Here is a 42,258-nt window from a genome sequence, read left to right on the forward strand (position 1 = left end):
ACATTCCGAACCCGGAAGCTAAGCCTCACAGCGCCGATGGTACTGCAGGGGGGACCCTGTGGGAGAGTAGGACGCCGCCGAACAATCATTCCAAAAAGACCCCCTCCCGTTCGGGAGGGGGTCTTTTTGCGTTAACGTCTCCCCAGCACAACCCGCTCGGTGGAGAGGCGCGAACCGTTGCAGAACCTGACTCTTACCTGGCAGTCCGCCGGGGGCGCCGCGGTCGCTCTCTACGGAGGCGCGTACGCGGCCGCCCGGGTGCGGCGCGCACCGCTGTCGGCGCTGCTGCGGGAGGCCGGCACCTTGCTGGCGCTGTTCGCGCTCTGGCAGCTGGTGGGGCACCTCTCGCTGATGAGCGCCGAGCACGCGCTGGACCGGGCGAGCTGGATCCACCGGACGGAGCTGGCGATCGGCCTGCCGGACGAGGCCTCCTGGCAGGCTGCCGTGACCTCGTGTCCGGCCGTGGTGAAGGCGGCGAACTACTACTACGCGTCGATGCACTTCACCGTGATGATCGCGGTGCTGCTCTGGGTCTTCGTGCGGCACCGGGCCCGCTACCCGTGGGTGCGGAACACGGTCGTGATCACGACGGCGATCTGCCTGGCGGTGCAGTTCATCCCGGTGGCGCCGCCCCGGATGCTGCCGCAGGAGGGGTTCGTCGACGTCGCGGCGGAGTACGGGCAGTCGGTGTACGGCGGCGCGGTCGGCGGGATGGTCAAGGTCGCCCAGCTGTCGGCGATGCCGTCGGTGCACGTGGCCTGGTGCGTGCTGGCGGCGGTCGCGGTGATCAGGGTGTCGTCGAGCCCGCTGCGCTGGCTGGTGGTCCTGCACCCGGTGCTGACTGTCGCGGTGGTGGTGGTCACGGCCAACCACTTCTGGGCGGACGGCCTGGTGGCCGTGGTGATCCTGCTCTTCGCGTACGCGGTCCAGGCGGCCTGCGGCCGCCGGCGGGCCCGCCGGGCGTCGTCCGCTCCGGACGCCGCGGTGGCCGGAGCCCAGGCCGGGGAGCACGTCACCACCGGGAGCTGACCGGGGCGCGAGCACCACGGGCCGGTGGGCCGGATCTCCCTTTCCGGGGAGGTCCGGCCCACCGGCGTTCGCGCGTCGGGTGTTACTTGACCGGCAGCGCCACCCGGCCCCACGCGCTGTTGGTCATGGCCGCGGTGGCCCAGTACCAGGCGACCAGCCCCGAGGCCGCGGCGACCCAGCCGGCGAACTTGGCGAGCCCGCCGGAGGTGGCGAAGGTCGCGATGGCGGAGAGCACCAGGGAGACGGTCAGCAGGCCGTACACCGCTCGGCTGAACCAGCCCGCCTTCCAGCTCGCGGCGGTGAGGGTGAGCGCGAGCAGGGCCCAGAGCAGCAGGAACAGGCCTGCCGCGTTCTTGCCGGCCCCGCCGGCGGCCGACCAGGTGGCCCAGAAGGCGCCCAGGCTGGTGAAGGCCGTGCCGGTGAAGCCCTCGCCGGCCCGGAGCTGCCAGAGGCCGGCGATGAACAGGGTGAGGCCGCCGAGGAGGTGGGCGAGACGGGCGGAGTCCCCGACCCCGGTGCCACTGAAGATGCCAGTGGAGAGGAGGCCGTAGGCGAGGAGGGTCAGGCCGAGGGCGAGGTAACCGAGGTTCCCCGCGTCGGCTCCGGAGGAGCGGGCGTTCAGTGCCCCGGTAGCTTCGTTGCTCACCGGAGGCTCCTTTCACTCTGGGCGCGCGCAGGGCGCTGTGAACCGCAGGAGGATGTTCGATGAGGTGGATGCGCGCGACCGCGCCGAGGGCGCACCACAGGAGGGTGCGACGGCTGCGGTCAGAATGATGGGCCAGCGTGAAGAACTGCTGGTCGTGTCCCCGCCGGGGGATTCCCCGGTGAGATCGGTGTACCCGGCCGGACCAGCTTGTACCCTTGTGAATCACACAATTTGTGGCGTCGTCAGCTGTGGAACGCTCATGGTTGGACCCTGGGTGAGCAGACTCGGTCAGCCCGGGCGCTGGGTGGGGACGCGCAGGGTGAGGATCGCCATGTCGTCGGACGGCGGCTCCGGCGCGAAGCGTTCGACCGCCCGCTGCACGCGCAGGGCGACCGCACCGGCCGTCAGCCCGGTACAGCCGGTGAGCACCTCGGCCAGGCCGTCGTCGCCCAGCATCCGCGACCCCTCGCGGCGTTCGGTCACGCCGTCGGTGACGCAGAGCAGGACCTCGCCGGGGGAGAGTACCAAGTGCTCCGCGGTCAGGTCGAGTTCCTCCATCACGCCGAGCAGCGGCTGCGGGGTGGCGGCCCGGTCGACCTGGCCGTCGGTGCGCAGCCGCAGCGGCAGCGGGTGGCCGGCGCAGACCATGGACAGTTCGGTGCTGCCGTCCGGTCGGGGGGTGAGCTCGCCGTAGAGCAGGGTGAGGAAGCGGCTGCGCGAACCCTCGTCCAGGATGGCCGCGTTGAGCCTGCTGAGAACCTGCGGGGCGTCCAGTCCCTCGCGGGCGAGCAGCCGCAGCGAGTGCCGGGCCAGGCCGGTGACGGAGGCGGCCTCGGGACCGGTGCCGCAGACGTCGCCGATGGCGAAGCCGTAGGTGCCCTCGCGGATGGTGAAGAGGTCGTAGAAGTCGCCGCCGACCTCGTTGCCCTCGCCGGCGGCCTGGTAGTACACGTCCACCTCGACGCCCGGGATCTCGGGCAGGTCCGGGGGGAGCAGGCTGCGCTGCAGCGCCTGGCTGGTGGCGGTGCGCTCGGAGTAGAGGCGGGAGTTGTCGAGCGCGAGGGCGGCCCGCCGGGAGAGGTCCTCGGCGAGTTCCAGGATCTCCTGGCGGAACCGGACGCCGGCCGGGACGCCGAGCGCGAGCAGGCCGATGACCCGGTTGCGGGCGGCCAGCGGCAGGACCACCGTCTCACCGAGCAGGCCGGAGAGCTCGGGGTTCGCGGAAAGCCCGCCGGTCCGCGCGGTCTCGGCCGGCGCCGCCCAGAAGCGGGCGCCGTGAGTGGGTCCGGAGTCCGGGGCGGGTGTCTTGTCGAGCAGGGCGCGCAGCGGGTCGATGCGGTCCTCGTCCTCGTGCAGCACGAAGGCGAGGGAGGCCGGGGCGCCGTGGTCGCCGTTGGTGTACACGGCGCACCAGGAGGCGAGAGTGGGGACGGCCATCTGCGCCATCAGGGCGAGCGTCTGCTCGTGTTCCAGCGTGCCGGCCAGCAGGTCGGAGGCCTCGACCAGGAAGGAGAGCGAGCCGCGGCGCAGCCGTTCGAGCTCGGTCAGCCGGGTGCTCTCGATGGCCAGGGCGACCCGGTCGGCGGCGAACTGCAGGCGCAGCGCGTCCTCGTTGTCGTAGCGGCCGGGCGCGGCGGCGGCGATGCCCAGCGAGCCGATCAGTCGGCCCTCGACCTTGAGCGGGACGGTGAGCAGCGAGCGCATGCCGCTGTCGCTGAGCACCGGCAGACCGGTCGGCCGGGTGGCGAGGTCCTCGTGGACGGACGGCAGGCGGGCGGAGTCGTAGCGGTTGCCGGTGCCGACCGGGAAGCGGGTGTGGCGGCGGTGGCCGGAGGTGAGGCCGGTGGCGGCCCGGACCTCGAACTCGGTCTCGTCGTCGGTGGTGAGCAGCAGGTAGGCGGCGTCGCCGTCGAGCAGGTCGCGGGCGCGTTCGACGGTGCGCTGGAGCAGGGTGTCCAGGTCGTCGGTGGCGGTGGGACCGGCGAGCAGGTCCAGCCGGGAGCCGGTCGGGTCGGGCTTGTCGCCGGGCAGCGCCCGGGCGGGCGAGCGGAGCACCGCGCGGTCGGGTTCGAGGACGAGCAGGCAGAGCGTGGACGGGACGCCCACGGCGTCGCGGATGCGGACCTGCAGGCCGTAGACCTCGACGGTCCGGCCGTCGGCGTGGCGCAGGCCGTAGCTGCCCTCCCAGCGGGCCAGCCGCAGCGTCGCGGCCAGCCCGAGCCCGGTGCCGGGGCCCTGCGGCCAGACGGCGAGGTCGGCCCAGGGGCGGCCGAGCACGGTGTCGGCGGGGTGCTGGAAGAGCGCCTCGGCGTCCGGGTTCCAGGCGAGCACGCGGCCGTCGTCGTCGAGCTGGACGACGGCGACGTGGACCGGTCCGGCGCTGCTGGGCAGTTCGCTGCCCGGGGTGGCGGGGACGGCGTAGCGGGTGCCGGTGACGTGGGCGGGCAGGGCGAGCCGGAACCAGACGGTCTTGCGGCCGGCGGAGTACTCGACGCCCCAGCGTTCGGCGAGGGCGGAGCACATCAACAGGCCGCGGCCGCCTTCGCCGTCGGGGTCGGCGTAGCGCTCGGAGGCGGTGACGGGGACGTCGGCGAAGGACGGCAGGCCGCGCTCGGGGTGGTGGTCGGTGACCTCGATCCGGACGGTCTCCTCCTCGCGCAGGCAGCAGACCTCGGCGGCGGTGCCGGCGTGCACCACGGCGTTGGTGACGAGTTCGCTGACCAGGACCACGGCGTCGTCGACGATCTCGGGCAGGCCCCAGCCCAGCAGCGCGTCCCGGACGAACGAGCGGGCGGCCGAGGCCGACCGGCCGACCGGTTCGAAGGTGGCGGCTGCGCGCGCGGTGACCACGTTGCCACTTCTCCTCTGCTCTGGCCTGGCTGCCCGGGTGCGGCGGCGACCTCCCCGTGGGCGCCGGCGGGGTGAGCGGCGGCGCTGGGGCGGGTCGTGGCCCGGTGCAGCGCCCCACCCTACTTTCCGGTTGGTTCCCCGTGGGGGCGGGGCGCCGAAACAGGCACCTGAGGGTGATTCTGCCCACCTGTTTCGGTCGGGGCGGTACCAACCGAGCGCAACCGGCCGTATACCCGGCGCCGGTGCTGCCAGACTGGGGGGTCCGTGACGCCCGTGGGAGCAGTACGGTCGATGCGGGTTCCGGTGGTCCGCGAGGTCACCGGGACGCTGTAGCGCCGACCGGTGTGACTTCGCGCCCCGAAAACGGGGCACGGGGGATCACCGGACAGTTCACGATCTGGGAGGGGCCCGTTGAGTTCGGCCACCAAGGACGCAACCGGTACGACGCCGCCTGCCCAGCGCGGTGTGCGGCCCGGGGCCGCGCCGCGGAGCGCGGCCGGCCGGCGAGCGAACCACAGCCGCGGAGCCGAGCCGGCGGAGCTGCGCAAGCTGCTGGCCGCGCTGACCGCGATGCGCGACGGCAACTTCCGGCGGCGGCTGACCGTGCCCGGCGACGGTCCGCTGGCCGAGATCGCCGCCGTGTTCAACGAGGTCGCCGAGCGGAACCAGCACCTGACCGGTGAGCTGGCCAGGGTCCGGCGCGCGGTGGGCCGTGAGGGCCGGCTGAACGAGCGGCTGGAGACGGGGGCGGGCGAGGGCGCCTGGATGGCGGCCGTCGACAACTGCAACGCGCTGATCGACGACCTGGCCCGGCCGATGGCCGAGGTGGGCCGGGTGCTGGCCTCGATCGCCGAGGGCGACCTGGACCAGAAGATGGAGCTGCGCTCGCTGCACAGCAACGGGGTGAGCCACCCGCTGCGCGGCGAGTACCTGAAGATCGGCCGGACGGTCAACGGGCTGGTGGACCAGCTGTCGGAGTTCACCGACGAGGTGACCCGGGTGGCCATCGAGGTCGGTACCGAGGGCAAGCTGGGCGGCCAGGCCAAGGTGCGCAGCGTCTCGGGCAGTTGGAAGGACCTCGCGGACTCGGTCAACACGATGGCCGGCCGGCTGACCGCGCAGGTGCGCAACATCGCCCAGGTGACCACGGCGGTGGCCAAGGGCGACCTCTCGCGCAAGGTCACGGTCGAGGTGGCCGGCGAGATGCTCGAGCTGAAGAACACCGTGAACACCATGGTGGACCAGCTGAACGGCTTCGCGGCACAGGTCACCAGGGTGGCCCGGGACGTGGGCACGGAGGGCCGCCTGGGCGGCCAGGCGCAGGTCCCGGGCGTCGCGGGGGTGTGGCGGGACCTCACCGACTCGGTGAACTTCATGGCCGACAACCTGACCGGCCAGGTGCGCAACATCGCGCAGGTGACGACGGCGGTCGCGCGCGGGGACCTCTCGCAGAAGATCGAGGTGGACGCGCGGGGCGAGATCCTGGAGCTGAAGAACACCATCAACACGATGGTGGACCAGCTCTCCGGCTTCGCCGAGCAGGTGACCCGGGTGGCCCGCCAGGTCGGTACCGAGGGCCGCCTGGGCGGTCAGGCGCAGGTGCCGGGCGCCGCCGGGGTCTGGCGGGACCTCACCGACAACGTCAACTTCATGGCGAACAACCTCACCGATCAGGTGCGCAACATCGCGCAGGTGACGACGGCGGTGGCCAAGGGCGACCTGTCGCAGAAGATCCAGGTGGACGCGCGGGGCGAGATCCTGGAGCTGAAGAACACCATCAACACGATGGTGGACCAGCTGGGTGCCTTCGCCGACGAGGTGACCAGAGTCGCCCGGGACGTCGGTACCGAGGGCATCCTCGGCGGTCAGGCGAGCGTGCCGGGGGTCTCCGGCACCTGGAAGGACCTGACCAACAGCGTCAACCTGATGGCCAACAACCTGACCAGCCAGGTGCGCAACATCGCGGAGGTCACCACGGCGGTCGCGCGCGGCGACGTCTCCAAGAAGATCACCGTCGACGCCCGCGGCGAGATCCTGGAGCTGGTCACCACCGTCAACACCATGGTGGACCAGCTCTCGGCGTTCGCCGACGAGGTGACCCGGGTGGCCCGCGAGGTGGGTACCGAGGGGATCCTGGGCGGCCAGGCCCGGGTCCGCGGGGTGTCGGGCATCTGGAAGGACCTGACCGACAACGTCAACTTCATGGCGTCCAATCTGACCAGCCAGGTGCGCAACATCGCCGAGGTCGCCACCGCGGTGGCCCGCGGTGACCTCTCCAAGAAGATCGACATCGAGGCGCAGGGCGAGGTCGCCGCGCTGGCCGGCACCCTGAACACGATGGTCGACCAGCTCTCCGCCTTCGCGGTGGAGGTGACCCGGGTGGCCCGCGAGGTCGGCACCGACGGCATCCTGGGCGGCCAGGCCGGGGTGCCGGGCGTGGCCGGGATCTGGAAGGACCTGACCGACAACGTCAACCTGATGGCCAACAACCTCACCGGGCAGGTCCGCAACATCGCCCTGGTGATCACGGCGGTGGCCCGCGGCGACCTCTCGCAGAAGATCGACGTCGATGCGCGCGGCGAGATCCTGCAGCTCAAGACCAGCATCAACACCATGGTCGACCAGCTCTCGGCGTTCGCCGACGAGGTGACCCGGGTGGCCCGCGAGGTGGGCACCGACGGGCGGCTCGGCGGGCAGGCCCGCGTCCCCGGCGTGGACGGCACCTGGCAGGACCTCACCGAGTCGGTGAACGAGCTGGCCAACAACCTGACCCGGCAGGTGCGCGCGATCGCCCAGGTCGCCACCGCGGTGACCAGGGGCGACCTCTCGCTGCGGATCGACGTGGACGCGTCCGGTGAGCTCGACGAGCTCAAGGACAACATCAACCAGATGATCGCCAACCTGCGCGAGACCACGCGCACCAACCAGGAACAGGACTGGCTGAAGACCAACCTGGCCCGGATCTCCGGCCTGCTGCAGGGCCGTCGGGACCTGGAGGCGGTCGCCTCGCTGATCATGACCGAGCTGACCCCGGTGGTCTCGGCCCAGCACGGCGCGTTCTTCCTGGCCCAGCCGGCCGGCCGGACCGCCGAGCTGATCACCGAGGACGACGACGAGAACGACACCGTGCTGCGGCTGATCGGCAGCTACGGCTACCAGCGGCGGGCGATGCCGACGACCTTCCGGCCCGGCGAGTCGCTGATCGGCCAGGCGGCGGTGGAGAAGCGCTCGATCATCCTCAAGGAGGCCCCGCCCGGGTACCTGAAGATCGCCTCGGGCCTCGGGGAGGCCTCGCCGGCCCACATCGTGGTGCTGCCGGTGCTGTTCGAGGGCCGCCTGCTGGGCGTGATCGAGCTGGCCACCTTCAGTTCCTTCACCACCGTCGCGCTGGACTTCCTCAACCAGATCGCCGATCTGATCGGCGTCACGGTCAACACCATCAGCGTCAACACCAAGACCGAGGGCCTGCTGCTGGAGTCCCAGCGGCTCACCGCCGAACTCTCGATGCGATCGGCCGAGTTGGAGGCGCGCCAGGAGGAACTGGAGCGGACCAACGAGGAGTTGCAGGAGAAGGCCGAGCAACTCGCCCAGCAGAACCGCGACATCGAGATCAAGAACAGCGAGATCGAAGAGGCCCGGCAGGTCCTGGAGGAGCGCGCCGAGCAACTCGCCCTGGCCTCCCGCTACAAGAGCGAGTTCCTCGCCAACATGTCGCACGAGCTGCGGACCCCGCTCAACTCGCTGCTGATCCTGGCCAAGCTGCTCTCCGACAACAACGAGGGCAACCTCTCGCCCAAGCAGGTCGAGTTCGCCGACACCATCCACGGCGCCGGGTCGGACCTGCTCCAGCTGATCAACGACATCCTGGACCTCTCCAAGGTCGAGGCGGGCAAGATGGACGTCCGCCCGTCCCGGATCGCCCTGGTGCAGCTGGTCGACTACGTGGAGGCCACCTTCCAGCCGGTCGCGCTGGACAAGAACCTGGACTTCGCCGTCCGGGTCTCCTCGGCGCTGCCGGTCACCCTGCACACCGACGAGCAGCGGCTCCAGCAGGTGCTGCGGAACCTGATCTCCAACGCGGTCAAGTTCACCGACTCCGGCGCGGTGGACTTCTCGATCAGCCCGGCCGGTCCCGACGTCCCGCAGCACGTCCGCGAGCGGCTGCTGGAGGCCGGCGCGATCAAGGGCCCGGACGACCCGCTGATCGCCTTCTCGGTCTCCGACACGGGCATCGGCATCCCGGAGAACAAGCTGCGGGAGATCTTCGAGGCGTTCAAGCAGGCCGACGGCACCACCAGCCGCAAGTACGGCGGCACCGGTCTCGGGCTCTCGATCAGCCGGGAGATCGCCCGGCTGCTCGGCGGCGAGATCCACGCCGAGAGCGAGCTGGGCGCGGGCTCGACGTTCACCCTCTACCTGCCGCTGCGCACCGACGGCGGGGAGGTCGCGCCGCCGTCCGCGCCGAACGCCCCGACGATCCGCGCCGCGGTCGGCGTCACCCCGGCGGGCACGCCCGTCCCGGTCGGCGAGAACCCGGCGGACCACTGGGCCCAGGAGGTCCGCGAACTCGCGGAGGAGCGCCGCCGCGGCGCCGTGGAGCGCCGTCGTGCGGCCCTGGAGGCACCGATCGAGGGCCGGCTGCCGTCCGGCGGTCCGGCGGCCCACCAGCCGTCCCGGGTGGACACCCGCTTCGACGGTCAGCAGGTGCTGATCGTGGACGACGACGTCCGCAACGTCTTCGCGCTCACCAGCGTCCTGGAGCAGCACGGGCTGACCGTGCTGTACGCCGAGAACGGCCGTGAGGGCATCGAGATGCTGGAGCAGCACGAGAACGTCGCGCTGGTCCTGATGGACATCATGATGCCGGAGATGGACGGCTACGCGACGACCGAGGCGATCCGCCGGATGCCGCAGTTCGCCGGGCTGCCGATCATCGCGCTGACCGCCAAGGCGATGAAGGGCGACCGGGAGAAGTCCCTGGAGGCCGGTGCCACCGACCACATCACCAAGCCGGTGGAGACCGACCACCTGCTCACCGTGATGCACGAGTGGCTGTCGGCGCGGAAGTCCTGACGCGGCCCTCCGCGGCCGGGCCCGCCCCCCGCCGCCCGGTACCCCACCGGGTCGTGGGGGCGCGAACCCCGGAGCCCGCTCCGGGGTTCGCGCCTTTCGGGGCGTGCTTTGCTGGCGGGGAGGGCCGGGAACCCGGTAGGGTCACCGATCGTTGCGAACAGTGACCGGATGGCGACTCGCTGGTGAGCGTGCGCCGGGGCACTGGGTGCGCGTTGCCCCGGACCAGGTTTGCGACGGGGCGGTGTGCCGGGCGAGGGGGTGCGGCTAGCATGACCGGGGTAGTGGTGGGCAGTGTGCGAGTGCCTTCCCCAGGCAGGCAGGCGACAGGAGGGCGGGCCGTAATGCAGAAGGCGAAGATCCTCCTGGTCGACGACCGGCCGGAGAACCTGCTGGCGCTGGAGGCGATCCTCTCGGCGCTGGACCAGACGCTGGTACGGGCGGCCTCCGGCGAGGAGGCGCTCAAGGCGCTGCTCACCGACGATTTCGCGGTGATCCTGCTGGACGTCCAGATGCCCGGGATGGACGGCTTCGAGACGGCCGCCCACATCAAGCGGCGCGAGCGCACCCGGGACATCCCGATCATCTTCCTGACCGCGCTCAACCACGGGCCGCACCACACCTTCCGCGGCTACGCGGCGGGCGCGGTGGACTACATCTCCAAGCCCTTCGACCCGTGGGTGCTGCGCGCCAAGGTCTCGGTCTTCGTCGACCTCTACATGAAGAACTGCCAGCTCAAGGAGCAGGCGGCGCTGCTGCGCCTGCAACTGGAGGCGGGCGGCGAGCAGCCCGCCCTCGGCGGTGCGCTGCTCGGCGAGCTGTCGGCGCGGCTGGCGTCGGTGGAGGAGCAGGCCGAGGCGCTCGTCAAGCAGCTGGACGGCACCGAGGACGGCGGGGTCGCCGCCACCGCGGCGCATCTGGAGCGCAAGCTGGCGGGTCTGCGGCGGGCCCTGGACGCGTTGCGTCCTGGGGTGGAGTAGCGGCCGCCCGCGCGCACCCGTCCGGGTGAAACCGGGGCGGTGTGACGGTGTGTCTGCGACACGGCGGGGCGCCCAGGCTCGGCACGTGGGCACAGCTGGTCGGCCCCGGTAGGCTGCTGAGCCATGGCCACACGTACGCCCGGAAGCGCGGCACGCAACCCGAGTCCGGGACCGTCCAAGAAGGCCGCGGCGAAGGCTCCGGCCAAGCCGGTCGCGAAGAAGGCGGCCGCCAGGAAGGCCGCCCCGGCGAAGAAGGCGGCGGCCAAGCCCGCGCCGCCCGCCCCGCCGGCACCGAGGCCGATACTCTTCCGAGCCGTCCGGGCCGTCTGGCTCGGCCTGGCGCACAGCGTCGGCGCGGTCTTCCGCGGCTTCGGCGACGGCGCCAAGAACCTCGACCCGGCGCACCGCAAGGACGGCGTGGGCCTGCTGCTGTTCGCGCTCGCGCTGGTCACCGCCGCCGGCACCTGGTTCAGCCCGCAGGGCTGGCTCGGCGAGGCGGCCACCAACGTGGTCTCCGGGCTCTTCGGCCGGCTGGACGTGCTGGTGCCGTTCCTGCTGGCCCTGGTCGCGGTCCGGCTGATGCGCCACCCGGAGCTGCCGGAGGCCAACGGGCGGATCATGATCGGTCTGAGCGCCCTGGTGGTCGGCGTCCTCGGACTGGTCCACATCGGCTGCGGCGCGCCCATGATGGGCAGCGGCGCGACCCGGATAAGGGCGGCCGGCGGGATCGTCGGCTGGGCCGTCTCCACCCCGATGATGGCCGCCGCCGGGCCGCCGCTCGCGGTGCCGCTGCTCCTGCTGCTGGCCTTCTTCGGCCTGCTGGTGACCACCGCCACCCCGGTCAACCGGATCCCCGAACGGCTGCGCGCCGCCGGGGTGCGGCTCGGCGTGGTCGAGCCCGGCCCGCAGGACGCCTTCGCCGAGGGGCGTGCGCCGGAGCGCGAGTTCTCCACCGAGCCGCCGGAGGACGCGGACCCCTCGGCGCTGCCGTACCGCGTCGAGATCGACGGTCTCGCTCCGCCGGACGAGGTCGGTGCCCGCCGGCGCCGGCGCCGCCGCAAGCAGCTGGACGACCCGGAGCTCACCTCCGGCGTCCCCGACCTGCTCGCGAAGGACCCGTTCGGCGGGGACCCGGTGGACCCGTACGCCACCCGCGACCTGGCCGCCGGGGCCGCCGCGGACCTGGACGGCGCGCTGGTCTACGGGGTGCCCGCCTCCTCGGCGGTGGCGGACATGATGCACCAGGTGCAGGACCGCACCGCCCCGCCGGAGGAGGCCGCCGTGCCGCCCGCCCGCAGCGGCGGCCAGGCGGCTCCCGAGGAGCACGGCCCGGCCCCGGTGCGGATGGAGCAGCTCCAGCTCTCCGGCGACGTCACCTACGCGCTCCCCCCGCTCGACCTGTTGGAGCGCGGCGGCCCGGCGAAGGCCCGCAGCGCCCTCAACGACGAGGTGGTGGCCCAGCTCACCGGGACCTTCGGCGAGTTCAAGGTGGACGCCAAGGTCACCGGCTTCACCCGGGGGCCGACGGTCACCCGCTACGAGGTCGAGCTGGGCCCGGCCGTCAAGGTGGAGCGGATCACCGCGCTCGCCAAGAACATCGCGTACGCGGTGGCCAGCCCGGACGTGCGGATCATCAGCCCGATCCCGGGGAAGTCCGCGGTCGGCATCGAGATCCCCAACCGGGACCGCGAGATGGTCAACCTCGGGGACCTGCTGCGCTCGCGCACGGCCGCCGAGGACACCCACCCGATGGTGGTCGGGATGGGCAAGGACGTCGAGGGCCACACCGTGATGGCCAACCTCGCCAAGATGCCGCACATCCTGGTGGCCGGCGCGACCGGCGCCGGCAAGTCGTCCTGCATCAACTGCCTGATCACCTCGATCCTGGCGCGGGCCACCCCGGACGAGGTCCGGATGGTGCTGGTCGACCCCAAGCGGGTCGAGCTGACCGCGTACGAGGGCATCCCGCACCTGATCACGCCGATCATCACCAACCCCAAGAAGGCCGCCGAGGCCCTCCAGTGGGTGGTGCGCGAGATGGACCTGCGCTACGACGACCTGGCCGCGTTCGGCTTCCGGCACGTCGACGACTTCAACGCGGCGGTGAAGGCCGGCAAGGTGACCGCCCCGCTGGGCAGCGAGCGCGAGCTGACCCCGTACCCGTACCTGCTGGTGATCGTCGACGAGCTGGCCGACCTGATGATGGTCGCCCCGCGCGACGTCGAGGACTCGGTGGTCCGGATCACCCAGCTGGCCCGCGCCGCCGGCATCCACCTGGTGCTGGCCACCCAGCGGCCCTCGGTGGACGTGGTCACCGGTCTGATCAAGGCCAACGTGCCGTCCCGGCTGGCCTTCGCCACCTCGGCGATGGCCGACTCCCGGGTCATCCTCGACCAGCCCGGCGCAGAGAAGCTGATCGGCAAGGGCGACGCGCTCTTCCTCCCGATGGGCGCGAGCAAGCCCGTCCGGATGCAGGGCGCGTTCGTCACCGAGGCCGAGATCGCCGCCGTCGTCCAGCACTGCAAGGATCAGCTGACGGCGGTCTACCGGGACGACGTGACGGTCGGCGGCGGGCCGAAGAAGGAGATCGACGAGGAGATCGGCGACGATCTGGACCTGCTGATCCAGGCCGCCGAGCTGGTCGTCTCCACCCAGTTCGGCTCCACCTCGATGCTCCAGCGCAAGCTGCGGGTCGGTTTCGCCAAGGCGGGCCGGCTGATGGACCTGATGGAGTCGCGCGGGATCGTCGGCCCGAGCGAGGGCTCCAAGGCCCGCGACGTCCTGGTGAAACCGGACGAGCTGGACGGCGTGCTCATCGCCATCCGGGGCTGACCGGCCGCCCCGGACGGTGCGTGCCCTTGCGGGTGTTCACTCGTTCGGAGGAGGGTAGGCGCGGTGCGCGGAACCGATCGAACGTGCACCGCGTCACAGGGCGCAAGAGCGGCCTCCGGGTTCGTCGGCCCCCGTCCTGACTGTCGGTCAGTGGACGATCGGAACCGTGCCCGGATGGGCGTGCGCATTCGGTCCTGCTCCGCTTGAGAAACGATCCTCCTCCGCCCCTAGACTGTTCTCCAGCAGGTGGCCATCCGCTCGAAAGGCGTGCACCGTGACCATCGGCAAGTCCCCCGATCGCGAGAACGCTCCGTCCTCCGCCGAGCTGTCCGGCGAGCCGGACCACGCGGCCGATGCCCCGAGCATCGGCCGGGTGCTGTCCGTCGCCCGGATCGACGCCGGACTCACGGTCGATCAGGTGAGTACCGCCACCCGGGTCCGGGTGCCGATCGTGCATGCCATCGAGGAGGACGACTTCGCCCGATGCGGTGGCGATTTCTACGCCCGGGGCCACATCCGGGCGATCGCCCGGGCGGTCGGCGTGGACGGCGAGGCACTGGTCGCCCGGTACGACGCCGCGCACGGCGGGGCCCCCGCCGGCAAGCGGCCCACCCAGCTGATCGACAGCGGGCCGATCAAGGTGCCCGGCCGCGGCCGCCCGAACTGGACGGCCGCGATGGTGGCCGCGATCTTCGCGGTGGTCGCCCTGATCGGCTTCAACCTGGTGAGCGGCAAGACCGGCGGCTCGACCACCGGCTCGGCCAGCGCGCCGCTGCCCAGCGGTTCCGGCACCGGCTCGGTCGCGCCCGTCGCCTCACCGAGCGTCCAGCCGCCGGCCCCGGCGCCCAGCGCCGCGGCGATCGCGGCCGCCCCGGCCGACAAGGTCACGGTGAAGCTGGTCGCCGAGAAGGACACCAGCTGGGTCTCGGCGCTGGACGGCAGCGGCAAGTCCCTGTTCCAGAACAACATCGAGGAAGGCCAGGACCAGACCTTCACCGACCCGAAGCAGATCAAGCTGGTGATCGGCAACGCGGGTGCCGTGCATGTGTACGTCAACGGCAAGGATCTCGGTCCGGCCGGGAAGAACGGCCAGGTGGTGCACGTCACGTACACCCCCGGCGACCCGCAGGCGGGCTGATGGCAGGGGCCGTGCGCCCCGGTGAAGATCTGGTAATCCGAGGCGCGCGGCCTCCGGGGCGAACGGCACCGGAGGCCGCGCGTTAATCTTGGCCCTATGCCTGAACGCCGTACTGTCGCCCTTGTCACGCTCGGATGCGCCCGCAACGAGGTGGACTCCGAGGAACTCGCCGGGCGACTGGAGGCCGACGGCTGGCTGCTGGTCGACGACGCCTCCGACGCCGACGTGGCCGTCGTCAACACCTGCGGGTTCGTCGAGGCCGCCAAGAAGGACTCCGTCGACGCCCTGCTGGAGGCCAACGACCTCAAGGGGCACGGCCGCACCCAGGCCGTCGTCGCGGTCGGCTGTATGGCCGAGCGGTACGGCAAGGAGCTGGCCGACGCGCTGCCCGAGGCGGACGGCGTGCTCGGCTTCGACGACTACTCCGACATCTCCGACCGCCTGCAGACCATCCTGTCCGGCGGCCACCACGCCCCGCACCTGCCGCGCGACCGCCGCAAGCTGCTGCCGCTGAGCCCGGTCGAGCGCCAGGCCGCCGCCGCCGAGGTCGCCCTGCCGGGCCACGGGGCCCCCGAGGACCTGCCCGAGGGCCTCGCCCCGGCCTCCGGCCCGCGCACCCTGCGCAAGCGGCTGGACGACAACCCGGTCGCCTCGGTGAAGCTCGCCTCGGGCTGCGACCGCCGGTGCTCCTTCTGCGCCATCCCGGCCTTCCGCGGCTCGTTCATCTCGCGCCGCCCCTCCGACGTGCTGCAGGAGGCCCAGTGGCTGGCCGCGCAGGGCGTCCGCGAGGTGGTGCTGGTCAGCGAGAACAACACCTCCTACGGCAAGGACCTCGGCGACATCCGGCTGCTGGAGACGCTGCTCGGCGAGATCTCCGCGATCGAGGGCGTCGAACGCGTCCGGGTCTCCTACCTGCAGCCCGCCGAGATGCGGCCGGGGCTGATCGACGCGATGACCGGCACCGCCGACGTGGTGCCCTACTTCGACCTCTCGTTCCAGCACTCGGCGCCCGCGGTGCTGCGCCGGATGCGGCGGTTCGGCTCCACCGACCAGTTCCTGGAGCTGCTCGGGACCATCCGCGGCAAGGCCCCGCAGGCCGGCGCCCGCTCCAACTTCATCGTCGGCTTCCCCGGTGAGACCGAGGAGGACTTCGCCGAGCTGGAGCGGTTCGTCACGCACGCCGGCCTCGACGCGATCGGCGTCTTCGGCTACTCGGACGAGGACGGCACCGAGGCGGCGACCTTCGACGGCAAGCTGCCCGAGGACGTGGTGGCGGACCGGCTGAACCGGCTCTCCAGGCTCGCCGAGGAGATGACCGCCCAGCGGGCCGAGCAGCGGATCGGGACCGAGGTCGAGGTGCTGATCGAGTCGGTCGACGGCGACCTGGTCGAGGGCCGCGCCGCCCACCAGGCCCCCGAGACGGACGGCCTCACCACGCTCACCGGAGTGGCCGACCCGCAGGTCGGCCGGTTCTACCGGGCCCGTGTGGTCGCCAGCGAGGGCGTCGACCTGATCGCCGAGGCGCTGGAGCAGGTCCGGGTCGGCCAGGCCCCGGGAGCCGGGGAATGACCAAGGGGCCCGGCGCTCCGGCCGCGGCTCACCCGGGCAGACCGGCGGCCGCGGCCCCGCCGGCGCCGGGAATCTGGAACATCGCGAACATGCTCACGATGCTCCGGCTGTTGCTGGTGCCGGTCTTCGTGGCGCTGCTCTTCGCCAACGGCGGCCACGACCCCAAGTGGCGCGCGGTGGCCTGGGCCTCGTTCGCGGTCGCGATGATCACCGACCTGTTCGACGGCGAGCTGGCCCGCCGCAAGGGCCTGGTCACCGACTTCGGGAAGATCGCCGACCCGATCGCCGACAAGGCGATCATGGGCTCGGCGCTGATCGGCCTCTCGGTGCTGGGCGACCTGCCGTGGTGGGTCACCGTCGTCATCCTGGCCCGCGAGCTGGGCATCACCGTCATGCGGTTCTGGGTGATCCGGTACGGGGTCATCCCGGCCAGCCGGGGCGGCAAGCTGAAGACGCTCACCCAGGGCATCGCGGTGGGCATGTACGTCCTGGAGCTGACCGGCTGGCTGGCCACCGCGCGGGCCGTGCTGATGGCGCTCGCGGTGCTGCTCACCGTCGGGACGGCGCTGGACTACGTCGGGCAGGCGCTGCGCCTGCGCCGTGAGGGGCTGGCCGCGGAGCGCGCCGGCCGGTGAGGGAGGCGGACGGGGTGGGGTTCGGAGCGGACAACGTCGGAGCGGGCGACGTCGGAGCTGACAACGTCGGAGCTGACAACGTCGGAGCGGACAACTCCGGAGCGGGCGACTTCGCAGCCGACTACGGGGCCGCGGCGCTGAAGGCGCACGCCGCGCTGCGCGGGGAGGGTGCCACGCTGGCGGTCGCCGAGTCGCTCACCGGCGGGCTGCTGGCCGCCGCGCTGGTCGACGTCCCCGGGGCGTCCGCGACCTTCCGCGGCTCGGTCACCGCGTACGCGACCGAGCTGAAGGCCTCGGTGCTCGGCGTCGACGAGGGGCTGCTGGCCGTGCACGGGCCGGTCCACCCGCTGGTGGCCCGGCAGATGGCCGAGGGCGTGCGCCGGCTGCTGGGGGCCACGTACGGGCTCGCGACCACCGGAGTGGCCGGCCCGGATCCGCAGGACGGACAGCCGGTGGGCACGGTACACCTCGCACTGGCCGGTCCGGGGGGAAGTCGGGTCAGTTCGCCGCGACTGTCGGGGGACCGTGCCACAATCCGTCACGGAGCGGTGACCGCCGCTCTGGAGCTGCTCGTCGGGCGGCTCCCGTCCGGTGCGTCCACGCACTGACCAGCTGCTCACCCTCGGTGCCCGCCGCCCGGCCCGCACCGTCGAAGGCTCCGCCCCCGGTGTCCGGACCGGTCCGTCGGCGCAGATCTCCACCGAACCGAGATCTGCCGAACCGGCGTACGGGGATGAGGTCGACGGAGGATCGTGTTACATCGGAGGTCCTGGGGCAGAAACCAGGTGGCGAACGAGTGGCGCGGCGGTGACCCGGTGCCGCACGGAGGGTACGACGAGGTGCCCGCAGGCCGGGGTGCGACACCGAAACAGGGGAGGGGACAGCCTTGCAGCCCAGAGTGAACACGACCATGGTCCCCGCACGCGAAGCGGGCAAGGCGGTACGGTGGGGGCGTGACATCTCGATCCGCAGTCCGAGGAGGGAGGCACCGATGATCCTGCTCCGTCGCCTACTGGGCGATGTACTGCGTCGGCAGCGCCAGCGCCAGGGCCGCACACTTCGCGAGGTGTCGGCAGCAGCCAGGGTTTCGCTCGGTTACCTCTCCGAGGTCGAGCGGGGACAGAAGGAGGCCTCCTCGGAGCTGCTCTCCGCGATCTGCGACGCACTCGACGTTCGAATGTCCGAGGTCATGCGCGAGGTCAGTGACGAACTCTCGCTCGCCGAACTTGCGGCGATGTCCAGCCTCTCCGAAGGTGAACTGCTGAGGCCGGTGCTCGAGCCGGTACCGCTGCCCGCCCCCGGCAACGACCGGGCGAACCTCTCGCCCAAGGCCGCCGCGATGGACGTGGTCGCCGCCTGACCTGGCCTCGACGCCCGGGCGCCTGGTGCCCGGGGCGAGCGAAGGAGGCCGGTCGTGCGGAAGGCAGCTACGACGTTCGCCGAGGCCCGAATACGGCTGGGGCAGCTGGTTCCCCGGCGTCTGCGCAGGCTCCTGCCGATGTCGGCGGGCGCTCTCGCCGGCTGGCTGGTGCTCCGGGGCCAATCCGCCGACGGGGCCGCGCTGGGGTTGCTCGCGGCCGGCGGGTGGGGGCTCGGCCTGATCCCGGTGCACGCGGACCGCTGGTCCACCGGACCGGAGCCGCGCCGAACGGGTGAGCCGAGGGCCCGGATGGAGGCAGAGCCTCCGATCGGGTGAGCGCAGTGACGCGGTGCGAAGGCCGCGAGGTGGTTCTCCGCCTCGCGGCCTTCGCCGTGCCCGGCGGCGGGCGCTCGCCGTTCCCGGGGCCCGGGACGGGTCAGGGCCGCAGCCGCAGGCCCCGTGGAGTGGGGTGGAAGCCGGCCTCCTCCAGGGCGGCGCCGAGCGGGGAGCCGAGCGCGGGCACGCCGTTGGCCCGCTCGACGGTGACGCTGCCGAGCGCCCCCGCGCGGACCGCCGAGGCCAGCGCGGCCGTCGCGGCGGCGAGGGTGGCCTCGTCCTCGGGCCAGGCCAGCAGGGACTTGCCGCCCCGCTCGATGTAGAGACTCAGCTCGCCGTCGACCAGCACCACCAGGGCGCCGGCCTTGCGGCCGGGGCGGTGGGCCCTGGCCTCCCGAGCCTCCTTGGTCTCCTTCGTCGCCTCCCCGGCCGCGGTGGCCCGCTCGGCACCGGGTGCCGCAGTGCCCGGCGGGTCGGGCCAGGGCAGCGCGGCGCCGTAGGCGTTCGCCGGGTCGGCGGCGGCCAGGACCAGCACCTGCGGGGGCTCGGCCGCCGGACCGGCCGGCCACTCGGCGGCCCGGGTCCGCTCCAGCCGCCCGCTGACGGACCGCAGCCGGTCGGCGGCGCCGTCCATGGCGAACTGGGCGCCGCCCAACCCCTCCACGAAGTACCCCCGGCGGGCCCGGCCGCGCTCCTCCATCGCGGCGAGCACCCGGTACACCCCGGCGAAGCCGCCCGGGATCCGCTCGGCCGCCACCGCGCCCCGGGTCAGCAGGCCGTGCCGGTCCAGCAGGCTCTGGGCCTGGGTGGTGGCCCGCACCGTCGGGTCGGCGTCGAAGGCGGGCAGCAGCGACCAGCGCCCGCCCACCGTCGGCGGTCCGCCGCGCAGCGTGCCGCCGGCCCGGCCGAAGGCCCGGCCCGCGCCGCCGTAGCGCCCGCGCGGGGTGGCCCGGGGCGCCCGGTGGGCGGTCGCGCCGGCCGTCCGGCCGGAGCCGAGCAGGGCGCGCAGCGGGGCGAGGGTGTCGTTGCTGACGTACCCGGCCCAGACCAGGTCCCAGAGGGCCTCGACGACCTCGGTCTCGGGGGTGTCGGGGAGCTGGGCGACCAGCTGGCGGAAGAAGAGTCCGTAGCCGCCGGCCAGGGCCTCCAGCAGCGCGGTGTGCACGGGTGTGACGGCGGGCGGGATGGGCTCCGGACGCAGCAGGTGGGCGTGCTCGGCGAGGTGCAGGCCGATCCAGCCGTCCTTGCCGGGCAGGGCGCCGGCGCCGGACCAGCCGATCTCACCGGCGGCCGTCAACTCGTCCAGCAGGCCGGGGGAGTAGTCCGCGAGCCGGGCCGGGAGGATCAGCCGCTCCAGGGCGGAGGCGGGCAGGGCGGTGCCCTGGAGCTGCTCGACCACCCGGAGCAGGCCGTCCGGGCCGCGCAGCCGGTGGCCGGCCAGGTGCTGCCACTGCGGGAGGAAGGCGGCCAGGGCGCGCGGCGGGACGGCCTCGACCTCCTGGCGCAGGGCGGCCAGCGAACGGCGGCGCAGCCGGCGCAGCACCTCGGCGTCGCACCACTCGACGGCGGCGGGGTGGCCGTCGGTGGAGGCGGGGCGTGCGGCGTCCGGCACGAGGGGGTGGGCGTCCGGCGGGCGGAACTCGCCCTGGACCAGCCGCCCGGCGGCGGTGAGGCGCTGGAGGGTGCCGGCGACCACCGCGCTGCCGAGGCCGAAGCGGGCGGCGGCCTCGGCGGCGGTGAACGGGCCGTGGGTGCGGGCGTACCGGGCGAGGAGGTCGCCCAGCGGGTCCTTGACCGGCTCGGTGAAGGCCTCCGGGACGCCGACCGGCAGGGGGGTGCCCAGGGCGTCGCGCAGCCGCCCGGCGTCCTCGACGGCGGCCCAGCGCTGCTCGCCGGCGATCCGGACCGCGATCACCCGGCGGGTGGCTTCGAGCTCCAGGGCCCAGAGCGGTTCGGCGCCGCGGGCGGTCAGCTCGGCCTCGGTGAGCGGACCGAGCAGCCGCAGGGCGTCGGCGACGCCCTCCCCGTCCTTGACCCGGCGCTCGGGGGTGAGCCGCTGGAGCTCCGCCTCCAGCTCGGCCAGGACCTGCGGGTCGAGCAGCTCGCGCAGCTCGGCCTGGCCGAGCAGCTCGGACAGCAGCCGGGAGTCCAGCGCGAGGGCGGCGGCCCGGCGCTCGGCGAGCGGGGAGTCCCCCTCGTAGAGGAACTGGGCGACGTAGCCGAAGAGCAGCGAGCGGGCGAACGGGGAGGGCTCGGGCGTGGTGACCTCGACCAGGCGCACGGCGCGCGATTCGAGGTCCCGCATCAGCTCGACCAGGCCGGGGACGTCGAAGACGTCCTGGAGGCACTCCCGGACGGCCTCCAGGACGATCGGGAACGAGCCGTACTCCGAGGCGACCTCCAGGAGCTGCGCGGATCGCTGGCGCTGCTGCCAGAGCGGGGTGCGCTTGCCCGGGCTGCGCCGGGGGAGCAGCAGGGCGCGGCCGGCGCACTCGCGGAAGCGGGAGGCGAACAGGGCGGAGCCGCCGACCTGGTCGGTGACGAGCTGTTCGATCTCGCCGGAGTCGAACAGGGCGGCGTCGGCGCCGACCGGGGCGTCGTCCGGCGCCGGCTGCTCCACCGGGAAGTCGAGCAGGTCGGCGTCGGGGAGGCGGAGCACGATGCCGTCGTCGGCGTGCATGACCTGGGGGTCCAGACCGTGCTTCTCCCGCAGCCGGGCGCCGATCGCGAGCGCCCAGGGCGCGTGCACCTGGGCGCCGAAGGGGGAGTGGATGACGATCCGCCAGTCGCCGAGCTCGTCGCGGAAGCGCTCGACCACGATGGTGCGGTCGTCCGGGAGGTGGCCGCAGGCGGCGCGCTGCTCGGTGAGGTAGCCGAGCAGGTTCCCGGCGGCCCAGTCGTCCAGGCCGGCCTGCCGGAGCCGGGCGGTGGCGGCGGCGGGCTCCAGTGCGCCCAGCTCGCGGGTGAACGCGCCGAGCGCGCGGCCGAGTTCGAGCGGGCGGCCGAGGGTGTCGCCCTTCCAGAACGGGAGCCGGCCGGGGACCCCGGGCGCGGGGGTGACCAGCACCTTGTCGTGGGTGATCTCCTCGATCCGCCAGGAGGTGGTGCCGAGGGTGAAGACGTCCCCGACGCGGGACTCGTAGACCATCTCCTCGTCCAGCTCGCCCACCCGGCGGCCGCCGGTGCCCTTGCGGCCGGCCTTGGAGTCGGCCGCCTCGGAGCCGGCGATGAAGACGCCGAACAGGCCGCGGTCGGGGATCGTGCCGCCGGAGGTGACGGCGAGCCGCTGGGCACCGGGACGGCCGGTGACGGTACCGGCCACCCGGTCCCAGACCAGGCGGGGGCGGAGCTCGGCGAAGGCGTCCGAGGGGTAGCGGCCGGCCAGCATGTCCAGCACGGCGTCGAAGGCGGACTGCGGCAGGGTGGCGAACGGCGCGGCCCGGCGGACCAGTGCGAGCAGGTCGTCCACCGGCCAGGTGTCCAGCGCCGTCATGGCGACGAGCTGCTGGGCGAGCACGTCCAGCGGGTTGCGCGGGATGCGCAGCGCCTCGATCCGGCCGGCCCGCATCCGCTCGGTGACCACGGCGGACTGCACCAGGTCCCCCCGGTACTTGGGGAAGAAGACGCCGGTGGAGACGGCGCCGACCTGGTGGCCGGCCCGGCCGACCCGCTGGAGGCCGGAAGCGACCGAGGGCGGTGACTCGACCTGGACGACCAGCTCGACGGCGCCCATGTCGATGCCGAGCTCCAGGCTGGAGGTGGCGACCACGGCGGGCAGCCGGCCGGCCTTCAGCTCCTCCTCGACCAGGGCGCGCTGCTCCTTGGAGACCGAGCCGTGGTGGGCGCGGGCGATCACCGGCGGGGCGCCCCTGGCGACGCCGGACTCGGCCATCACCTGGGCGGGCGCGTGCGCCTCGGGCAGCGGCTCGCCGGCGGCTCGCTCGTAGGCGATCTCGTTGAGCCGGTTGCAGAGCCGCTCGGCGAGCCGGCGGGAGTTGGCGAAGACGATGGTCGAGCGGTGGGCCTGGACGAGGTCGACGATCCGCTCCTCGACGTGTGGCCAGATCGAGGCTCCGCCGCTCTGCCGGTCGGCGTCGCCGCCGGTGGCGGGGGCGGGCGGCAGGTCGTCGAGGTCCGGGACGGGGACGACCACCGAGAGGTCGAACTCCTTGGCACCGGCGGGCTGGACGACGGTGGCACCGCGCTGCGGGCTGAGGTAGCGGGCCACCTCCTCGACCGGCCGGACGGTGGCGGAGAGGCCGATCCGGCGGGCCGGGTGCTCCAGCAGTTCGTCCAGCCGCTCCAGGGAGAGCGCCAGATGGGCGCCGCGCTTGGTGCCGGCCACGGCGTGCACCTCGTCCAGGATCACCGTGTCGATGCCGCGCAGGGCGTCCCGGGCGGCGGAGGTGAGCAGCAGGAAGAGCGACTCGGGGGTGGTGATCAGGATGTCCGGCGGGTGGGTGGTGAAGCGGCGCCGGTCGGCGGCGGGGGTGTCGCCGGAGCGGATGCCGACCTGGACGTCCGGCTCGGGCAGGCCGAGCCGGACGGCGGCCTGGCGCAGGCCCGCCAGGGGGGAGCGCAGGTTCCGCTCGACGTCGACGGCGAGGGCCTTGAGCGGCGAGATGTAGAGGACCCGGCAGCGGCGCTTCGGCTCGGCGGGGGGCGGGGTGCTGCTCAGGCGGTCCAGCGCGGAGAGGAAGGCGGCGAGCGTCTTGCCGGAGCCGGTGGGGGCCACCACCAGGACGTCCGTCCCGCCGGCGATGGCCTGCCAGGCCTCGGCCTGGGCGGTGGTGGGCGCGTGGAAGGCGCCCGAGAACCACGCCCGGGTGGCCGGGGCGAATCCGGCCAGCGGGTCGGCGGGCGGCTGGGGGTGGGTCTTCGGCGCCATGCCCCCATGGTGCCGGGTGGCACTGACAAGGGGCGGGTGGAGGCGGCGGCGCCGGGCGGCCGGGTCGGCCGGGGTGTCGCGAGGGCGGGGCGTCGCGGGGCCGGGTAGGGGTGCCGGGCCGTCGGGGTGCCAGGCCGTCGCGAGGGCGGGGCAGGAGGGGTCGGGAGGGTCACCGGAAAGGCAGAAAGAATAATCCGCTCATATGGTGATAATTCAGACACCTGATCTTCTCGTGGCATCGGACCTCCGGTGATCGCCGGACCCCCGCGGCCACCGGGACCGACGAGCGGAGACCGTGCGATGGCGCAGGCGCACCCGGCCGGCAGCGGTCCCGTGCAGGTCCCCCGGCGCCGAACCCGGGGCCCGGTCCGCGCACTGCTCGCGATGCTGCTCACCGCGCTGGTGGTCGGCGGCGCCGTCCCGTACGTGGCCGGGCCCGGGCGGGAGTACTTCAGCTACCTGGTGCTGGCCGAGCGGCAGGACGCGTCCGGCGCCGCCCGGGCCGGTGCCGAGGCGCGTGCCGCCGGCGGGCAGGTCGTCCAGGAGTACCCCCAGATCGGGGCGGTCCTCGCGTACGCCGCCGGCGGCTTCGCCGACAAGGTCCGGGACCGGCCCGGAGTGGCCGCGGTGGGCGCCACCCGGACCTCACCGGTGCCGAGCCCGCCCCGCCCGCTGGACGGCGCCGGCGACTTCGGCGCCGGGGCCGGGGCCGGCGGCGACCGGGCGGGGTCGGACGGCGCGGACGACGCCACCCCCACCGTGGCCGACCCGGGCGAGCGCGACGCCTGGAACCTCGCGATGCTCGGCAGCGGCGGCGGCCCGTCCGCCGACACCACCGCCACCCTGCTGCGCGGTCCCGGCACCGGACCGGGCGCCCCCTCCGCCGACGCGCTGCGCCGGGTGCTGGTCGCGGTGCTCGACTCGGGCGTCGACGACACCCATCCGGACCTGCGCGCGGCCGTGGACCCGAAGAGCTCCGCCTCCTGCGCGGACGGCCGCCCGGACGCCCGGACCGGCGCCTGGCGGCCCGACCCCGGGGTCGGCGAGAGCGGCCACGGCACGCACGTCGCCGGGATCGTCGGCGCCGCCCGGGACGGCCACGGCGTCAGCGGCGTCGCGCCAGGGGCCCGGATCGCCGCCGTCCGGCTGCTCGGGCCGCTGGGGCAGTACTACGCGGAGAACATCGTCTGCGGCATGCTCTGGGCCGCCGACCACGGTGCCAAGGCGATCAACAACAGCTACTTCGCCGACCCCTGGAAGTACAACTGCCCGGAGGACGGCGACCAGGCCGCGCTGACCGCCGCCGTCGCCCGGGCCGTCGACTACGCCCGGCGCAAGGGGGCGGTGGTGGTGGCCTCGGCCGGCAACGACGGGCAGGACCTCGGGGCCGCCCGCACCGACGACCGCAGCCCCAACGACCGCAGCTCCGGCCCGGCCCGGACCCGCTACGTCGGGACGGAGTGCGTCCGGCTCCCCGGCGAACTCCCCGGGGTGGTCACGGTGACCGCCGTCAACCGGGACGGCCACCCGTCCGCCTACTCCAACTTCGGGCGCGGCAAGGTCTCGCTGGCCGCCCCCGGCGGCGACCCGGACGGCGGCCCGCAGGGGGCGGTGGTCTCCGACTGGCCCGGCGGCCAGTACGCCGCGCTGGCCGGCACCTCGATGGCCGCGGCCCATGTGACCGGCGCGGTCGCGGTGGCCGCCGCGCTGCACCCGGACTGGGACTCGGACCGGCTCGCGACCCTGCTGGCCACCACCGCGGCCGCCGCCTGCCCGCCCGGCCCGTACGCCTGCGGCGACCGCCAGTACTACGGCGCGGGGACGCTCGCGCTGCCGCACTGAGCGGGCGGGGCCTGCGCCGAGCGGCGGGCGCGCTGGGCTGGGGGGCCGCCGGAAACCGGGTGACGGGCGCCGCGCCGTGGGCGAGGATCGGGGGATGACCGTCCACCTCACCACCGAGCGGCTGGTGCTGCGCCGCTTCACCCCCGCCGACGTCGACCACCTGGTGGAGCTGGACGGCGACCCCGAGGTGATGCGCCACCTCACCGGCGGCCGGGCCACCCCGCGCGAGGTGGTCGAGCGGGAACTGCTGCCGCTCTACTTCGACCACTACCGGCGGTACGGCGACCTCGGCTGGTGGGCCGCCGAGGAGCGGGTCGGCGGGGCCTTCCTGGGCTGGTTCGAGTTCCGCCCGACGGACCGGCGGGACCGCGGCGAGGTCGAGCTCGGCTACCGGCTGCGCCGGCCGGCCTGGGGCCGCGGCTACGCCACCGAGGGGGCCCGGGCGCTGATCCGCCGGGGCTTCGGCGAGCTGGGCGTGCGCCGGGTGGTGGCGTACACGATGACGGTCAACCGCGGCTCGCGGCGGGTGATGGAGAAGGCCGGGCTCCACTTCGTCCGGACCTTCCACGAGGAGTACCCGGAGGCGATCCCGGGGTCGGAGCACGGGGAGGTCGAGTACGCGCTGGAGGCGGCCGACTGGACGCCCTGAAGCCTCCGGTCCGGTCCGGGATACTGGTGGGCATGAGGCTGACCGAATTCTGGCGACGGATGTACGCACACTTCGGGGAGGCGTACGCGGAGTCCTTCGCCACCGACCACGTGATGAGCGAGCTGGGCGGCCGGACGGTGCGGCAGGCCCTGGACGCGGGCTGGGAGGCCAAGGACGTCTGGCGGATGGTCTGCGAGAACCAGGGCGTGTCCGCAGTGCTCCGCTGAACCGGTGCCCGGTGCCCGGAGGGGTGTGGGGCACGGGGCATGGGACAGACTGTCCGAGTGACAAGCAGCGCAGAACCGCAGAAGTCGGACAGGTCGGCGCAGGCCGCCGACGAGGCCGCGGGCCGGCGGCCCGAGCACCGCGACGGCGCCGACCGGGAGCCCGCCCGTGACTCCGTGCCCGCCCCGGCCGACGGGCTCCTGGGGATCGGCATGCCGCGCTGGCTGCCCCGCGCCATGGTGCTGGCGCTGGTCATGGTCGGGCTGTTCCAGCTCGCCGACTGGGCCTTCCACCAGCTGATCGACCTGTTCGTGATGCTCCTGGTCGCCTTCTTCCTCTCGCTGGCCCTGGAGCCGGCCGTCGACCGGATGGCGGCCCGGGGGGTGCGCCGAGGGGTCGGCACCTTCCTGGTCTTCGTCGCGGTGGCGGTCGCGGTGGGCGGGTTCCTGACCGCGCTCGGCACCCTGCTGGTCGACCAGGTGGCGAAGATCGCCGGGGACCTGCCGCACCTGCTCGACAACCTGATCCACTGGATCAACCAGACCTTCCACCAGGACCTCTCGCTGGACGAGCTGCAGAAGAAGCTGCTCAAGGACTCCGGGGCGATCGAGACCTACGCGCAGCAGGCCGCCGACAACGTGTGGGGCGTCTCCTCGACGCTGATCGGCGGGCTGTTCCAGGCCTTCACGGTCGGGCTCTTCACCTTCTACTTCACCGCGGACGGCCCCCGGGTGCGCCGCACGGTCTGCTCGCTGCTGCCGCCCGCCAAGCAGGGCGAGGTGCTGCGGGCCTGGGAGATCGCGCTGGCGAAGACCGGCGGCTACCTCTACTCGCGGGCGCTGCTCGCGGTCGCCTCGGCACTCGCGCACTGGGTGATGTTCGCGCTGCTGGACCTGCCGTACTCGGCGGCGCTGGCGGTCTGGGTGGGCGTCATGTCGCAGTTCGTGCCCACCATCGGGACGTATCTGGCCGGTGCGCTGCCGGTGCTGGTCGCGCTCACCGTGGAGCCGGTGGACGCGCTCTGGGTGCTGGCGTTCGTGGTCGTCTACCAGCAGATCGAGAACTACCTGCTGCACCCCCGGATCACCGCCAGGACGGTGGACGTGCACCCGGCGGTGGCCTTCGGCTCGGTGATCGCGGGCGCGGCGCTGCTCGGCGCGGTGGGCGCGCTGATCGCCATCCCGGCGGCCGCCACCCTGCAGGGCTTCGTCGGCACCTACGTGCGCCGGTACGAGGTGGCCACCGATCCGCGGATCGACCGGGGGGCCCAGCGGCGGGCCCGGCGGGAGCTGCGCCGGAAGGCGGCGCGGCGGCTGCGGCGGATGGTCGGCGCGGGGGTGGGGCCGGACGGCGCCGCGGGCGGGGAGGACGCGGGCGGCCGTGACGCCGGGCGGGACTCCGGACACGACTCCGGGCGGGGCGGGGGCCCGGGCCGGGGCGGCGAGGAGTAGCGCCGGGGGCGGCGGCCGGGGTCGGTCGGGCCCGGCCCACCTGCGCCGCTTGAATCGAACAGGTGTTCTTTGTACTCTCCGGCGAAGAGTTTTCCACAGGGTCGAGCCCGGTCGGGGCCGATTGTCAGTGGGACGCGCTAGCGTCGAGAACGATGAAGCGCACAGCACAGAACCCGAGGGTGGAAGCCATGGCAGGTACGGACCGCGAGAAGGCTCTTGAGACCGCACTCGCCCAGATCGAGCGGCAGTTCGGCAAGGGCTCGGTGATGCGCCTCGGCGAGAAGGCCAACGAGCCGATCGACGTGATCCCCACCGGGTCCACCGCCCTGGACGTCGCCCTCGGGGTCGGCGGCATCCCGCGCGGCCGGGTGGTCGAGATCTACGGCCCCGAGTCGTCCGGAAAGACCACGCTGACCCTGCACCTGGCGGCCAACGCCCAGCGGGCCGGCGGCACGGTCGCGTTCGTCGACGCGGAGCACGCGCTCGACCCGGACTACGCGAAGAAGCTCGGCGTGGACACCGACGCCCTGCTGGTCAGCCAGCCGGACACGGGTGAGCAGGCCCTGGAGATCACCGACATGCTGATCCGCTCCGGCGCGATCGACCTGGTGATCATCGACTCCGTCGCGGCGCTCGTCCCGCGCGCGGAGATCGAGGGTGAGATGGGTGACTCGCACGTCGGTCTGCAGGCCCGTCTGATGAGCCAGGCGCTGCGCAAGATCGCCGGTGCGCTGAACCAGTCGAACACCACCGCGGTGTTCATCAACCAGCTCCGCGAGAAGATCGGCGTCATGTTCGGCTCGCCGGAGACGACGACCGGTGGCCGCGCGCTGAAGTTCTACGCCTCCGTCCGGCTCGACATCCGCCGGATCGAGACCCTGAAGGACGGCACCGAGGCGGTCGGTAACCGCACCCGGGTGAAGGTCGTCAAGAACAAGGTGGCCGCGCCGTTCAAGCAGGCCGAGTTCGACATCCTGTACGGCGTGGGCATCAGCCGCGAGGGCGGCCTGATCGACATGGGCGTCGAGCACGGGTTCATCCGCAAGTCGGGCGCCTGGTACACCTACGAGGGCGACCAGCTCGGCCAGGGCAAGGAGAACGCCCGCAACTTCCTGCGGGACAACCCGCAGCTCGCCGACGAGATCGAGCGGAAGATCAAGACCAAGCTCGGCATCGGCCCGAAGACGGCGGAGCCGGCCGAGGGCGAGACGCCGGCCGCCGGTGTCGACGCCGCTGCCGAGGGCGGGGCCAAGCCGATCACCGCGACCGCCGCCAAGACGGCCGCGGCGAAGAAGACGACGGCGGCGGCCAAGGCCTGAGTCATTGATGCAGCACAGCGGGGCGGTGGACGGCGGCCCGGCGGGCCCGGAGGACGACGACTACGGGCCGCCGGACTGGTTCGCGGCGGTGGCCGAGCCGGAGCCGGATTCGGAGTTCGAACCGGACCCGGGACGGCGGCCCGGGCGGGGCGCGCCGCCCGGCCGGGCCGGGCGGCGGGGTGCTCCCGACGGCGCGAGCGGTCCGGAGGGCCTGGACGACGCGCTCGGGCTGGTGTCCGCGTCCGAGCTGCCGACGGGCCGGCGCCGGCGCCGTTCCGCGCTGGTGGAGGAGACGGCTCCCGGCCATCCGGCCGGGGGAGGGGCGGCCGGTCACGGGGGTGCGGCCGCCCCTGTCTCCCGCACCGGGCCGGCCGATCTCGCCGACCCGGTCGACGCAGCCGACGTGGCCGAGGGCGGCGGGCGCGCCGGGCGGGGCGCGGGTGCCCGTCGCGCGCGGGGACGCGCGCGGGAGCGCGCCGAGGGCGAAGGGCGCAAGGGCGCCCGGGGTGCCCGGGCGGCGAAGCCCGAGGAGTCGGTGGACCCCGAGGCCCGGGCGCGGGACATCTGCCTGCGCCTGCTCACCGGCGCCGCCAAGTCCCGCAAGCAGCTGGCCGACGCCCTGCGCCGGCGGGAGATCCCGGACGAGGTCGCCGACGGGGTGCTCACCCGGCTGGAGGAGGTCGGGCTGATCGACGACGCGGCCTTCGCCCAGGCCTGGGTGGAGTCCCGGCACGCCGTTCGCGGTCTCTCCAGGCGGGCGCTGGCCCAGGAGTTGCGGACCAAGGGGGTCGCCGGCGACCTGGTCGAGCAGGCCGTCGCGCAGCTGGACTACGACGACGAGACCGAGGCGGCCCGGGCCTTGGTCGAACGCAAGCTGCGGGTGACCAGGGGCCTGGAGCGGCAGGCCCGGACGCGGCGTCTGGTCGGCGTGCTGGCCCGGCGCGGCTACTCCGAGGGGCTGGCCTTCCGGGTGGTCCGGGAGGTCCTGGACGCGGAGGCGGCCGACGGCGGTCCGGATGGAGAGGACGTGGACGGAGGACCCGGTTCCGGGTGGGAATGACGGCCCCGCTGTGGAGGAGTTCGCCAACTACCTGGCCAGTCTTGACCGTTTCGTAACCTGCGCTTAGCCTCGCACTCAGTGCGGGTAACGCGTCGATCACTCCCCGGCCGTGCCGCGGGCAGGCATGCCCGGGCCCGGTCTCGGTTGGTCCCGGGCGGCGTGGCGCGCAGGACGGGGAGTGGGCAGGATGAGGATCGCGCTGAGCGCCGGACCGGTCGTCCCCCTGCTGTCGGCCGCGGTGCTGGTCGCCGTCGTGGCGGCGGCCTGGCTGACGGTCGGGCGCCTGCGGGTCGCGCAGCGGCGGGCCACGGCCGAGACCGAGCGGGCCCGGCGCCGGGCCGAGGAGCAGTCCGCGCGGGTGCGGGCCGAACTCGACCGGCGCGAGGAGCGGTTGACCGAGGAGCTGAGCCGCCTCCGGGCCCGCGAGGGTGAACTCGACGACCGGTCGACCGCGTTGGAGCGGTCCCGGATCCAGGCCGACGAGCTGCTGCGGCGCCGGGCGGCGGAGCTGGAGCGCGCCGCCGGACTCTCGGCCGCCGAGGCCCGGGCCCAACTCGTCCGGGAGGCCGAGGCCGAGGCGCGGCGGGAGGCGGCCGTCGCCGTCCGCGAGATCGAGCGGGCGGCCAAGGAGGAGGGCGAGCAGCGGGCCCGGGAGATCGTGGCGGGGGCGATCCAGCGGCTGGCGAGCGAGCAGACGGCCGAGACGGCGGTGTCGCTCTTCCGGCTGCCCAACGAGGAGATGAAGGGGCGGATCATCGGCCGGGAGGGCCGCAACATCCGCGCCTTCGAGGCGGTCACCGGCGTCAATCTGATCATCGATGACACCCCGGTCTCGGTGCAGCTGTCCTGCTTCGACCCGGTCCGCCGGGAGACCGCCCGGCTCACCCTGGAGCAGCTGGTCGAGGACGGCCGGATCCACCCGATGCGGATCGAGGACGTCCACGAGCGCAGCCGCGAGGAGGTCGAGCGGCGCTGCGTCCGGGCCGGTGAGGACGCGCTGCTGTCGGCCGGGGTCGGTGGGCTGCACCCGGAGCTGGTGCGCACCCTGGGGACGCTGCGCTACCGGGCCTCGTACGGGCAGAACGTGCTGGGACACCTGGTGGAGTCGGCGCACCTGGCCGGGATGATGGCCGCCGAGCTCGGGGTGGACCCGGCGCCGGTGCGCCGTGCGGCGCTGCTGCACGACATCGGCAAGGCGCTGACGCACGAGGTCGAGGGCAGTCACGCGGCGATCGGGGCGGACTTCGCCCGCCGGTACGGCGAGTCGGCGGATGTGGTGCACGCGATCGCGGCGCATCACGGCGAGGTGGAGCCGAGGACGGTCGAGGCGGTGCTGACCCAGGCCGCCGACGCCTGCTCGGGCGGCCGTCCGGGGGCGCGCAAGGAGTCGCTGGAGGTCTACGTGCGCCGGCTGGAGCGGCTGGAGGAGATCGCCCGGGCGCACGAAGGGGTGGCCAAGGTCTACGCGATGCAGGCCGGCCGCGAGGTGCGGGTGATGGTGCGGCCGGAGGTGGTGGACGACCTCGGGGCACAGGTGATCGCCCGCGAGGTCGCCAAGCAGGTGGCGGAGGAGCTGACCTACCCGGGCCAGATCCGGGTCACGGTGGTGCGGGAGAGCAGGGTCACCGAGGTGGCCCGCTAGGCGAGTCCGCCGGGCGCGGCGTCGCGCCGGAGACCTGTCGGGGCGCGGCGGCCCCAGTGCCCGCCCCGGGACCGGAGCCGGTACCGCGGGCGGATTCGGTGCCGGTGTCGCGGCCGGGACGATCGGGTTCCTGGTCCGGCTCGGCACCGCCGGCCAGGGTCGGCGGCCCGCCCCGGGCGCGCTCGGCCAGCGCGAGGAGGTCGTCCGCCGCGGCGCCCTGGGTGACCCCGACCAGATGGCCGTCCGGCCGGATCAGTAGCACGGTGTGCGGTCCGGCTCCGGGGTACTCCTCGGTGACCAGCACCTCGGCCGGCACCGGCAGGGCCGCGGCGACCTCGGCCAGCCGGGGCATCAGCCCGGCGCCGAGCCAGTGTTCGGCGGACCAGACGGCGGTGCCGGGGGCGACCAGCAGCAGCAGGAAGGAGGCACCGAGCCGGGCGTGCAGCTGGTCCGGCGTGCCGTCGGTGGTGAGCACCGGCAGGTCCGGGACGAGCACGCCGGGCGAGGTGGCGGGCAGCAGTTCGCTGAGCGAGGTCGCGTCGCGCCGGCCGCGCTGCACCGGGACCCGCCCGGGCACGCCGCTGGGCGCCGCCGGGTAGGCGGGAGCGCCGCCGAAGCGGCCGGTGCCGAGCTGGCCGTCGGCGAGCAGCGGCGCGTGCTTGCGGAACGAGCCGGAGAGCAGCGAGCGCCGGGTGGCCTGCCAGCCGCGCAGCGGGCGCAGCAGCGGCATGGCCTGGTCGACGGCGCGCAGCCGGGCGCCGACCGCGCCGCGCCGCTCGGCCTCGTACCCGTCGAGCAGCGAGCCGCCGGGCTGGGGGCCGCCGGTGTGCAGATGCCAGGCGAGGGCGAGGCGCCAGGCGAGGTTGTCGGCGTCGCGCAGGCCGTCGGCGAGGTTCTGCATGCCGAGGGCGCCGTGCAGGTGGGCGGCGTCGCCGGCGAGGAAGCAGCGGCCGCTGCGGAACCGGGCGGCGAGGCGCTGCTGGGCGGTGTGGTCGGCGGCGGCGAGCAGCTCGTACCGGGGCAGCTCGCCGCACCAGCCGGTCAGGGTCGCGGTGACCCGGGTGAGCAGGGTGTCGCCGGTGACGACGCCGGGCCAGGTGGCGTGCGGGTCGACGGGTTCGCTGGGGACCGGCCGGCCGGGGGGCAGCCGCCAGTCGAGGCGCCAGACGCCGTCCGGCAGCGGTCGGGCGGAGGCCTCGCGGTCGCCGCGCCACGGGGGCTCGCGGTGCAGCCGGGCCTCGGTGAAGGGCAGGTCGACCCGGACGGTGGCGACGGCGTTGCGGTCGACGGCCGGCCGGCCGGGGAAGCGGATCCGCAGCAGCTTCCGGACGGCGGAGCGGGCTCCGTCGCAGCCGACCAGGTGGCTGCCGCGCCACCAGGTCTCGGTGCCGTCCTGCGGGTTGCGGGTGCGGACGCTGACGCCGTCGCGGTCCTGGGCGAGTTCGGTGACGCGGCTCAACGGCACCAGCCGCACCAGCGGGGTGCCGGTCAGGGCGTCGCGCAGGCCGCGCTGGAGGCGGTGCTGGGGCAGGTGGAGGACGGGGGTGTCGGCCAGGTCGATCCGCAGCACCTCCTGGCGGCGGCGCCAGATGGTGAAGGCGTCCCACCGGGCGGCGTCCGAGACGGCCCGCGGGTAGCCGATCCTGGTCAGGAAGGCGGCGGTGTCGGCCCCGAGCACGACGCTGCGAGGGCCCTCGGGGCAGAGCCCGGAGCCCTCGTCCAGGACGACGGTCGGCACCTCGTGCCGGGCGAGGGCGAGGGCCAGGGCCAGACCGACCGGTCCGGCCCCGACCACGATCACCGGGTCCATGCCGGGCCCTCCGCGCAGCGGCCGGCCGGGCGGGCGGAGCCGCGCACCCCCGGGGCCGGGCAGGCCGACGAGGGGGCGTCATATGCCGCGAGGATGGTCCCGGATGGTGTCACGAAGAGCAATGCAACAGTTCGCCTGCGTGTCCGTCAAGCAGCAGCTGATGTGCGCCGGTTCGCGCCGCGGCGGCCGCGTGCCTCGATCCACCGGGCGAGCGCGGTGAGCAGCAGGCACATCACGATGTAGATGGGCCCGATCACCAGGACCACGGGGATGTAGGGGAAGCCCGCGGCGTTGAGCGGCTGACTGGCGATCGCCTTACCGACGAACAGCAGCTCGTGGTAGGTGATGATGAAGCCGAGCGAGGTGTCCTTGAGGGTGACGACCAGCTGGCCGATCATCGTGGGCAGCATCGAGCGGACCGCCTGCGGCACCAGGATGGTCGTCATCACCTGGGTCTTGCGCAGGCCGAGCGCGAACGCGGCCTCGCCCTGACCGCGCGGCACGGCGTTGACGCCGCTGCGGATGATCTCCGCCTGCACGGAGCCGTTGTAGAGGGTGAGCCCGATCACCAGGGCCCACATCGGCTCCTTGGCGAAGAAGGCGTAGTAGAGCGCGACGATCAGGATGAGCAGCGGCATCGCCCGGAAGAACTGGACGAAGGAGACCGCCGCCCAGCGGACCGGCTTGTGGTCGGAGAGCTGTCCGGCCGCCAGTAGCGCGCCCAGGGCCAGCGAGCCGACCGCGGCCAGCCCGAAGGCCTCCAGGGTGGCCAGCAGACCGTCGACGATCCGCTGCTGGACGGTGTTGTACTGGAAGGCGTCCCAGAGCTGGGCGTCGAACTGGCCGTTGGAGGCCAGGCTGGCGATCGCGTACCAGAGCAGGCCGGCGATCGCGAGCAGCGACAGCACCCCGAACAGCCGGTACCGCGTGCGGGCCCGCGGGCCCGGGGCGTCGTAGAGGACGCTGGCCGTGGAGGAGCGGGTGAAGAGGGCGTTCATCGGGCCACCGCCAGTCGGTCTTCCAGGAAGCGGAACAGCAGGGCGACGACGGCGCTGATCACCAGGTAGGCGCAGGCCACCCAGAAGAAGATCGCGAAGATCGAGTAGCCGTCCTCGGAGAACGACTGCTGCGCGCTGTACAGCTCGCTGACGCTGAAGGCGCCGGCGATCGCCGAGTTCCTCGGCAGGGCGATGAAGACGCTGCTCAGCGGTGCCAGCACCGTCCTGGCGGCCTGCGGCAGGACGATGCTGGTCAGGGTCTGACCGAAGGTCATGCCAAGGCTGCGGGCGGCCTCGGCCTGGCCGAGCGGCACGGTGTTGATGCCCGAGCGGAGCACCTCGCAGACGAACGAGGCCGTGTAGCTGCCCAGCGCCAGCACCGCGAAGGTGAGGTGGCTGAAGTGCACGCCGAGCGGCGGGAGCCCGAACGTGACGGCGAAGAACAGCACCGTCAGCGGGGTGTTGCGGAAGAGCGTCACCCAGGCCGTGCCGAAGCCGCGCAGCGCGGGTATGGGGGAGACCCGGAAGGCCGCCAGCAGGGTGCCCAGCAGCAGGGCGAGCAGTGCGCTGAGCGCGCTCAGCTCGATCGTCTGCAGGAAGCCGTCGCGGAACAGCGCGAAGTTGCCGTCCTCGAACAGGAAACCCATCCGGCGGCCCTCCTCTCAGGAGTGGTCAGGAACGGTGGTCGGCGGGCGGTCAGTACCGCTCAAGGGCCGGCGGGGTGGGCGCGGCCGAGCCGGAGAGGCCGAGGGTGGCGTCGTACGCCTTCTTCCAGTCGCCGTTGTCCTGGTGCGCCTTCAGGGCGTCGCTGATGGCGCCCCGCAGGGCGGCGTCGTCCTTGTTCAGGCCCACGCCGTAGTTCTCCTTGGTGAACGGCTTGCCGACCACCTTGAGCTTGGGCGCGTACTTGGAGGCGTAGCCCTTGAGGATGGCGTCGTCCGTGGTGACGGCGTCGACCTCGCCCGACAGCAGCTTCTCGACGCAGGCCGAGTAGGTGTCGAACTGGGTGATCTTCGGCGAGTACTGCTGGATGTTCTTGATCGAGGTGGAGCCGGTGGCGGTGCAGATGTTCTTGCCGTTGACCGACTCCGGGCCGGTGATCGAGGTGTTGTCCGCCTTGACCAGGAAGTCCTGGCCGGCGATGAAGTACGGGCCGGCGAAGGACACCGTCTTCTTGCGCTCGTCGTTGATGCTGTAGGTGCCGACGTAGAAGTCGATCTGGCCCTTGGAGATCGCGGGCTCGCGCTGCGAGGAGACCAGGGTCTGCCACTTGATCTGCTGCGGGGTGAAGCCGAGGTCCGCGGCGACCATCTTGGCGATCTCGATGTCGAAGCCGCTGCGGTCGCCGCTGGCGAGGTCCTCGAAGCCGAGGAACGGCTGGTCGGACTTGGCGCCGATGATCAGCTGGCCGCGCTTCTTGGCCTCGGCGAAGATCGCGGAGTCCACCTTCGCGTCGGTCTTGACGGTGTAGGTGGGCAGCTTGGGGGCGGTGCTGCCGCTGGCGGCGGCGTCACCGGGGGTGCCGTCCTTGCCACAGGCGGCGGTGGCGGTGAGCGCGATGGCACAGAGCGCGACGGCGAAGGTGCGACGAGTCCTCATGAGGGTGGTTCTCCTCGGGGCTGGGCCACGGTTCAACCGGGCTCTGGCGACAGGAAGGTGGCCGGGCGGACGGGACCGGCGCCGGCGTCCTTGCCGTCGCCGACCGGTGTCCGTCCGGAAGCTCAGTGGTGCAGGATCTTCGAGAGGAAGTCCTTCGCGCGGTCGCTGCGCGGCGCGGTGAAGAAGGCCTCGGGGGTGTTCTGCTCGACGATTCGGCCGTCGGCCATGAAGAGCACGCGGTTGGCGGCGGAGCGGGCGAAGCCCATCTCGTGGGTGACGACGACCATCGTCATGCCGTCGGCGGCCAGCTGGCGCATGACCTCCAGCACCTCGTTGATCATCTCCGGGTCGAGCGCCGAGGTGGGCTCGTCGAAGAGCATCACCTTCGGGTTCATCGCCAGTGCCCGGGCGATCGCGACGCGCTGCTGCTGGCCGCCGGAGAGCTGGGCCGGGAACTTCGACGCCTGCGCGCCGACCCCCACCCGCTCCAGCAGCTCCTGGGCGGTCCGCACCGCCTTCTCACGGGCGATCCCGCGCACCTTGACCTGGCCGAGCACCACGTTCTCCAGCACGGTCTTGTGCGCGAAGAGGTTGAAGCTCTGGAACACCATGCCGACCTCGGCGCGCAGCTTGGCCAGCTCCCGGCCCTCGGCGGGCAGCGGCCGGCCGTCGATGGTGATCGTGCCGGAGTCGACGGTCTCCAGCCGGTTGATCGTCCGGCAGAGCGTGGACTTGCCCGAGCCGGAGGGGCCGATCAGCACCACCACCTCGCCCTGGGCGATCTCCAGGTCGATGTCCTGGAGGACGTGAAGGGCACCGAAGTGCTTGTTCACCCCGTTCAGCACCACCAGCGGAGCGGTCGCGGCGGCGCTGGAGTCCTTGATCAGGCTCTCGGTCATCGCGCCTGCTCCTCGTGTCGGCCCCCGGAGTCGAACTCCCTTGGGCGGCAGTGATGGTAGGAACCGGGGGCCTCGGCCGGCGGAGCCTCGGCCCCCGGTGGGGTGACCATAGGAGCCATGACGATGCCACGTCAGCCGATCTGAGCGGAACTTGAGGATCACGATCCGGCCACACGCCCGGCAAGAGCCGTTCACACCGGGAAACAGGGGGCACCGTGACAGCGGGCACCCGCACCGCCGCGCGCCGTCCCCGGCGGTCCCGGGGCGTGGCCGAGCCTGGCGTCCGGCGCTCCGCTGGCCCATACTGCGCAGGACCGGGACCTGCCCGGTGGGGCCCGTGAACATCACGTGACACCCCGGGGAACGTCGGGGGGAGGAGGAACGATGCGACTGCTGCTCGTCGAGGACGACGAACGTGTGGCCGCCGCGCTGGTCGCGGTCCTGGGCCGGCACGGCTTCCAGGTCAGGCACGCCCGCAGCGGGCACGAGGCGCTCGACGCGCTGGTGCCGGACGGCAACGACCCGTACCGGGTGGTCCTGCTCGACCTCGGCCTGCCCGACCGGGACGGCTTCGAGGTCTGCAGCCGGATCCGGGCCGGCAGCGGCGTGCCCGTGATCATGGTGACCGCCCGCGCCGACATCCGCTCCCGGATCCACGGCCTCAACCTCGGTGCCGACGACTACGTCACCAAGCCCTACGACATGGGCGAGCTGCTCGCCCGGATCCACGCCGTGGCCCGGCGCGGCGCGGCGCCCGCCGCCGCCGCGGTGCCCGCCCCCGACGTCGTACCGCAGCAGGGCGGCCCGCTGGAGTCCCGCGGCATCCTGATCGACCGCGAGCGCCGCCGGGTCAGCGTGGACGGCCGGGACGTCCCGCTCACCCGCAAGGAGTTCGACCTGCTGGCGCTGCTCGCGCAGAGCCCCGGCGTGGTCTACCGCCGCGAGCAGATCTTCAGCGAGGTCTGGCGCAGCGGCTGGGAGGGCAACGGCCGCACCCTGGAGGTGCACATCGGCTCGCTGCGCACCAAGCTCGCGCTGCCCGGACTGGTCGAGGCCGTCCGCGGCGTCGGCTACCGGCTGATCCCCGAGAGCCCGGCCGCCGCCGGGTCCGCCGCGACGGCCGCGGCGCAAGCCCCCCAGGCCCGCGCGGAGCACTGACCGCACGTGCGTACCCGCCTGCTCGGGATCCTGCTCGCCCTGATGCTCTGCGTACTGGCCGCCCTCGGGCTGCCGCTCGCCGCGGCGGTCGCGGCCGCCGAGCAGAGCCGGGTGGTCGTCGACCGGCTCGACGACGCCGCCCGGTTCGCCCAGGACCTGCCCACCTCGGGCGTCTCCGGGCTGGAGTCCGCCCTCAAGGGGGAGTCCCAGCCCGCCCCCGGCGACCTCAGCCGCCGGCACGCGCTGGACGCCGAGGTGGCGCGCTACCACGACCTCTACGGCGTGCGGCTCGGCATCTTCCAGCGCGACGGCCTGCCGATCGCCACCGCCCCCGAGGACTGGCGGGTACCCGCCGGCGGCTGGGGCGAGCAGGCCTTCCAGGAGGCCCTGGACGGGCGGCGCAGCCACAACCCGCCGCAGGTCTGGCCGTGGACCCCCGACCGGACCCTGACCATCGCCACCCCGGTGGTCCGGGACGGCGACGTGGTCGCGGTGGTGCTCAGCGAGTCCCCGACCGGGCCGATGCGCACCCGGGTGCTGCACCGCTGGCTGGTGATCGGGGCCGGCGAGGCCGCCGCGATGATCGTCGCGGTGCTGCTGGCCGTCCGGCTCACCGAGTGGGTGCTGCGGCCCGTCCGGACTCTCGACCGGGCCACCCACGACATCGCCACCGGCCGGATGAACGCCCGGGTGGCGCCCGGCGGCGGGCCGCCCGAACTGCAGCGCCTGGCCCGCTCGTTCAACGACATGGCCGACCATGTGGTGCTCGCCCTGGACCAGCAGAAGGCCTTCGTCGCGGACGCCTCGCACCAGCTGCGCAACCCGCTGGCGGCGCTGCTGCTGCGGGTCGAGGTGCTGGGCCTGGAGCTGCCCGAGGGGCACGACGAGGAGCTCGGCAGGGTCCGGGAGGAGGGCGTCCGACTGGCCCGGGTGCTGGACGACCTGCTGGGCCTGGCCACCGCCGAGCACGCCCGCCCCGAGCCGGAGCCGACCGACCTGGTCGCGCTCACCCTGGCCCGGGCGGACGCCTGGCGGCCGGTGGCCCAGCAGCGCGGGATCGAGCTCGGCTGGGAGGGCCCGGCGCTCGCCCTCGGCATGGCCGACCCGATCGGCTTCGGCAGCGCGCTGGACGCCGTGGTCGACAACGCGCTCAAGTTCGGCCCGGCCGGCAGCCGGGTCCGGGTGCTGGTGGCGGTGCGGCGCGACGAGGTCGCGGTGACCGTCTCGGACGCCGGGCCGGGGCTCGCCGAGGAGGAGCTGGCCCGGGCCGGCGACCGGTTCTGGCGCAGCGCGCGTCACCAGAACGTGGACGGCTCGGGGCTCGGGCTCTCGATCGCCCGCACCCTGCTGCTGGCCGCCGGCGGCTCGCTCACCTTCGCCCCGGTGCGGCCGACCGGCCTCGCGGTGACGCTGGCGGTGCCGCGGGCGGGCAAGAAGCTCTGACGGCCGGGGCCGGGGCCGGGGCGGTTCGGGGCCCCGGGGTCCGGACCTTGCGGTGTCCGCACCTCGCGATGGCAGGGCCTCGCGGTGTCAGGACCTCACGGCTTCACCGAGCGGTAGTAGCGCATCGCGCCCTCGTGCAGCGGGAGCGGGTCGGTGTAGACGGCGGTGCGCAGGTCGACCAGCTGGGCGGCGTGGACCTGGGCGCCGATCTGGTCGCGGCTGTCTATCACCGCCCGGGTCATCCCCTGCACCAGGTCGGTGTCCACGTGCTCGCGGGTGATCAGCAGGTTGGGCACGGCCACCGTGGCGACGGCGTCCTTGGGCTCGGCGTTGGGGTAGGTGCCCTTCGGCATGGTGGCCGCCCGGTAGGCGTCGGTGCCGCCGCCCTCGACCTTGTGCACGGCCTCGGCGAGGTCGCCGAGCGGTACGAGCCTGATCCCGATGTGGTCGGACAGGTCGGTCAGCGCGCTGGTCGGCAGCCCGCCGGACCAGAAGAAGGCGTCCAGCTTGCCGGCCCGCAGCTGGTCGGCGGCGTCGCCGACGCCCAGCATGACCGGCGTGATGTCGTGGTCCGGGTCGAGGCCGGCCGAGGAGAGCAGCCGTCTGGTCACCAGGTTCACCCCGGACAGGGCCTGCCCGACGCCGACCCGCTTGCCCTTGAGGTCGGCCGTCCGGCGCACCGTCGAGTCGGCGGGGACGATCAGCTGGAGGTAGTCGTCGTAGAGCCGGGCGATGGCCCGTAGCCGGTCCTTGCCGGGGCCGGAGTACTCGGCGACGGCGTCGGCGGTCGCGATCGCGAAGTCGTCCTGGCCGCTGGTGACCCGGGCCAGGTTGTCGATCGAGCCCTGCGAGTTGTCCAGCCGCAGCCGCACCCCCGGCATCGCCCTGGCGACGTGGGTCTGCAGCAGCTGCCCGTACCGGTCGTAGACGCCGCGCTGGACCCCGGTGGCGAAACCGGTCTCGCCGCGGGGGTAGTCGGGCGTGCGGCCCGCCGAGAGCCACCAGCCGCCGAACCCGGCCGCCACCAGCACCAGGACCAGCAGCGTCCGCCACAGCGGGCTGCGGGCGGCGGCGCGGAGGGCGCCGCCGGGGCGGGGATCGGGGGAGGGGGCCATGCAGGGATAGTGCCAGGCGCGGGCGGCGAACGGGAGGGGCGCAGGCCGGGGCGGGTGGCGGCCGGCGCCCGGAGAGCGGGCGGGCGGCGCCCGGGCGGGCGGGGAAAAGCCCTTCGCGGGTGCCCGTACCCTGGTTGGGTGAGCGGTGAGAGCGGATTGAAGAGCTACAAGGTCGTCACGTACGGCTGCCAGATGAACGTCCACGACTCCGAGCGGCTGTCCGGGCTGCTGGAGGACGCCGGGTACGTGAAGGCAGGGCAGGACGGCGACCCGGACCTGGTCGTGTTCAACACCTGCGCGGTGCGCGAGAACGCCGACAACAAGCTGTACGGCAACCTCGGGCAGCTGGCGCCGGTGAAGAGCCGCCACCGGGGGATGCAGATCGCCGTCGGCGGCTGCCTGGCCCAGAAGGACCGCGACACCATCGTCCGCAAGGCCCCCTGGGTCGACGTGGTGTTCGGCACCCACAACATCGGGCACCTGCCCGCGCTGCTGGAGCGGGCCGCGGTCGAGCGCAAGGCCCAGGTCGAGATCCTGGAGTCGCTGGAGACCTTCCCGTCCACGCTGCCCACCCGCCGCGAGTCCGCGTACGCCGCGTGGGTGGCCATCTCGGTCGGCTGCAACAACACCTGCACCTTCTGCATCGTCCCCGCGCTGCGCGGCAAGGAGGAGGACCGCCGCCCGGGCGACGTCCTCGCCGAGATCGAGGCGCTGGTCGGCGAGGGCGTCATCGAGGTCACCCTGCTGGGCCAGAACGTCAACGCCTACGGCTCCGACCTGGGCGACCGTGAGGCGTTCTCCAAGCTGCTGCGCGCCGCCGGGCAGATCGAGGGCCTGGAGCGGATCCGCTTCACCTCGCCGCACCCGCGCGACTTCACCGACGACGTGATCGCCGCGATGGCCGAGACCCCGAACGTGATGCACCAGCTGCACATGCCGCTGCAGTCCGGCTCGGACACCGTGCTCAAGGCGATGCGCCGCTCGTACCGGCAGGAGCGCTTCCTCGGCATCATCCGGAAGGTGCGCGAGGCGATGCCGGACGCGGCCATCTCCACCGACATCATCGTGGGCTTCCCCGGCGAGACCGAGGAGGACTTCGAGCAGACCATGCACACCGTGCGCGAGGCCCGCTTCACCAACGCCTTCACATTCCAGTACTCCAAGCGCCCCGGCACCCCGGCCGCCGAGATGGAGAACCAGGTGCCGAAGGCCGTCGTGCAGGCCCGTTACGACCGGCTGATCGCGCTCCAGGAGGAGATCTCCTGGGAGGAGAACAAGAAGCAGGTCGGACGCACCCTGGAGATCCTGGTCGCCGAGGGCGAGGGCAAGAAGGACGACCGGACCGACCGGCTCTCCGGCCGCGCGCCCGACAACCGGCTGGTGCACTTCACCCGGCCCGCCGAGCCGGTGCGCCCGGGCGACACGGTGACCGTCGAGATCACCTACGCCGCCCCGCACCACCTGCTGGCCGAGGGCCCGACCCTCGGGGTGCGCCGCACCCGGGCCGGCGACGCCTGGGAGAAGCGCCAGGCGGCCCCGGCGGCCAAGCCGGCCGGCGTGATGCTCGGCCTGCCCACCATCGGCGCCCCGGCGCCGGTGGCCGCCCCCGCGGCGGGCGGCTGCTGCGGCGACTGACCGGCGCTCCTTCGGCGGCCCGGGGGGGGGGGGGGGGGCTGGGGAGAGTCGTTCCCCCACCCACCCCAGCTATTTCTCCT

Annotated in this window: 29 protein-coding genes and 1 rRNA gene; 21 read left to right on the plus strand and 9 right to left on the minus strand. The window is 73.6% G+C overall.

Features of this window, described 5'->3' with window-relative positions; genetic code table 11:
- Positions 1-83 (plus strand): 5S ribosomal RNA (gene rrf / locus ACZ4UX_RS24640); the annotation flags it as partial.
- A 76-nt stretch (positions 84-159) separates the two neighbouring features.
- Positions 160-1,029, plus strand: a complete 870-nt coding sequence (locus ACZ4UX_RS24645) for a phosphatase PAP2 family protein (RefSeq protein WP_465708256.1) — start codon at positions 160-162, stop codon at positions 1,027-1,029.
- Positions 1,030-1,111: 82 nt separating this feature from the next.
- Here the strand turns inward: ACZ4UX_RS24645 and ACZ4UX_RS24650 are convergent, their stop codons facing one another.
- Together ACZ4UX_RS24650 and ACZ4UX_RS24655 are read right to left on the minus strand one after the other, a co-directional pair.
- Positions 1,112-1,675 (minus strand): acetate uptake transporter, encoded by a 564-nt coding sequence (locus ACZ4UX_RS24650; RefSeq protein ID WP_465708257.1) that lies wholly within the window; start codon positions 1,673-1,675, stop codon positions 1,112-1,114.
- 288 nt (positions 1,676-1,963) lie between these two features.
- Positions 1,964-4,525 (minus strand): SpoIIE family protein phosphatase, encoded by a 2,562-nt coding sequence (locus ACZ4UX_RS24655; RefSeq protein ID WP_380393229.1) that lies wholly within the window; start codon positions 4,523-4,525, stop codon positions 1,964-1,966.
- A gap of 411 nt (positions 4,526-4,936) precedes the next feature.
- Here ACZ4UX_RS24655 and ACZ4UX_RS24660 point away from each other — a divergent pair, with 411 nt between their 5' ends.
- From ACZ4UX_RS24660 to ACZ4UX_RS24700, 9 genes are all read left to right on the plus strand, one after another.
- Entirely contained in the window at positions 4,937-9,598 is a 4,662-nt protein-coding gene (locus ACZ4UX_RS24660; RefSeq protein WP_465708258.1) for a HAMP domain-containing protein, read from the plus strand.
- 341 nt (positions 9,599-9,939) lie between these two features.
- Positions 9,940-10,575: a response regulator gene (locus ACZ4UX_RS24665; RefSeq protein ID WP_329489804.1), complete on the plus strand. Its 636-nt coding sequence runs from the start codon at positions 9,940-9,942 to the stop codon at positions 10,573-10,575.
- A gap of 123 nt (positions 10,576-10,698) precedes the next feature.
- Entirely contained in the window at positions 10,699-13,407 is a 2,709-nt protein-coding gene (locus tag ACZ4UX_RS24670; protein ID WP_465708259.1) for a DNA translocase FtsK, read from the plus strand.
- Positions 13,408-13,681: 274 nt separating this feature from the next.
- Entirely contained in the window at positions 13,682-14,545 is an 864-nt protein-coding gene (locus tag ACZ4UX_RS24675) for a helix-turn-helix domain-containing protein (protein ID WP_352297597.1), read from the plus strand.
- A gap of 96 nt (positions 14,546-14,641) precedes the next feature.
- Positions 14,642-16,114 carry a 30S ribosomal protein S12 methylthiotransferase RimO gene (rimO, locus tag ACZ4UX_RS24680; protein ID WP_329489807.1) on the plus strand — a complete coding sequence of 491 codons (1,473 nt, stop codon included), beginning with the start codon at positions 14,642-14,644 and terminating at the stop codon, positions 16,112-16,114.
- On the plus strand, positions 16,111-16,749 hold the full coding sequence (gene pgsA / locus ACZ4UX_RS24685; RefSeq protein WP_465708260.1) for a CDP-diacylglycerol--glycerol-3-phosphate 3-phosphatidyltransferase: 639 nt from the start codon (positions 16,111-16,113) through the stop codon (positions 16,747-16,749). The genes rimO and pgsA overlap by 4 nt, the downstream gene beginning before the upstream one ends.
- A gap of 137 nt (positions 16,750-16,886) precedes the next feature.
- Positions 16,887-17,357 (plus strand): CinA family protein, encoded by a 471-nt coding sequence (locus tag ACZ4UX_RS24690; RefSeq protein WP_329492264.1) that lies wholly within the window; start codon positions 16,887-16,889, stop codon positions 17,355-17,357.
- 383 nt (positions 17,358-17,740) lie between these two features.
- Positions 17,741-18,109 carry a helix-turn-helix domain-containing protein gene (locus ACZ4UX_RS24695; RefSeq protein WP_329489809.1) on the plus strand — a complete coding sequence of 123 codons (369 nt, stop codon included), beginning with the start codon at positions 17,741-17,743 and terminating at the stop codon, positions 18,107-18,109.
- A 54-nt stretch (positions 18,110-18,163) separates the two neighbouring features.
- Positions 18,164-18,445: a hypothetical protein gene (locus tag ACZ4UX_RS24700; protein ID WP_465708261.1), complete on the plus strand. Its 282-nt coding sequence runs from the start codon at positions 18,164-18,166 to the stop codon at positions 18,443-18,445.
- Between the two features lie 100 nt (positions 18,446-18,545).
- On the opposite strand, the gene ACZ4UX_RS24705 is transcribed toward ACZ4UX_RS24700, so the two are convergent.
- Positions 18,546-23,333, minus strand: a complete 4,788-nt coding sequence (locus ACZ4UX_RS24705; RefSeq protein WP_465708262.1) for an ATP-dependent helicase — start codon at positions 23,331-23,333, stop codon at positions 18,546-18,548.
- A 300-nt stretch (positions 23,334-23,633) separates the two neighbouring features.
- On the opposite strand from ACZ4UX_RS24705, the gene ACZ4UX_RS24710 reads away from it, so the two are divergent.
- The 7 genes from ACZ4UX_RS24710 (at position 23,634) to rny (ending at position 31,521) form a co-directional block, all read left to right on the plus strand.
- The gene (locus tag ACZ4UX_RS24710; RefSeq protein WP_465708263.1) at positions 23,634-25,175 is read left to right on the plus strand and encodes a S8 family peptidase; all 1,542 of its coding nucleotides are present in this window, start codon (positions 23,634-23,636) and stop codon (positions 25,173-25,175) included.
- A 94-nt stretch (positions 25,176-25,269) separates the two neighbouring features.
- Positions 25,270-25,824 (plus strand): GNAT family N-acetyltransferase, encoded by a 555-nt coding sequence (locus tag ACZ4UX_RS24715; RefSeq protein ID WP_465708264.1) that lies wholly within the window; start codon positions 25,270-25,272, stop codon positions 25,822-25,824.
- A gap of 32 nt (positions 25,825-25,856) precedes the next feature.
- Entirely contained in the window at positions 25,857-26,051 is a 195-nt protein-coding gene (locus tag ACZ4UX_RS24720) for a DUF3046 domain-containing protein (protein WP_352297341.1), read from the plus strand.
- 57 nt (positions 26,052-26,108) lie between these two features.
- A complete protein-coding gene (locus tag ACZ4UX_RS24725; RefSeq protein WP_465708265.1) occupies positions 26,109-27,500 on the plus strand; it encodes an AI-2E family transporter in 1,392 nt (463 codons plus the stop codon).
- A 188-nt stretch (positions 27,501-27,688) separates the two neighbouring features.
- Positions 27,689-28,819, plus strand: a complete 1,131-nt coding sequence (gene recA, locus ACZ4UX_RS24730; RefSeq protein ID WP_465708266.1) for a recombinase RecA — start codon at positions 27,689-27,691, stop codon at positions 28,817-28,819.
- A gap of 7 nt (positions 28,820-28,826) precedes the next feature.
- Entirely contained in the window at positions 28,827-29,879 is a 1,053-nt protein-coding gene (locus ACZ4UX_RS24735; protein ID WP_465708267.1) for a regulatory protein RecX, read from the plus strand.
- A gap of 187 nt (positions 29,880-30,066) precedes the next feature.
- Positions 30,067-31,521: a ribonuclease Y gene (gene rny / locus ACZ4UX_RS24740; protein WP_465708268.1), complete on the plus strand. Its 1,455-nt coding sequence runs from the start codon at positions 30,067-30,069 to the stop codon at positions 31,519-31,521.
- Here the strand turns inward: rny and ACZ4UX_RS24745 are convergent.
- The 5 genes from ACZ4UX_RS24745 to ACZ4UX_RS24765 form a co-directional block, all read right to left on the minus strand.
- Positions 31,502-33,331, minus strand: coding sequence for an FAD-dependent monooxygenase (locus ACZ4UX_RS24745; protein ID WP_465708269.1), 1,830 nt, complete (start codon positions 33,329-33,331; stop codon positions 31,502-31,504). The genes rny and ACZ4UX_RS24745 overlap by 20 nt on opposite strands.
- Positions 33,332-33,477: 146 nt before the next feature.
- Positions 33,478-34,329: an amino acid ABC transporter permease gene (locus ACZ4UX_RS24750; protein WP_352297348.1), complete on the minus strand. Its 852-nt coding sequence runs from the start codon at positions 34,327-34,329 to the stop codon at positions 33,478-33,480.
- Positions 34,326-34,976 carry an amino acid ABC transporter permease gene (locus ACZ4UX_RS24755; protein WP_329489819.1) on the minus strand — a complete coding sequence of 217 codons (651 nt, stop codon included), beginning with the start codon at positions 34,974-34,976 and terminating at the stop codon, positions 34,326-34,328. The genes ACZ4UX_RS24750 and ACZ4UX_RS24755 overlap by 4 nt, the downstream gene beginning before the upstream one ends.
- Before the next feature lie 49 nt (positions 34,977-35,025).
- Positions 35,026-35,928 (minus strand): glutamate ABC transporter substrate-binding protein, encoded by a 903-nt coding sequence (locus ACZ4UX_RS24760; RefSeq protein ID WP_329489820.1) that lies wholly within the window; start codon positions 35,926-35,928, stop codon positions 35,026-35,028.
- Between the two features lie 122 nt (positions 35,929-36,050).
- Positions 36,051-36,827: an amino acid ABC transporter ATP-binding protein gene (locus tag ACZ4UX_RS24765; RefSeq protein ID WP_329489821.1), complete on the minus strand. Its 777-nt coding sequence runs from the start codon at positions 36,825-36,827 to the stop codon at positions 36,051-36,053.
- Between the two features lie 384 nt (positions 36,828-37,211).
- Here ACZ4UX_RS24765 and ACZ4UX_RS24770 point away from each other — a divergent pair, with 384 nt between their 5' ends.
- Both ACZ4UX_RS24770 and ACZ4UX_RS24775 read left to right on the plus strand, forming a co-directional pair.
- On the plus strand, positions 37,212-37,985 hold the full coding sequence (locus ACZ4UX_RS24770; protein WP_329489822.1) for a response regulator transcription factor: 774 nt from the start codon (positions 37,212-37,214) through the stop codon (positions 37,983-37,985).
- 6 nt (positions 37,986-37,991) lie between these two features.
- Positions 37,992-39,428, plus strand: coding sequence for a sensor histidine kinase (locus tag ACZ4UX_RS24775; protein ID WP_329489823.1), 1,437 nt, complete (start codon positions 37,992-37,994; stop codon positions 39,426-39,428).
- A 95-nt stretch (positions 39,429-39,523) separates the two neighbouring features.
- Here the strand turns inward: ACZ4UX_RS24775 and ACZ4UX_RS24780 are convergent, their stop codons facing one another.
- A complete protein-coding gene (locus ACZ4UX_RS24780) occupies positions 39,524-40,543 on the minus strand; it encodes a TAXI family TRAP transporter solute-binding subunit (RefSeq protein WP_465708270.1) in 1,020 nt (339 codons plus the stop codon).
- A 138-nt stretch (positions 40,544-40,681) separates the two neighbouring features.
- Between ACZ4UX_RS24780 and miaB the strand changes: the two genes are divergently transcribed.
- A complete protein-coding gene (miaB, locus tag ACZ4UX_RS24785; protein WP_329489825.1) occupies positions 40,682-42,178 on the plus strand; it encodes a tRNA (N6-isopentenyl adenosine(37)-C2)-methylthiotransferase MiaB in 1,497 nt (498 codons plus the stop codon).
- Positions 42,179-42,258: the final 80 nt, after the last annotated feature.

The organism is Kitasatospora sp. NPDC028961, assembly GCF_055564815.1.

What these genes read in the sequence shown, in the direction of transcription:
- ACZ4UX_RS24720 (WP_352297341.1), top strand. Translation starts at nt 25,857, where the DNA reads ATGAGGCTGACCGAATTCTGGCGACGGATGTACGCACACTTCGGGGAG.
- ACZ4UX_RS24750 (WP_352297348.1), bottom strand. Translation starts at nt 34,329, where the DNA reads ATGAACGCCCTCTTCACCCGCTCCTCCACGGCCAGCGTCCTCTACGAC.
- ACZ4UX_RS24665 (WP_329489804.1), top strand. Translation starts at nt 9,940, where the DNA reads ATGCAGAAGGCGAAGATCCTCCTGGTCGACGACCGGCCGGAGAACCTG.
- ACZ4UX_RS24670 (WP_465708259.1), top strand. Translation starts at nt 10,699, where the DNA reads ATGGCCACACGTACGCCCGGAAGCGCGGCACGCAACCCGAGTCCGGGA.
- rimO (WP_329489807.1), top strand. Translation starts at nt 14,642, where the DNA reads ATGCCTGAACGCCGTACTGTCGCCCTTGTCACGCTCGGATGCGCCCGC.
- ACZ4UX_RS24770 (WP_329489822.1), top strand. Translation starts at nt 37,212, where the DNA reads ATGCGACTGCTGCTCGTCGAGGACGACGAACGTGTGGCCGCCGCGCTG.
- ACZ4UX_RS24715 (WP_465708264.1), top strand. Translation starts at nt 25,270, where the DNA reads ATGACCGTCCACCTCACCACCGAGCGGCTGGTGCTGCGCCGCTTCACC.
- ACZ4UX_RS24765 (WP_329489821.1), bottom strand. Translation starts at nt 36,827, where the DNA reads ATGACCGAGAGCCTGATCAAGGACTCCAGCGCCGCCGCGACCGCTCCG.
- ACZ4UX_RS24745 (WP_465708269.1), bottom strand. Translation starts at nt 33,331, where the DNA reads ATGGACCCGGTGATCGTGGTCGGGGCCGGACCGGTCGGTCTGGCCCTG.
- ACZ4UX_RS24735 (WP_465708267.1), top strand. Translation starts at nt 28,827, where the DNA reads ATGCAGCACAGCGGGGCGGTGGACGGCGGCCCGGCGGGCCCGGAGGAC.
- pgsA (WP_465708260.1), top strand. Translation starts at nt 16,111, where the DNA reads ATGACCAAGGGGCCCGGCGCTCCGGCCGCGGCTCACCCGGGCAGACCG.
- ACZ4UX_RS24695 (WP_329489809.1), top strand. Translation starts at nt 17,741, where the DNA reads ATGATCCTGCTCCGTCGCCTACTGGGCGATGTACTGCGTCGGCAGCGC.
- ACZ4UX_RS24760 (WP_329489820.1), bottom strand. Translation starts at nt 35,928, where the DNA reads ATGAGGACTCGTCGCACCTTCGCCGTCGCGCTCTGTGCCATCGCGCTC.
- ACZ4UX_RS24710 (WP_465708263.1), top strand. Translation starts at nt 23,634, where the DNA reads ATGGCGCAGGCGCACCCGGCCGGCAGCGGTCCCGTGCAGGTCCCCCGG.
- recA (WP_465708266.1), top strand. Translation starts at nt 27,689, where the DNA reads ATGGCAGGTACGGACCGCGAGAAGGCTCTTGAGACCGCACTCGCCCAG.
- ACZ4UX_RS24705 (WP_465708262.1), bottom strand. Translation starts at nt 23,333, where the DNA reads ATGGCGCCGAAGACCCACCCCCAGCCGCCCGCCGACCCGCTGGCCGGA.
- ACZ4UX_RS24780 (WP_465708270.1), bottom strand. Translation starts at nt 40,543, where the DNA reads ATGGCCCCCTCCCCCGATCCCCGCCCCGGCGGCGCCCTCCGCGCCGCC.
- ACZ4UX_RS24755 (WP_329489819.1), bottom strand. Translation starts at nt 34,976, where the DNA reads ATGGGTTTCCTGTTCGAGGACGGCAACTTCGCGCTGTTCCGCGACGGC.
- rny (WP_465708268.1), top strand. Translation starts at nt 30,067, where the DNA reads ATGAGGATCGCGCTGAGCGCCGGACCGGTCGTCCCCCTGCTGTCGGCC.